The organism is Acinetobacter sp. 24-47-62, from assembly GCF_056779765.1.
This window is the reverse complement of sequence record NZ_JBWYIN010000009.1, coordinates 115343-161074: the sequence shown is the minus strand read 5'-3', so window position 1 is coordinate 161074 and position 45732 is coordinate 115343. Positions and strand designations below refer to the sequence as shown.

Sequence of the window (45732 nt, the reverse complement as noted above, 5' to 3'; positions counted from 1 at the left end):
TGGAGTGAATGTTCGTCTTGTTTTCATTGAGCACCTCTTTGGTGAATACATTATCACCTAATTTAGTGTCCAACTTTATTAAACCACTACAAATTAAACTTTTAAGATTAATAGAGAAATAAAAAAGCTCACATAATGTGAGCTAAATTTGTGTCATAAATGATTAACAAAAAAACATTAGTTCCCTCGATAGGTTGAATAACCATAAGAACTTAATAACAACGGAATATGGTAATGATCTAAACTACCATCAATCACAAAAACCACTGGCACTTCAGGGAAGAAAGTACGCTTGTTGTTTGCTTTAAACCAGTCGCCAGTTTTAAAAGTTACTCTGTAAACACCTTTTTGAAGATCTGTTTCGGCTGGATATAGAGCCTTGATACGACCATTTTCATCCGTTTTAGCTTCGTTGAGCTTTACCCATTTTTCACCCTGCTGCGCTTCAAGTGTAACTGCAATATTAGAAGATGGAAGACCAGTTTCTTGATTAAGCACATGAACACTTAAAGGATTTGCCAAAGTGAATGTTGAAAATGCAAAACTTGAAAGAGCAAGCGTAAATTTTTTCATAAGTATCAACTCACAATAAGCAAATAATCGAAAAAGTGTACTTAAAATGAGAGATTATTTAAGTTAATTTATGTATAAAAAAAGAATGCAATTGCATCCTTTTTACTTTTTATACAATAGCTTGAGCTTAGCGTGCGCGTCCACGTGGAGCTTTTGTATTTGGGCGAGTAGTACCATTGGTCTTACGACGTGGTTTCTCATGTTCTTCCATTTGCCAAATACGTTTAGTACCCGATTTTTTCTTAGTACCATCTTTATTGACTTTCTTATTAATAGGCTTGCCACCTGTACCGCCTGGTTTCTTCACGTAAGAGCGTGAGCGGTATGGCTCTTCTGCAGGAACATTTTGAAAGTCAGGATAAAGTAATGGTTCAATTTCTCTAGTTTCGCCAGATTCAAGACCCATCTGTACTAAGTCGATTGATCCAATTTTAGTGCGAATAAGACGTAAAGTTGGGAAACCCACTGCTGCAGTCATACGTCGAACTTGGCGGTTACGACCTTCGCAAATCGAAATTTCAACCCAAGAAGTAGGTACAGAAGCACGGAAACGAACAGGAGGATCACGATCCCATAACCACTCAGGCTGTTCAACTTTTACAGCTTTTGCAGGTAGAGTCATACCGTCTTTAAGCTCTACACCTTTACGAAGCTGTTCTAAAGCCTCTTCAGTCACATCACCATCAACTTGAACCAAATAAGTTTTAAATTTCTTATTGGCAGGGTTGGTAATGTACTGATTTAAACCACCATGGTCGGTTAAAAATACTAGACCTTCAGAGTCCATGTCTAGACGTCCAGCAAGACGTAAAGTCGGATCGTTAACGAAATCAGACATTGTCATATGTGCTTCGTCTTTACGAAACTGGGAGAGAACGCCATAAGGTTTATTGAGAATGACGATTTTCATATAAAAACTTCAATAATGTGCAAATAGTGAAAGGTCTGACTTATCAAGAATTTATGAACATCCTGAATTGATCTGAGGATTCGATCAATGAAGTCAAACAAAATAAATAGGGGAATTGGTGACTATTATGCGTGATTCAAAAAAGAAAGTATCGTATTGATCAAAAAAAATATGTAATTCTGACGATTTAATCGGTATAAGCAGGCTTTTATTGGTTTATGACAAGTGCTTTTAATTTAATCAATACAATGCAAACGTCGATCAGACGCTAAAATTTAACTCAATTTAAGATGTTGGGTTGTATATGAAAAAAAGGATTATTGGATCACTCATTGCAATCAGTTGGATGCTTACTGCTTGTCAGCCCCCAACTTCAGGCGAAACAGCAGGAATACAATATCCATATTTATACTGGAAACTTCAAAAGCAAGCGTTGACAGAGCCGTTGGCGATACCCGTTGAAGGAGTCAAAGTAACTCAAATAGCAGATACTTGGGGGGCAGCACGTTCAAATGGTCGTACACATCAAGGAATTGATATTTTTGCCAAACGAGGTACGCCTGTATTGAGTGCAACACAAGGTATTGTAAGTCGTATCGGCACAAACAGTTTGGGAGGCAAAGTCGTTTGGGTGGTAGGACCTCAGTTAAGTCGCCATTACTATGCACATTTAGATGAATATGCAGCACACATCCAAGAGGGTGACTGGGTTGAAGTCGGTGAAGTATTAGGATATGTGGGAAATACTGGCAATGCGATCAATACACCTCCACATTTACATTATGGGATTTATTTAACGAGTGGTGCTACAAATCCATATCCATATTTAAAACTAAAGGAATAAGTCACGTTAATACAAGTAAACAAATGAGAGAGCCTTGTAAGCCTCGTAACTTGTATCAATTTTAATCCTCTGAAATTTATATAGCTTACAGAATGAAAGTTACGATGCAGTATTTTGATACAGCTCTATGCTCGCAGTTTCATGCAAAAGGTTTATGGTTATTTGTACTGGTCTAATTCAAGTGAAAAAGAATTCAAGATCAGTATCAAAATCTGATAATCATGGAGATATGAAATGAGTAATCAATACAATCAAGATCAAAATGAGCAACAGCAACAAAATCACCAGCAACGTCAACAAGGTCAACAGCCACATCAACATCAACCTAATCAGCAGCAACGTCAACAAGGTCAACAGCCACATCAACATCAACCTAATCAGCAGCAACAGCAACAAGATCAACAGCAACAGAATCAGCAACAGTCCCGTCAACAATCACAACAGCAATCTGATTTAGATCAACAAAATCGTTAAACCATTAATCCTAAATTGAATGGGAATTTAGGGATGAAGCCCCATTCTTGTCAGTAAATTCAAGCATTAACAATTTAAAGTGAATGACACGAGGAAGATAAGATATGGCGAATAAGTCCAAGTTAAAAATTAAAGATTTAAAAGATCAAATTAAATCGAGACTTAAGAAAATTTCTAAGCATGAATCTAAGTTAAAAGATTTAAAGAAAGCGCTCAAAAAGCGTAAATAGCAAAAGACCCTCATGTGAGGGTTTTTTATGGAAGATCATTAGAAATATACAGTTTATGAACGAATCTTTGTGAAGCAATAATTTATAGTCAAGATTGAAATTAATCTATGATTTGAAATGATAAAAGATTATTATTCTCAATTAGAAGTTTGGAAATATTAGGGTGTATTTATGAAAATGTATCAAGTTGATGCCTTTACTACAGCGTTGTTTAAGGGGAATCCTGCAGCTGTAGTGGTCAGTGAAGAATGGCTTGATACATCACTCATGCAAAATATTGCATTTGAAAATAATTTGGCTGAAACGGCTTTTGTTAAAATTATTGATGATGAAAATTATGAAATCCGTTGGTTTACACCTAAAGTTGAAGTCGATTTTTGTGGTCATGCCACTTTAGCGAGCAGTTATGTACTTTTTAATGAGTATACTCAAGCGAAAAACATTAAATTTCATGTTAAAGATTTAGGAATTTTTTCCATCACGCGACAAGACGATGGAAAAATCACAATGAATTTCCCAGTTCGAATCCCTCATTTAACTGAAGAGTTTCCTGAATTATTAAAAGAAGTGGTTAATCGTCCAATCAAGGAAATTTATCTAAATCAACAAGCTTATATTTTAGTCTTGGAAAGTGAACAAGATGTGCTTGATGCCAAACCTAATTTTGCCAATATTAATGCAATTGCTGAAGCATATGAGGTTAGTACTTGTATTACAGCATCCGATCATCCCGATATCGCTATAACCGCAGCATCAGAACAATATGATTATGTGGCACGTTATTTTGCACCACATAAAGGCATCAATGAAGATCCTGTAACAGGTTCTATGCATACAGGATTAGCGCCTTTGTGGGCTGAGAAATTGGATAAATCAAAACTTATTGCTTTTCAAAGCTCAGAAAGAGGTGGCGTGTTGTATTGCCAACTTAAAGAGAATCAAAGAATTGAAATTTCTGGCTATGCCAAACTTTATATGAAAGCTGAAATTTACCTTTAAAACATAAACCCTATTGATCACACCCTTAGCAGTCGTGTGATCAATTTTTTTATATCAATAATTGGAAGAACAATGCTAACTCGTTTTAAAAAACTTTCACTTACTTTAATGATCGTTGCGGTCAGTTCTAGCGGTTTAGCACAACCTATTTTGGTCAAGACTGAACAAAATATTGAAGAATACAAACTAGAAAATGGTTTACGGGTAATTTTGGCACCGATACCTAAAGAAAATAAAATTTTTATGAATATGGTGTATTTAACTGGAGCTTTGAATGACCCACAAGGTAAAGGTGGTTTAGCACATTTACTTGAGCATCTCGCGTTTAAAGGCACAGAAAATGTAAAAGGGGATGAGTTTCAACGTCGTCTAGATCAGCATACGCTCATGAGTAATGCGATGACTGACTACTATTCTACCCAGTATATGAGTGTCATCCGTCCAGAAAAAAAAGCCATTGATGAAATGTTGTATCTGGAGGCAGAGCGAATGGATAAGCTCGTACTTCAGGAAAAATTTGTTCCGTCAGAAATCGCAATCGTAAAACGAGAGCGTGAGGTTCGAATGGATCAACCTTTTTCAGTATTGATGGATCAAATTTGGAAATCTGCTTACGGAAATCAGTATCTAGGTCGTCTACCGATTGGTGATTTAACTGAGCTTCAGTCAATCAACATGAAGGAACTGAATCAATTTTACCGACAATGGTATGCACCGAATAATGCAGTTCTAGTGATTGCAGGTAAATTTAATAAAGCGGATATCCTGAAAGCAGTGGATAAAAATTTTAATCAAATTCCTGCGCGTCAAATTCCTGAGTCAACCCAAGTTCCAATGCTTGATTCGACCAAGATTAAAGAGCGTAAATTTGTCGTGCAAAAGGGAAGTGATTTAGGCAAATACAATATTTATCTCAATGGCGCCCAGCAAAAAACACAGACCGCACTCGCTTTAGCACCTTATTTATTTACAATGCAACCTAGTGGTCATTTGTACAAAGATATTGTAGAAACAGGTACGGCTACACAGGTTCAATCGACGACATGGTTAACACCAGATTTTAATCTTGTTTTTATGGGGGCAGTGTATGCTCCTAATCATGATAAGAAAAAAGTTGCCCTTTCTCTAGAGAAAGGAATTGAGAAAAAGCATCAATTTAATGAAACAGAATTAAATCGTGTCAAAAACATGATTAAAAATGGTCAAGAGAGCATGATGACCAATGCTTCTTCTGTGGGCGGTTTCATTAGTGATTATGTGGTTTCATCCAATGGGGATTGGGCAAAATATTTTAAAGATCAAGCAGAGATACAAAGTCTAAATGTCGATCAAGTTAATCAGGCAATAAATCAATTTTTGGTTGCTGAGCATCGTATTTCGGGAGACATACAACCTACGCCTGAGGATCAAAAAAAGGCACTCGAGCTAGACGCTCATGAGCAAGAATCAAAAACTTTAGATCAAGTGACAACTCAAGAAGAGCCTTTAAAAGACCCAGCTGTGTATAAAGCTGAAGTGGCTGAGCACTTAAAAAATTCCAAACAGTATGTTGAAAAGTTAGAGAAAAAAATCAAGCGTGGTACTTTGAAAAATGGGATGCAGTATGCACTATTCCCAACGTCAACACGCGATGACAAAACTTACGCATCGATATCTTTAAATTTCGGGACAGCACAATCACTCAAGAATCAAGGTGAAGCACTAGGCTTTATGTCTTATTTGCTATTGAGAGCATCTGAGCAGTATAGCCTGCAAGATATTGCAGACAAATCAATCGAGGCGGGTGGTCGAGCATCTGCTTCAGCTGTTGATAATGGTATTGTGATTAACGTATCTGCGAAGAAAGAAAAATTTCCAGAATTCTTCAAGTTTATTGTCGACGTTATGAATAATCCTAAATTTGAGCAAAGTCAGTTTGACCTGATCAAATCGCAAACTTTATCGTCATTAAATCGACCATATACAGAGCCTGAAACTGTTGCAGGACTGACTATCGCTAGAATCGTAGAGCGATATGAACCAGGTGATTTGCGATATCATTTTGAACCTGAGCTAGCAAAGCAGCAAATTGAAACCATCACCAATGATCAAATTAAAGCTTTGTACCAAAAGTATTTTACAACTCAAAATGGTCGAATATCGGTGACTGGTGATTTTGATGACAAAGCCATTCTGAAATATTTGAATTCATCTTTAGGCCAGTCTAAGACAAAAGAACCATACCAACGTTTGCAGGGCAGTCATATAGATTATCCTGCTCAAAAAGTTCATGCGCTGGCTGAACAGCGTCAATTTGGTAATTATCAAGCGGTTATTGCCATTCCAGTGGGTAATAATCATCCTGATGCAGAAGCATTATATGTGTTGAGCCATATTCTAGGCGAGTCACAATTATCATCACGCCTTGCCATGGAGTTACGTGAAAAAAATGCGTTGGTTTACAGCTTTGGAAGTAGTTTGAGTTTGGATAATTTTATCAATGCTGGTGCTATAGGTGTAAGTGCTAATTATGCAGCTGGAAAATCAGCTCAAGTTTCTCAAGGTGTGCATAAAGTATTCACTGACTTATTAAAGAATGGTGTGACGGAGCAAGAGCTTGAAGCGGCTAAAGCCAATATTATGAAACAGCGTGTCACGAATATAGAGGATGAGCGCCGTATTCATCGTGGATTGAACAGCCAGCTTGAACAAAATAAAACACAGCTTTCAAGACTAGAGCGAGATCAGGCATTTGCAAAACTGACGAAGAAAGATATAGATGCAGTGATCAAAAAATATATTAAGCCTGAGTTTTTGGTTGAAGTTATGGCAGATCAGTACGGTAAACCACAACCTGAAATGATTTCTAAGCCTAAAACTTAGAACCACAATGTACGATTCAAAAAGGCTCATTCGATCGTGAATGAGCCTTTTTTTCAAAGCTTATAAAATTGCTGCGCATTTTTACAAAATATCTGTTCAACAACTTCTGAATTATAGGCAGCGACTATGTCGCTAAAGGCATCAATGATATTTGTGAGTGATGTGCTCACTTTGTCCATTGGAAAGTTGGATGCAAACATGACACGATAAGGTCCAAAACATTGTAAAGCATGATTAATCATAGGAGAGACCAATTCAATGATTTGTTGTTTAGATGCTAGTGTTCGTCGTGTATGAAATTGATGACCCAAAACTGGCATGAACAGTCCAGACATTTTTGTATATACATTCGGACATTGAGCTAATTCTGCAAGATCTTCTTTCCAGTGGAAATAGATATTGTCTCGCGCAGTTTGGGTAATTCCTGTGTGTTTCCCTACTGGGCCGAATAAACCTGCTGGTGTGCCCAAATGGTCTAAGACAATCGAAGTCTCAGGAAAACGTTTTGCCAAAGCAATAACATCTTTAAGCTGGCTAGAATAAACCCAAGCATCGAAGCTTAAATTGTACTGGGCTAAGGCTTCAAAACCTTTTAAAAATTTTCGATCAGTGTAGAGGTGGGGGTCGTCGTTCCATGCATGAATTCCAGGATCTTCATGATGTGCAGCCATTTTTCGAATACCACGAAAATGTGGAGATGCCCTTTTATGCATTTTAAGAATTTTTTTGAAATTGCTTTCGCGAGGATCAGCTGTTGCAACGATTCCAGCCAATTTGATGTTTTCTTGAGAAAAAGGAAGCTGTTGAATAAATTGCGTTTCTTCTACAACGCCAGTCCCTTTTTGATGATGCCAGCTGGCTTCGACATGTACAACACGGCTCACAGTATAATGTCCAATGTCTTTGTGGTAATCCGCTGGTAAATAGGGTGCTGTGATGTAATCTGTAAGTCCTACTGTCTCTATTAAATCTTTAGGTTTTACGAGACGAACGACTTTATCCAATATTTTTGGATGTTTTCCAAAAAGCTTAACAGCTAAAGCGGCAGCATGCGGTGTGTGATAAGGATCCCATTGATGGATATGAGCATCGACGATGGGAAAGTTGAGTTGATTCATCGCTATCCTTAGTTGAGTCATCAATATGAATAACATACGAGAAATTGATCAATTTTTGAATTGCATTTTCGTTTGAATATTAGAGTTTAAGCATTAAAAAAGCCCCCTAAAGGAGGCTCAATGCACACAAGGCAAATCTATTTAATGATCGTGGTCATGTTTGTTTGCATGGAACTCTTCATTACGACGGAAGCGAAGGTAGTTCTCAAACTGTTCGCAGTATTCGTCATAATTATCTTCAAGCATCATATGAAACTGTTGCATGATATAAGACATCACTTGTTCTTTAGCATCACGCATTTCATTGCCATCTTTAAAGTTATTGGCAGCAACCCATGTATTAAAACGAGCAGTACCAAATAGCATCGCAGCACTGACTTGACCACGAGCATCGGCTGGTTTAACAGTAGAACCTTTTTCAACACGGCAAAATTCATTGGCTTGCTTAATAAATTCATCAGCACGTTCGAAGAAAATCGCATTCAATGCTTCTTCTTCAGTGACATCAGTCGCTTGAATCTTTTGAACCATGAATTGTTCCTAATAAATAACTTAATTCAAGCACTATTATAGGCAAAGGCTTGCATAAACTAAACCTTTCACTTAATCTAAAAATAGCCTAAGTAATTTTTTTATGAGCTTTTCTATGCAAGATGCTATCGCAGTTCAAAGTTTAAAAAGTGATATTGCCTTACTGAGACAGAATATTTGGCCACCTGTTGATCTTGCGAATGTCGAAGGTCTTCCCATTTATTATGGAAGCAAAGAGCAAGTAACTGCTTATTACCAGCAGTGGACAGGTCTAATCGAAAGGGCACAAGATTTATTTCAACCTTTTATGGAAGATGAGGTTTTAGATGCCATTCATTTACCGAGTCATCTAAATTTACCGCTGTTTTATTTTCATGTAGACCGAATTCGCATTAACAAAACACGTGCAAAGGAATCAAAGACTTTTCGTGGTATTGCCAGTGTGTTAGATAAGTGTGGGCAGTTTGAACCTGAACAAGTTTTGGCAATGAGTCGCTGGTTAGATCATGATGACACTGCTGCATTAGTTGCGCATCGCGAATTTATAGATTTAAGAACTTATGTATTTCAGCATGGACAAAGTGAATATACGCGAACACGATTTTATGTAAATGGTATTGTCTTAAGTGTTGAGCCTCATTTTGAGTTGATTGATGCTCGCGATAAACCACGTAAGCAACGAAATGACTCATATAGCGATCCATTGGCGGATAACAACACGTGGCGTATTTATGGTAAATATCGTTAGTTGAGCTGATTGAACTTAGTTTTTAGACATTAGAATCAATGATTAGCTACTTTATAAGTACAAAGCTTCTACGATCAATATCAAAACCTATTGATAAGTAGTGTTTAAAATAGTCATCACAAAAAATAACTAATTTAAAGAATGATGACTGAAAAGATTAAACAATTTAAAAAGGCGTGGATGTTATTCCGTCAACATGATGAAAATGGATTAAGTGTATTCTTCGTTTTAGCCATACTTCAAATTTTAATTATTGGTACGAGTGTTGGTTTACCGTATTTGTTTAAGCTGCTGATTGACCAGACTAGTGAGCCTGATCATTACTATTCGATTCGAGACTTTTTTCAAATTCATCTACTCTATTTATTCGCCGTTGCTTATGCACTCGCTTGGTTTATCAATGAGGGGATGAAGAATGTAAATAATTTTGCCATGTCTATGATGATCAGAAATGTTGATGCATCCATGCTTAAAGCTGGAGTATTTAATTTTCTTGATTTGAAATTAAAAGCTCAACGTCAACAAGATATCGGTGTATTTAATGCAAATCTAATTCGTGGCAGTGAAGCACTTGGTACAATTATTTTTACTATATTTTTTGTCATTGTACCTACGGTATTTAAAATCTTAGGTATGGTGTATGTGCTCGGAAATACGATCAATCTTGAATTTGGTGTGTATTTTTTCGTATTCTCAGCTTGTACAGTTGCTTTATCGCTCATCATTACCTTTAAGACACAAGATATCTTTACGATTATGTATGGTGCTCGAAATCAACTGAATCAATTTGTGATTGAAAAACTCCAACAAAGTTATGATATCAAACTCAGTCATTCGAAATATTACGAATTTGAAGAGTTTAGCCGCAGAATCGATGACTATAAAATAAAGACTCAGGATACCTATAAAAAACTTCAGTATCTCATGATATATCAACTGTTATTTGTGTCATTTTTTCTTTTGCTATTCATGGTTTTATCAGTCTATATGTTTGAATATCAAAGTTTTAGTTCAGGTGATTTTGTATTAGTCAGTACCTATATTATAGGTTTAACCATTCCTTTAATGATGATGTCTCAAAATATCATTCATTTGAAAGGTCATATTGTGGCTATTGATCAGTACCTAGAATATTTTGAATTGGAACATGAGTCATTCGGTACGAATGATCTAACAGCTGAGGAACAAAAAGAAAGTGCGGTGGCATATTCATTTCAAAATGCGACATTTGATCTAGGTCAGCAGACGATTGAAAATTTTAATTTAGACATCGTGTGTGGAAAAATATATTTAATTCAGGGGCGAACAGGTATTGGAAAATCAAGTTTCCTCAATTATTTGGTTGGAATAGAAAAGATCAAATCTGGACGACTATTCTTTAGAAATTTAGAGATCACTTCAGTATTTTCAGAAAAGATATTTGATCAGATTGCTGTGGTCAGCCAAACTCCGATCGTATATTCAACCTCATTAAGACAAAATTTGATTCAAAATACTGAGATCAAATATTCTGATGAGGAGCTTAAACATTGGCTAAAAGAGTTTGATTTACTCCATTTGCTGGAAAAAAATCAAATTGAGTTAGACGATGATATACAAGAAATTTATAAAAATTTTTCTGGTGGTGAAAAACAACGATTGAACATCATTCGTGCATTACTAAAACAACCAAAGCTTCTGATCTTAGATGAACCTACAGCAGCCTTAGATGAGAAAACAAGTTCGAAAATTCTAAAAATTATTCAAGATCGAGTTGAAACGGTTATTATGATTTCTCATGAACGTATGGCGACAGAAATTGCTGATGAAATTATTGATTTCAACATCATTCTAAATTTTAACAATAAGGATTAAATGATGATTGTTCTGGCATGAATATCATTCAAAAAAAAGCGATTTTTAAAAATATGTATTTATTTGATAAAATTTAGTCTCGAGCAACGATTCATGTACTTGATGATAGATTTTGATGTCAGTTAAACAATCAAATGATAGAAACTCATAAGTGAAAAACCTTGTAAGTTATCAATCAAAAGGCTCATTCATGAGCCTTTTGATGAGTGATTTGAAAGATTAAAAAATCTATTGATCATAGGAATTTTTTTTTAATTAAACCAGCGTGTCTACAACGCCTTTTAATACACCTAATCCTAATGAATCAATTGTTCCATTAAGTGTTTCATTTACGCCAGTGCCAATTTTCACTAAAGGATCTTTTAATCCTACAAGAGAGCCGACAGTACCAAGCAAATTAGTCACTAAACCTGCACCAGATACTGCTTCAATTTCATCTAATGTAAGTTCTTTTAAAGTTGTTGGATTTGAATTATTCATTGTATTCACCATTCGTGTTTGATTTTATTTTCAAGTAAATCGAATAACTAGCGTTAAACGATAGACTCATCATAATGAATGCATTTTGTATGCCAACTAATAAATAATGATAAATATATAATTTAGGTATAATTAATAATATTGAGGAGTGATTAACGGATTTTTCATGAAAAAATTCATTATTTTTGTGCAAATGTCACCGAATTGGTGCATTGATCGATTTGAATGATGGTTGAGAATTGAGTGCGTTAATTTTATAAATTGATTTCACTCAACGAAATGAGTTTATATTTCATAGAATTATTTAAGAATTGAGCGTAAAAAATTACACTCAACTCAACTCAACTCAATTAATTGATGTACATTGCTGAGCTTTAGGATTATTTAATCCTCGACTATGTGTGAATACAGCAATTACAGCTAAAGAGATAAAAATCAATACACTGTAAATTAAGGTGCTGGTATTGAAGTGATCTACCATAAAACCACCAAATAATGCGCCTGCTGCAATCATGATTTGGAACATACTGACAAAAAGAGGCATCCCTTTTTCAACCGCATGTGGCGCATGTAAAAACATCCAAATATTGGCTGTCGTAGGAAAGGCACCAAAAGCAAAACCCCATAATGCTGTAAGAATATATGCACCAGGTAAGAATTTGGCATAAACCGGGAATGTAAGGAATACGATTGCTAGACACAATGCAACAGCAAAAAGCGTATAGCGGACATTGATATTGCTGCTATAACCAGAGAATGCATTGCCTAAGAAGCCTGCTGCTCCATAAATAAGAAGTAATGAACTGATGGTTGAACCATCAAATCCTGCTTCATTTTTATAGAATGGCGCCAAGTAACTGTATGTTGAAAAATGCGCTAATCCGATAAATAAAACAATGATTAACCCTTTACGAGCTTTTGGATCTCGAAACAATGCTGGTAAATCACTATATTGAATAGCTGAAGTCGGCGGTAATTTCGGTAGGAATTTAATCTCAAATAACAGAATAATGGCACCAATCACTGAGGTGATCATAAAAGCATTACGCCAACCGTAAATTTCACTTAGCCATGTTCCAACCGGAACACCCAGCACAGTTGCCAGAGTTACGCCAGCCATGACGATAGCTGTTGCTTTGGCGATGGGTAGGTGAGTAGGTGCAACACGACCACTTAAGGCGATTGCAGTTGCCCAGAATCCGCCTATCGCGATAACCAAGAAAAAGCGACTCAATAGAATCCAATTGAAACTTTCTGAATAGCTCGTAATGAAATTTGCAATGACCATGACCGCTGTGAGTGCGATTAATAAATAGCGTCGATCAAGTTGCTTCACCCAGACCGAGATAAGCGGTGCTGCGAAAGCTCCCATTACGCCTGGAAGGGTAATGAACAGGCCAGCAGTACCGACAGAAATATTGAGATCTAGTGCGATTGCATTGAGCACACCAATAGGGAGAAACTCACTGGTCACTAATATAAAAGCGGTGATAGAAAGTGTAATAACAGCAAACCAATTACCTTGATTTTCTGTAGGAGATGGAGAATGAACAGCGGTTTCAGTCAGATGAGATTCAGATTTCATTGACCAACGCTCCTTGAAAATAATTTCATAATGATTGTTATAAAAATAAAATATTTGAATTTAAGATCTGGGTCAATTAATTTATTAATGATCATTATAAAATTAATTGGGTTGAATATGCAGGAAAGTTCAAAGCCAATAAATCAAATGGATAGTGCCAAATCAATATCTAAGGGGCGCGGACGTCCTAAGTGTTTTAATGAAGAACAAGCACTTGAACAAGCCATGACACTATTTTGGAAATACGGTTATGAAGCCACTTCAATGAGTGATTTAACATTCGCCATGGGAATTACTGCACCTAGTCTTTATAGTACGTATGGTGATAAATCTGAGCTCTTTAATCGTTGCATTGACTATTATCTCAGGCACGAATCATGCTCGATGGAAATGATTTTTAAACATGCACATTCCATAAAATTAGCAATGGAACTTTATTTGATTGAAAATCTAAAACGACTGGTGCAGAAAGACAAACCGAAAGGATGTATGTTGGTCGTGTCGACAATGAACTGTTCGATTCAAAATCAACAAATACAACAATCAATTTCGCAAAAAAGACAGTTATCTAAATCGAATTTACTAGAAAAATTATTAGCTGCTCAAGCCTCAGGTGAAATTAGTACACAAACTAATATTCAGGCAATGACAGATTATTATATGACGATTTTACAAGGACTAAGCTTACAAGCACGTGATGGGGCGACTTTTGAACAATTGGAAAGCGTTGTACACATGGCGATGCAAACTTGGGATCATTTTTAAGTCAGAACTTCTCACTTACGAAAAGTTCTGACTTGAATTTTATGACTTGATAAATTTTCGGCTTACTAAGAATTGTTCAGTCGCTTCCAAAAGTTTTTCAGCGTAAATTTCTTGCTTTGCCGTCAACCAACCTAAGGCGAACCAGTCACTGGCTTCTAATTCTGTTTGCTGTAAGTATGATGATGAGGAAGATAATACTTGATATTGTTCAGCTGCATAATGTGCATCATTAAGCGCCTTGCCGTATTTTTGTAAATTTTTCACATCAAAAATTTGTGTTAAGACTGGGAAACTGAATTTTAATTCACTTAAATGTATTGCCAATTGGTCAAGACTTTCAAAGTTAGAAGGATCAGCTTCATTCAGACATTCCTGTAAAACTTTATACTGCTGTTGAAGCGTATTTTGAGCATAGGTTTTGAGGTCTTGGGTTTGCACCTTCTTGGAATTGCCTAAACTAAAACTCAAAAGTTCAAGATAGTGTTGAACGTTTTGGGTAGATTTGACTAAGTTATTTAATTTTTCTCGGGCGTAGAGCACATCTTTACTTAGCATTTCAGCAGTTTTAGGGTTTTGCAGAATAGCGCCTAAGGTGTGTTGCATATGCTCATAATGTTTTAGGTTTTCAAAATGACTTTTAAATGCAGATAACTGATGTGCCCATTTATCTGTGCTCTTTGATGTCCAGTCTTTAAAAATAGATAGACTTAAAAACAAATAGTTCAAAGCAATATGTGCTTGTTCGATGTGTTCCTGTTCAGCCACTTCCGCAGAAATCGCAGCAATATTCGGCAGCAAATGTTGCATATGATGACCGATCATCATTCGAATCGTTTTTTCTGCGCTTTCTTTTTTTGCAACGATCCATTCTTTTTCAGTTCGCGCTGGGCTTACAACTAAATTTGAAACCAATAAATTACCAAACTCAGCTTTACTTCGAACATCTAGCCAAAGTTGATATTTTTTGACCCACTCAAAACTAAACGCTAGTAATGTTTCAACTTTTCCTTGTTTGAGTTCAAACTCTACTTCATGAATCTCATGTTCTCGATCACCTGATCGTACAACGCCAATATCTAGACACACTTCAATTTCAGCATCTTCAAAGCTAATCACTCGAACTGTACGTTGAATGTCTGTTTCAAACTGCAAGACTAATTGGTCAAAATCACCTTTCAATGCGTCATTTAAGACCTCATAAGCTTTGGAATTATCTGAATAAATAGATAAATCTAAATTCGGTGCAGCCTCAAGATTACCTAAATCATGATTATGTTCGAAACGGTGTAAATGGCTTTTACTTTTCGTCGCTTTTAAGGTTTGAACCCAATTGGTATTTTCAAGACGTTGTCGAATGGCTATCCCATGCTGAGAGAGTAGGCGATCAGGAGTGTCATAGTACTTTGCTTGCATTTGAATGAGTTCAGACTTTTTTGGATCGATTGCTTTTAAAATCGCATTTCGTCGAGCTTCTGGGATCTGAAACTTTAATTCAATTTCAAGCATGTGATTTTCCTAATTGATCAATCATTTTCATAGAAGTAAGACATTTGATTGCCTTTTAATTTAAGGGGATTGTAACTGATTCAGTTAGAACCACAATCTTGACAATTCACTTACATTTACTTGAATGAATGATTAATCACAATATTTGTAAGATAAGCTTTTCAAGTGCAATTTTTTGAATTAAGGTGGTCAAAAAAAGGACAGGAATACAACAATGAATGCTTATGTAGAGCCGTCTTCATCGCAAGAAGAAGCTAAATTACAATTACCCATCAAGAATTACTCAGAATTTTATCGTTTTTATTTGACTGAACACCGCAGCATTATGAGTCGTCGTTTACATGCAGCAGGTAGCTCAATCGGTATTTATTTTTTTACTCAAGCGATTCGTCAGCGTAAAGCTAAATATCTAGTCTACGGATTAGTTTCAGGCTACGCATGCGCGTGGGTGGGGCATTTTGTTTTTGAAAAAAATAAGCCAGCAAGCTTTAAACAACCGTTGTATAGCTTTATTTCAGACTGGAGAATGTTATCGGATATTTTGCGCGGAAACTTGAGTTTGAAAGATCGTAAATTTGATAAAATTGATAGCTAAATTTATATATTGTTAAAAAAGCTCAGCAGATTCTGGGCTTTTTTTGTCATGAAATGTTTTAAGAATGCTACACAAAAATATGATTATATGATAGCTGGAAAGGCTTAAGATCCAATGAATAAATCCAAATTATAAATATTGGGATTAAATAAAAAAATTAACGTATTCAGTTAGATGAGTTAACGGTATTATTCTGATAAACCACATATAATACATATTATGTTAATTTAAATAATACTGAAAAAAAGAAGATGAACTATATATAGAACTTTTATTATGAGAGTGAGTATTTTTAATGCGAAACATACTTCTGTTTGATTTAGATCAAACTATTTTGAATAGAAATGAGTCACTTATTCGTTTTATAAGTTGGCAAGTAAATTTTTTCCAATTAGTACCACAAGAACTAAAAGATGCATTTATAAAAAAATTTATTGAATTGGATGATAATGGAAATGTTTGGAAAGATATCGTTTACAGTCAATTAATCAAATATTTTAATATAAAAAATTTACTGTTGATGAATTACTTAATTCTTACATTACTGATTTCAATAAATTTTCAATTGGTTTTGATGACGTCCAAAAAGTCATTTCAGATCTTTATCAAAAGGGATATAAGATTGGGTTAGTCTCCAATGGAAAAAGCCCATTTCAGGAACATAATTTTTATGCTTTAGGTCTTACCGAATATTTCTCGACTATCATAGTTTCAGAAGCGATTGACTTAAGAAAGCCCGATAAAAAAATATTTGCTTATGCTTGTTACCAGTTAAATTGTTCACCTTCTGATTGTATTTTTATTGGTGACAATCTTAAAGCTGATATAGAAGGTGCAAAAAATGTTGGTATGAAAACTATTTTTTTCACCCAAATCAATTACTAAAAAAAACTATTACAGATTAGAGTATTCATCATTATGATGAATTAGAGCGAGCCATCAATAGAATAAATAAAGAGGACGTATGATGAATGATATAATTAACTCATATGATAACTTTTTTATAGAATTGAATGGATTAAGTGATGAATCAAATAATTAAATGCGACTATTTAACATAATAGAGCTCATCCTAAGTTTTTTAAATCAGGTCGAATTTTATAAATATTATTTTGGAGTTCAAAAATATGACTTAGAGCTTTTCCTATCAGTAATATATTTTCTCTATTTTCTAGTGATGGATCTGATTGAATCTTACTAGGAATACTGTCTAATAATATAGCGGCTTGATGCAAATCATCATTTATTTTTTTTAATTGATCCATTTTTCTCTTCTATAAATATTGGTTAGGATATAAATAATATTACGTTGAGATCCTGAATTATTCAATTATATGGTGTATTGTTCTTCAAATAAGAACTTTTTAGAACATATAGATCTCTTTCATAAATCTTAGATTAGCATTTGAAGTGCAACACCATCTTTTTTAACTACACCTTACACATGTAAGCGGTTTGTATAATTCAAATATTCTTCTGCTATCTATTTTCTTTACTGGATAGTCGGACGTAATGTCTTTGCCATCTACTACTACCGAAATTTCTTCAAAATCAAAATAAATATTTACTAAATTTTCTTTAAAACAAATAAATTCAATTTGACTTTCTTTACTCGTGTCAGAAAATTTTCACTGAAAGTGGTTTAATTAGATAAATCGTTATTTACTTTTCAATAATTACATTTACTAAGTCCTTACTATTATTTTTATACATAAATTTATGATTTTTAATAATATTTTATTTACCTCCTAATCTTAAAAGGGAATCTCTTAGTCATTTGCTGTACATAACATGCCAAAAGGTGTTTTCATACTGATTCGTTTATAACTAATGCCAGGTATAGGCTCCTTCGCAGGCAACATATCTCTTTTTTCGCAAATTTCCTTTATGTACTTAAGTGTGTCTTTCGAAGAACTAGATGGAATATATTCAAACGTATTGGAGCCAATTTTTCTTGGATTAAATTTCACAAATTCATTTCAATCAATATCTTTAATACGCTTAGTCAACAATAGAGCCTGTTAATTTCTACATTTTATCAATGTGTTCTTCCAAGGCTTTGTCCTATAATGTTTTAAATTTTTAGTATTTGCCTAGAGTTATTCTTTATGCGCGGTTTGTATTTAATCACCAACGATGATCCTATTGAACTTCTATTAGCAAAGCTTGAAGGAGCGATGGCAACTTATGAAGTTGCAGTACTTCAGTATCGTCGTAAAAACGTTGCGAAAGAAGATCAAGCTTATGAAATTGAATACATGAAGAATATGTGTAATCAATATAAGGTTCCTTTTGTCATCAATGATGATTTAGAGGCCGCAGTCAAATATGGCGTGGGTGTGCATCTTGGTCAAGATGATGGTTCAATCCAAGAGGCTGTGGAAAGATTGCCAAAAAACGTCATAATTGGACGTAGTTGTAATAATTCTATTGAACTAGCTGAGCAAGCGATCGCAGACGGCGCAAATTATGTAGCATTTGGCGCAATTTATGCGACACAAAGCAAACCTGAAGCAGGTAATATTGGTTTAGAAACATTAAAAGCTGCAAAAGCAAAATTAAATGTACCTATTTGCGCGATTGGAGGTTTGACGGTTGAAAATGGTGCTGAAGTGATTGCTGCCGGAGCAGATCTTTGTGCTGTTATTAGCGATGTATTGGGTCGGTCTATGTCAACCGTTGGTCAACGTGTTTACGATTGGTCAGAGCTATTTACTAAACAAGCTTAAATTTTTTACTTTTTTGAGTTGAGTGATTTTCATGAGTTTATCTCCTAAGCAAGAACAACTATTTAAACAAGCCAGCAAACATATTCCTGGTGGTGTGAATTCTCCAGTACGTGCTTTTAATGGTGTAGGCGGTACGCCGGTATTTATTGAAAAAGCTCAAGGTGCCTACCTGTATGATGTAGATGGCAAACGCTATGTAGATTATGTGGGTTCATGGGGACCAATGATTTTAGGACATGCACACCCTGCGATTATTAAAGCTGTTCAAGACGCCGCTGTTGATGGTCTAAGTTTTGGTGCACCTACAGTGCATGAAACGACATTGGCAGATATTATCTGTGAAATTATGCCGTCGATTGAATTGGTACGTATGACCAACTCAGGGACAGAAGCAACAATGACTGCGATTCGTCTTGCACGTGGGTATACAGGTCGTGACAAGATTGTTAAGTTTGAGGGCTGTTACCATGGTCACTCAGACTCACTTTTAGTGAAAGCAGGTTCTGGTCTACTCACAAGTGGTGAAGGCGAGGCGACATCGGCGGGTGTTCCTGCTGATTTTGCAAAACATACTTTGACGCTTCCATACAATGATATTACGACTTTAAAAGAATGCTTTGCTAAATTTGGTTCCGAAATTGCGGGTGTTATTGTTGAACCTGTTGCAGGTAACATGAACTTGGTTAAACCAATTGATGGATTCTTGCAAGCCATTCGAGATGTGTGTGATGAGCATGGTTCAGTCTTCATTATTGATGAAGTGATGACCGGATTCCGTGTTGGATTAGGTGGAGCTCAAGCACACTACGGTGTTACACCTGATTTAACTACGCTAGGTAAAATTATTGGTGCAGGTCTTCCTGTAGGCGCATTTGGTGGTAAGCGCGAAGTGATGGAATGTATTGCTCCTCTAGGTAAAGTTTACCAAGCAGGAACTTTATCAGGTAACCCGCTGGCAATGAGAGCTGGGATTGAGATGTTTAAACATCTTCGTCAACCAGGTTTCTATGAAAATCTAACCGCACAGCTCGAAAAGTTATTGACTGGTTTACAGACTGCCGCTGATGAAGCAGGTATACCATTTAAGACTCAACAGGTTGGAGGTATGTTTGGATTGTATTTCACTGATCAAGAAGATATCACAAGCTTTGATTCAATGTTGAAATGCGATGTTGAAATGTTCCGTAAATTCTTCCATGGCATGTTGGATGAAGGTGTAAATTTAGCGCCTTCTGCTTTTGAAGCCGGTTTTATCTCAAGTGCGCATTCCGATGAGGATATTGCGTTCACTATTCAAGCAGCTAAGAATGTATTTGCGCGTTTAAAATAGAATTTTTTTGAAAATCTATTAACATAAGCCTACAGTGTAAATACTGTAGGCTTTTTTGCACGTATAAAATTCACGGACTTAAAATAGAAATGAAATTAAAACATTATTTAACTTTAGAAGACGCGGAGTTTTTACTGACGCGTGCGCAACAATATGCGATTGATAAAAAGTTGAATGTCAGTATTTCTGTTGTAGATGAAACTGGAAGTTTACTTGCAATGAAACGCATGGATGGTGCCTCTCCAATGACTGCGAATTTGTCAGCTGAAAAAGCAAAATGTTCAGCTTTGAGCCGCCACCCATCTCAAATTTTTGAAGAGCTGATCAAAGATGGGCAATTGGGTTTTCTGACTGTTCACTCATTGTCGGGAATGTTAGAAGGTGCGGAACCCATTATTTATCAAGGGCAATTGGTGGGAGCCGTGGGAGTTTCAGGTGTTAAATCTTTTGAAGATGCTGAAATTGCGCTGCATGCCATAGAAGTTTTCTTGGCTTTAGCTGATTAAAGTGGCAATGTCATATTTTTATACACCACCCAAAAAAATTGAACTCAGCGCGAGTTTGGCAAAGTGGTCCATTGAAGCTGAACAATGCGTCTTGGTGGTTTTTGGATTTCAACGTTTAGCTGAATATAGCAATGACCAACATCAAGAATTATTAATTCATTTAAATCGCTTAATTAAAAAAGCTCAGGCTTTAGATATTGAAGTGATTGAAATTGAAGAGCAGCAATCATTTTCTAAAGTAGCGCAGTTGGGTGAATTACTCGCAGAAAAGAAACAACTCATTGTGTCTGGCATGATCAATTCACCTATAAAGCAACTTTTACAGCATATCATTTCGATTACTCCTCAAATTTGTGTGGTGAACGATGCTGTTCATGTAGAAACGAAGAGCCAACATTTACAGTGGATTGAGAACTGTGTAGAACAAGGTATTCATCATATGAACACCTCTGCCATGATTCGAATGCTGGAATTGAGTGCGCCGTCCTCATTTATTCTTTCTGAAAAGGGTATATTACTGTCTATTGCTGAATACCTTGAATTCGATATTTTAGAAATTGATCCATTTCAAGATTTAAGGCGCTATGGCTTAGATTCGGTCGCAATGGTGAGTTTGATTGGCTTGTGGAGAGCCAATGGCGCACATATAGATTTTGAATCATTTGGGCAAAATTGTACACTTTCTAAATTGCTTCCTATCCTGAGAAAAGACAGCTAGATATCACAAACAAAACTTAATTCATTTGAATCGTCAGATTGATTTAATTTGTATCAGATATCGGAAAAATCATCACTGTTTGTCGATTTCAAGATTGTAATTTATCGCTAAGCTTTCTATTATTGCCGCCTTGTTTTCACGATCTGCTAGGAATAGAAATTTGAGTCATTTTCTTCAGGAACATCTCATTCATCGTGATCAAGATTTTATGGTGATTCACAAACCAGCTGGATTACTTTCTGTTCCGGGCAAAACGCCTGACCTTCAAGATTGCGTTATTAATCGTCTTCTTCAAGAAGAACCACGTACGCTTCTGATTCATCGTTTAGATCGTGATACATCCGGCTTATTGGTGTTTGGACTCAGTAAAACAGGTCAAAAATCGATCTCTCGCCAATTTCAAGAACGTGAAACCGATAAAACTTATCAAGCACTAGTCGTGGGATGTGTAAAAGGTCAAGGAACTGTAGATATTCCTGTGATTTACGACCCATCGCGTCCGCCATTGCATATCGTAGATGCGCATCACAATAAAGCAGCGTTAACGCATTGGGAAGCAGTTGAACAATTTCAAATTCAAGATCAGTGGGTGACACGCGTAAAATTAACGCCAATCACAGGTCGAGCACATCAACTTCGCGTTCACATGCAGCATTTAGGGCATCCCATCGTAGGGGATACTTTGTATGCAACACCAGCGCAACAAGCTTTGAAAGATCGACTCTGTTTGCATGCAGAGCAGTTAAGTTTCAATCATCCTGTTACCGGTGAACGACTGAACTTTCATTGTCCAGTGCCGTTCTAAATACACATTTTAAAATCAGCATACGAATATTTTTATGATCTGATCATGATGAAATTATGGTTATGATCAATTAAGTATATCGTTGCTAAATATTGCTCACTTTTTGGTGGGCTTTATGTCAAAATATATTGCTTATAGACGTTAAATTTTGCTCAAATCATCTCCTGTTTGAGCATAAGTTTTCAGTCCTAACTTGAGATAAGGTGGAAAAATTGCAGCAGTTTGCTATTGGTCAACGTTGGTTATCAGACACAGAGACAGAGTTAGGTTTAGGGGTTTTGATTGATGTAAATGAACGATCAATTAGTATCCTCTTTCCTAAAAGTGACGAAACCCGTGTCTATGCACGTAGTAACGCACCTTTATCTCGAATTGTGTTCAATGTGAATGATGAGCTTCAAGACCAAGAGGGCATCGTCTGGAAAGTCGAATCATTAGAAGAGTGTGGTGGCGTTATTCGTTACAACGTAATTCGTCAGTTACAAGATGGTACTGATGAACGTAAATCATTAAATGAAACTCGTGTTGGTGCGACGATTCAATTGTCTAAACCACTTGATCGTTTACTGGCAAGCCAAATTGATTATAAAGAATGGTATGACCTGCGTATTGAAGCATTACAAATGCAAGCTAATATGCAAAATAGTCCATTACGTGGCATGGTGGGGGCTCGTGTTGGATTGATTCCTCACCAATTTTATATCGCGCATGAAGTAGGTAAGCGCTTTGCTCCACGTGTCTTATTGGCGGATGAAGTTGGTCTAGGTAAAACTATTGAAGCAGGTTTAATCATACACCAGCAACTTAAAACAGGACGTTCTGAACGCATCCTCGTTTTAGTTCCTGATTCGCTGCAATATCAGTGGATGATTGAAATGCGTCGCCGTTTCAATTTGAATTTCTCGCTATTTGATTTAACGCGTACTGCTTCGATCAAAGAACATGATCCAGAATTGAATCCGTTCTTAACTGAACAGTGCATCATTGCGTCTGTTGATCTCATGATCGACCATGAAGATTTACGTGAGCAATCGCTCGAAGCAGGTTTTGATTTGCTTGTGGTGGATGAAGCACATCATTTGATGTGGTCAGAAGAAGAAGGTGGTAATGACCGCTATGACCTTGTTGAAGAATTTGCTGAAAAAACTGCAGGCGTACTTTTACTGACTGCAACGCCTGAACAGTTAGGGGTCGAGTCTCATTTTGCCCGTTTACGTTTACTCGATCCGCAACGTTTTAGTTCGCTTGATCGTTTCTTAGATGAAGAGGAAAAATATCAGCAAACAGCTCAAATTGCAGAAGTGCTGATGTCGGATCAACCTCTTGAAGCTGATCATTTCCAAGCAATTGAGCAGTTACTGGGTCACAAGATTGAAGATGAGCCAGAACAGCGTTTCCGTGCAATTCATGAATTGTTAGATCGTCACGGTACGGGACGTGTACTATTCCGTAATACACGTGAAGCGATTCAAGGCTTCCCTGGTCGTGATTGTCAGCCTGCACCATTACCTGCGCCAGAAGGATGGTCGATGGATGGTAAACTTCGTGAACAAATGTGGCCAGAAGAAGCGCAATTGGACGGGGCTTGGATGGAAACTGATCCGCGTGTAACGTGGATTATGGAAATGCTCCGTACTCAGTTAAAGCATAAAAAAGTCTTGCTGATTGCGCGTAGTGGGCCTGTAGTTGAAGCTTTAGAAAATGCATTACGTATCCATGCAGGGATTCGTACAGCAATGTTCCATGAAGGCATGAGTCTATTAGAGCGTGACCAAGCAGCTGCTTATTTTGCAGAAGATTCCTATGGTGCTCAGATTTTATTGTGTTCAGAAATTGGTTCAGAAGGTCGTAACTTCCAGTTTGCTTCAGATTTAATTCTATTTGATTTGCCAGCAAACCCTGATGTTCTTGAACAGCGTATTGGTCGACTTGATCGTATTGGTCAAGAAAACCGTATTCAGATTCATGTGCCATATTTAGTGGGCACTGCACAAGAGCGTATGTTCCGTTGGTACAATGAAGCATTAAATATTTTCAGCAATATTTCTCCGACCGCGCAAACCTTACAAGAAAACTTTATTATTGATCTTAAAGATTGCTTGTTGGCTGATAAAGGTCAAGCGTTTGAAGATTTGCTTGAAGCTGTAAGTGTGCAACGAGAAGCTTTAGAGCAAGAGCTACAAGCAGGACGTGATCGTTTATTGGAATACAATTCTTGTCGCCCAATGGTTGCGCAAGAAATTGTGCAAGCGCTTGAAGAGTATGATGACAATACGACTTTGCCAATGTTTATGAAACGCTTCATGGCGTCAACCAATATTGATTTTGATGAGCAAAGTAATGGCACGGTGATTATTAAGCCTACGGATCAAATGCAAGTCCAAGGTCTGACTTTGGATGAGGATGGCATGACCGTGACGTTCTATCGTGATCAGGCTCAGATCCGTGAAGATGCGCAATACATAACGCTTGAGCATCCTTTCACTGAAAGTGTCATGGAAATGATCAATACGCAATCGTTTGGTAGTACCAATGTGGCGTTATTGAAGTCTGCAGCTTTACCACAAGGTTCAGTTTTAGTTGAGGTGTGGTTCAAAGTGGATGTGATTGCACCGAAAGCATTGAACTTGCCAGCGAGTTTACCAACACAATTGATTCGTGTGTTATTAAGTGAAAAGGGCCAAGATTTATCAGCTAAAATTGCACCAGATATTTTGAAACCATACTTACATCATCTTGACGGTAATAGTTGTCGCCAAGTGGTGAAAGCACGTCGTGATGTCGTTGAACAACGTTATGCACAAGCTTTAGACATTGCAAAAGGTGCTTTGCCTGAATTAAAACAGCAAGCGAAAGAAATTTATAGCAATAAATGGCAATATGAAATTGATCGTTTAAGTTATTTGAAACAATTTAACCCAAGTATTCGCGAAGATGAAATTGCACGTTTGCAGAAGCTTCAAAAAGAAGGCTTAAGCCTTTTAGAAGGTTTAGCTGTAACGCCTGAAGCGATTCGAGTCTTGGTGGTGGTAAAGCCATAAAATAAAAAAAAGCACCCTAGGGTGCTTTTTTAGGACTGCAGAAATTGATTGAAGTCAGGTTTTCTTTTTTGTAAGAAAGCCATCACGGCTTCAATCATTTCAGGCGATGTTAAACGTTCTGCAACAACCTCAGCTTCCTGAACAATACAATTCTGAATTTGATCTTGCTCGGGTCGAATTTGTTTTTTAATAATTTTTAGCGTGGTCATTGGCAGTTGACTCATCTGTTGAGCCCGCTGTAAAGCTAATTGTTCAGGTTGCTCGCAAATCTGATTGATGATTCGACATTTTAGCGCTTCTTCCGCTGAAAATTTTCGACCTGTGAGCAATAATTCGGCAGCCATATGATAACCAGCCAACTCAGTGAAAAGAAGGCTGGTGCCACCCTCTACAGATAATCCCAAACTTACAAATGGAATTTGAAATTCTGTATCGGGGTGGGCGTATACCATGTCACAGTGAAATAGCATAGTGACGCCAACGCCTATAGTGCAGCCACGTACCGCAGCAATAATAGGTTTAGAAAATCTTGCGATCGCTTTTAGGAAGACAAAGGGTGGTGTAGCATCAGCGGCTAAACCAACATATTTTTGAGCGGCAGACATAAAATCTTTCAGATCATTTCCTGCGGTAAAATCCTGTTCGTTACCCTGTAAAATCACAACATTCACTTGTTGAGATTGATCTGCCGCATCCAATATTTTTGCAATGTCATTGTACATTTCCCCATTTAAAGCATTTTTTTGCTCGGGGTGATCAATTTTGATGGTCAGGATTCTATTCTCAATCGTGACATGAATAAAAGGGTTTAGTGAATCTAAATTTTTTAACATGGCGGCATTCCTTGTCGCAAATTAAAAAAGCTCAGTAGACACGATTGTATACTGAGCTTTTATTCGTGCCTTATTGGCATTAAAGTCGATTTAAAATTTGCTCAGCATCTGAATAATTCATGTATTTTGGTACGGCATAAATTCCATGGGCTTCAGTAAAAGCAGATTTAATCATCTCTGGGAAATCTTGCTTTTTTAAATTCGGAATCTCAGTATTGATTTTCAAATCTTTAAGTAATTGCTTTACGCTTTGAATGAAAATATTTGCGGCTTGTTCATCCGAAGTGTGTGACGAGCTTAAACCAATTTTCTTCGCTGCTAGTGCTAAGCGTTTTTCTGATGCTTTACGATTAAATTCTAGAACATGAGGCAAGATAATAGCATTAGCGCGTCCGTGTGGGATTTGATATTGAGTCCCTAATTGATGCGCCAAAGCATGTACATAGCCAATTCCAGCACTATTCATTGCCAAACCAGCATAATGAGAACCGAGCGCCATTGCTTCACGTGCTGCAATATTCTGACCATCTTCAAATGCAGTTTTTAAATTTTCCATGATCAATTTCATGGCTGCACTGGCGTAATAATCTGATTGTTTGTTGGCGAATCCGCTTACCCACGATTCAATTGCATGAGTAAGGGCATCAATACCAGTGTCAGCAGTGATAGCAGGTGGCATGCCTTTCATGATGACGGGATCTAAAGCAGTTGCTAATGGAACGACTTTGGGATCAATAACTAAGCCTTTGATATGAGTTTCACTGTCTGAAATAACTGCGGCAATGGTAACTTCAGAACCTGTACCGGCGGTGGTCGGAATCACGAACAATGGATATGCAGGTTTACGGCTTTTTAAAATTCCAAAAAGTTGTTTAGGTGATTTATGGTTTGCGGCTGCGAGCGCTAATACTTTTGCTGTATCAATCGTCGAACCACCCCCTATACCCAATACGCTATCGCATCCGGTATTTTTAAACAGTGCTAGAGATTTTTCGACAATTTCACAAGTTGGATCAGGTTTTACATCAGAGAAAATAACAACTTCAATCCCATTGTGCTTTAATTGATCTTGAATGGGTTGTATGACACCTAATTTGACTAATACTGCATCAGTCACAATCATCACTTTTTTCATGCCGAGCTGAGCGATATTGCCACACAATTGCATTGATGAATCTTCACCCGCAAATACGAGAGGATGTGATACTGGGATTGCAAGGGTGAGGGCTTTGACAGCCATGAGTTGAGTTTTTGCACGTAAAATAGTGGCAATCTGAGCCATAATGATCAATCTCTATCCATGAGTTTGATTTAGTTATAGGATAATCATTGTCCAAGTACATTGGCGATAATCATCAACACATTGGTCTTAAATTACAATTTTATCAAAAATATAGCGCAATTAAACTGAGCAAAATAATGGTTGGATTTTGATCAGAATTCATGATAGAAAATAGAAAATAATTCGAAAATTTAAATCGTAAAGCTTTAGTTTTTACTCGGCAATCAGGAACTCAGGACGAGTTTAAAACGATTAAATCAGCTTTCGGTTATGAGTCATTACATAACAACAATGATGCGTTATTGGGAGTCATTACACATGGAAGTAAATCAGAACAACAACCAATTTGAGTTTTTACCGACTCATATTCACTATTTAATGTATTGGGAAAAGAAATCGCCAAACCAAGATTTCTTGGTTCAGCCTTTACCAAATGGTCAGGTGATTAAATACACTTGGGGAGAAGTGGCCAGTCAAGTCAAAAAAATGGCTGCTTATTTACAATCTTTGAATTTGCCTGGTCGTTCTCAGATTGCAATTTTTGGTAAAAATAGTGCGCATTGGATTATGGCAGATCTTGCAATTTGGATGGCAGGTCATGTGTCGGTTCCTTTATATACGACTCTCAATGGTGAAGGAACCAAATATGTTCTAGATCATAGTGAAACTAAGGCTTTGTTTATCGGTAAATTGGATGGTATTGGAGACAGTTGGAACGATGTGAAACAAATCATCCCTCAAGATATGCATTGTATTAAATTGCCATTGGCACCTGACTATAATGCGCCAACATGGGATGAAATCACTGCGAAAACAGCACCAACCAGTGAGCCTTATTTTCCAAACGAGGATGAGCTTGCGACCATTATTTATACCTCGGGCAGTACAGGTCTACCTAAGGGCGTTATGCAAAGTTATAAGACCTTGCTCTCACCTGCGAGTGAGCTGAAATCTACGTTTGGTGTTTCAGAAAAAGATCGTGCTTTATCTTACTTGCCGCTAGCTCATGTTGCAGAGCGTGTATTTATTCAATCATCCGTGATGATTTGTGGTTTTACCGTTTATTTTGCTAATTCATTAGATACATTTATTGAAGATCTTAATCGTGCAAAACCAACGATCTTCTTTTCTGTGCCACGTTTATGGACTAAATTTTATTTGGGGATTAATGAAAAAATTCCACTTAATGTACAAAACGTGTTGTTTAAAATCCCATTCTTGGGCAATAAGATTAAGCAAAAACTCTTGGCAAAATTGGGTTTGAATCATGTTCGTTATGCTTTAACGGGTTCTGCACCTTTACCCGTAGATATTATTAAATGGTATCGTAATTTGGGCTTAGAGTTGCTTGAAGTTTATGGAATGACAGAAAACTGTGGATACTCGCATATCACACGTATGGGTGAATATATGAGTGGATATGTCGGACATGTTCAAGCACGAGTAGACTGCAAGATTGATGAAAATGGTGAGATTTTAGTCAGAAGCCCAGGAACCATGTTGGGTTATTACAAAAATCCAGAAAAAACAGCTGAAGATTTGACTGAGGATGGCTATTTAAGAACAGGTGACATGGGTGAAATTGATGCGACTGGCCGTCTAAAAATTACTGGACGTGTAAAGGACATCTTTAAAACTCAGAAAGGTAAGTATGTAATGCCTGTACCAATTGAACAAAAGATTGGTAATAACCAAATGATTGAATCTGTCTGTGTTGGTGGTGCAAGCCATAAACAGCCGATCGCCTTTGTGATGTTGGCGGAAGAAATTCGCAATAAATTGCAACAAGATAATAAACGTGATGATATCGAAGCAAAATTAATTGAGTTGAAGAATGAAATTAATGAAAAGCTTGAGCCACATGAAAAAATTGCATTCTTTGTGGTCATTATGGATTTGTGGACGATGGATAACGATATGTTGACGCCGACTATGAAGATTAAGCGTAATAAAATTGAGGCGAAGTACGAAGCCCTTATTCCAACTTGGGTTGCTCAAAATAAAGAAGTTATTTGGGAAAAGTAATAAAAAAGCCCTTCAACTGAAGGGCTTTTTTTACACTCAGTATTTATTCTTTCAGATGACGTGCGCCTTCTAAAATCATTCGGATCATCGTCATCGTTTGTTCAGCTACAACTTTTCTTTCATCGTGTGGCATGTTGATTAATTTAGCACCCATAGTGAATACCAATTGAGTAATCGCTTTTGCAGCCAATTCTGGATGCTTGATTTTATGAGAGTTATTTTGTTCGAGACGAACAAGATCATCCATGAGTTCTTGCTGAAAGTAATTGAGCTGTTTTTCAACCGCCTCTTTATAAGAGGCAGAACCAGTATAACCTTCACGTAACAACAGGCTCAGATTACCTTCGTCAGCATCTAACTGTTCAATAAATACTTCAACTGAACTACGCACAATACTTGAATTGCGAACTGCTTTTAAGCGAGCTTGATGCAAGATTTGACGTAAAACAATACCTGAGCGATCAATCAATTCAATGGCAAGTTCGTCGATATCTTTAAAATGTCTATAAAAACTGTTTGGCGCAATTCCTGCTTCACGGGCAACTTCGCGCAAGCTTAAAGATGCGATGCTTTTTTGAGGTCCGATAAGGTTGAGAGCAGCTTGGAATAATTCTTCTTTCGTGATTGTGGCTTTTCTTCCGACTGTACGTGCAGTTGGATGCTCCAAAATGGATGCGGATTCACTGGCATGTAGAGGAGAAAGAGTAATCGTAGAGCTGCTCATAAATATCAGAAGTTTACAGTTAGAGTTGCATTATATCGCTCAGTGTCAGGATATGGAAATCAATAGATGATATACAAGTGTCTATACAAATATATATACATGTGTATAATAATTCTAAACCCACTGTGATGAGCCCATAATGCAAGCAGTTAAGCCACCTAGAAATTTGATTAGATCCGCAGTAAATGCTGTATTTGATCCGAATGCTGCCAATTTTTGGTTGCAAAAGATCGATCCAATTTGGTCGGTGAATCAATCATTAGGCAAAATTGTTGAACGTACACAAGTTGCAAATGATACGGTCAGCTTAAAAATTGCGGTTAATCGAAAATTTCAGTTTGGTGAAGCAGGGCAACATCATCCAGTTATTGTCACGACACGAGGTCGTTGTTTTGAACGTACCTATAGTTTGACCAAAATCGACACTCAACATGTATTGTTGACTGCTAAGAAAGTCGATCAGGGTGTAGTCAGTTCTTGGATTAACGATATTGCTGAGGTAGGCGATATTGTTGAGTTTGGTGCACCCTATGGAGATATGACACTTGGAAGTGTAAATACACCTCTATTAACGCTGGCCGCAGGGAGTGGTATTACTCCAATGTACAGCTTGATCAAGGCATTATTGCAGCAACAAAAAAAATTAGTTCAGCCAGTTAAATTGATGTACTGGGCAAAAAAAACAGAAGATTTAGCATTTCAAACAGAGTTGATTGCTTTGGCGAATCAACACTCAAATTTTAATGTTGAATTTTTTACCACTCAAGATGAAGTGGCTGATTCCCGTTTAGAAGATTCTCATTTAATTGCTATCGAATCCTTAGATCAATATACGGTTTATGCATGCGGTCCAGCAGGATTTGTGCAAGTTGCTGAACAACTAACTGATACTCGTGTTCATAAATTTAAAGGTGAAGCATTCAGTGTTGAACCATTCATTAGTGATGAAACTGGTTTTGTTCAGGTCACACTTACGAAATCAAATAAGGTCGTCACGATTCCAAAGGGACAATCAATACTTGCAAGTTTAGAGCAACAAAATATTCGCCCACAGCACGGTTGCCGCATGGGGGTATGTAATAAATGTGCATGCCATAAAGCGCAAGGTGCAACTAAAAACCTCGTCAATGGTGCAGAAAATACTGAGCCTGGAAATCTGCTCAAAATCTGTATCAATTCAGCTCAGTCTGATCTCACTATCGACCTATAAGCGAGAATAATCATGAATATGCCAGTTCAAGCACAATATTTCAAAAACCCAAAAAATCGTGAACTCACTGATGCACAACTTGATGAACTCGCACGTGAACTTGATGCAATTAAGCAGGAAGTTCTTGATGATTTAGGTGAAAAAGACGAAAAGTATATTAAGCGAGTGTATGCAGCGATTCGCTACAGTTCAATCCTTGGACGTGCATGCTTATTTGCTGGCTGGTTTCCTCCAGCATGGCTTTTAGGCACAGGCTTGCTTGGTTTTGCCAAAATCATGGAAAACATGGAGTTGGGCCATAATGTGATGCATGGTCAATATGATTGGATGAACGACCCTAAATTTAAAGGGACAACTTACGAATGGGATATCGTCGGCACATCTGATGATTGGCGCCAAACCCACAACTACAAACACCATACCTATACCAATATTAAAGGTATGGATGATGATATTGGTTATGGAATTCTTCGTTTGTTCCCAGAGCAACGCTGGAAAAAAGGATATTTATTACAACCACTTTACAGTATTCCATTCTGTTTGTTATTCCAGTGGGGTGTAGCGATTCAGAACTTAGAAATTGGTAAGCGCTTAAAAGGGCGCATGACCAAAGAAGAATTTCAACAACGTTTGAACCCGATGAAAAAGAAAATGGGGAAACAGTTATTTAAAGATTATGTTTTCTTCCCACTCATTGCAGGTCCTGCAGCATTACCCGTTTTCACAGGTAATTTAGTCGCTAATGGTATTCGTAATATTTGGACATTCAGTATCATTTTCTGCGGTCACTTCACCAAAGATGTGGAAGTTTTTCCGAAGTCAGTTTTAGAAAATGAAAGCCGTGGCCATTGGTATATGCGTCAAATTCGTGGGTCTTCTAACCTGACAGGTTCTGAAGGATTCCATATTTTGACGGGGCATTTGAGTCATCAGATTGAGCATCATCTTTATCCAGATATTCCTGCTCGACGTTACCGTCAAATGGGGCCTAAAGTGAAAGCGGTGTGTGAAAAATACGGCTTGAATTACAATAATGCGAGTTTATTTAAACAATATGGTCAGGTTTTGGGACGTATTGTGAAATATGCCTTCCCATTTAAAAAGTAAGAAACAAAAAAAGCCACTTATTGAGTGGCTTTTTGAACTTTAATAGCGAATTATTTTAATTGAATTGATCCATTTGCATTGACTGTGATTGTTGATTCTCCAGCAGCCATATTTTGTGAGTCTGCAGCGGGTGCACTCTCTACAACCATTGCGGCACGTGCCATGGCTAATGGTCTTGGTGAATAATTATTGGTGTTCATATTCAAGTTAACCAAGTTATAGCTAGAACGATTCCAAGCTTTAGTGAGAACCTGAGCGCGCTGTTGGAAATTTTGCGTGGCTTCTGTCAATAACTCATTTTCAACCTGCTTTCGTTTTTCAGTGGAAACAGTGAAATTAATCGATTGTGTTTGAAAATCTTGTTGTAACTCGCTAATTAACTGGCTCGCTGCTTTAAAATCTTTGCTTTCAATATTCACTTCAGCGCGGCCGCGCCATTCCTTCAGTTTTGTTGAATTGTTGTTGTCATAGACAGGGTAAGTGGTCTGAGAACCCGTTTCGACCTTTACTTGGGGGTATTTTTTACTGATGCTGATGGCCTGATTCATCAATTGGGTCATTTGTGTTGAAAGTTGTGCAGGCTGCTTATTACTTTTTTCAATAAATAAAATGGCGTGCATTTCATCATTAGAGACTTGTTTAGAGGCATCTGCTTGAAGATTAATAATATTAGTTTTAGGTTCTGAGTCAGCAAGTACCGAAAAGCTAATGCCAGTAGCTAAGATCAATAGTGGCAGTTTTAATAATTTCATTGTTATCTCTGTATCTTCACCTGATGAATATTCTACAGAATATTCTAATCTTTTTTGATGGAGAGAAAATGTGATTATTTGGTGATGAGATAGTAGCAATTGTAATATTCAACACCGATTTTACGACTTAAGTCGCCTTAACAAAGTTTTTAAAATGAATTTTAATTGAATTGTAGTTGAACAATAAAAGAATATAACTTGTCTTTGGATTAGTAGTTAATAATTTGTAATCCATAGATAATTCTATTATCAATGGTCTAATAAGTAGTATTAGAAATAGATTAAACATTCTGTATATTTAAATAATAAAATTTTAAAAAACATGTAAAACAATAAGATAGAGTCTTCATTTGATAAATTATTTATAGTCTGAAACTATTGTCATAAAGAAAATAAGTATTGGCATATAGGTCAAGATTTTTCCATTCTAGCTCTCATCAGAGATGCAGGTATCTCTCTAAAAGAATTTGTCCCTCAGAAGGTTGTTTTCAAGCAATTTTCCTAAGGTCAAATAGATCATCGAATGAAGTTGAAGGAAGTCTTGATGTCTAATTCTGCTGTAGTTGAATCAGTAGCACAAGCGTTACGAACTGCTGAATTATCACAAAGTGCAATCGCACCAATTCGCCCAACGTTGGGTGGTGAAGCTGCTGATGTAGATATCGCTTACGCTGTACAAGAAGTGAATACAGCGCGTGCCTTATCAGAAGGTCGTCGTTTAGTTGGACGTAAAATCGGTTTGACATCAAAAGTGGTTCAAGCACAACTCGGTGTAGATCAACCTGACTTCGGTATGCTGTTTGCAGACATGGCTTATGGTGATGGAGAGGCGATTCCTGCAGGTCTATTGATCCAACCTAAAGTAGAAGCGGAAATCGCTTTGGTGATCAATCAAGATTTAACGAAAGAAAAACACACTTATGCTGACATTATCAGCGCGACTGATTATGCACTTCCTGCTGTAGAGGTGGTGGATAGTCGAATTGAAAACTGGAAGATCAGTTTGATTGACACTGTCGCAGATAATGCATCTTCAGCTGCATTTGTATTGGGGTCACGTCCTGTAAAACTCGATAACCTTGATCTAGTGAATTGTAAAATGATCATGACACGTGGTGAAGAAGTCGTGTCTCAAGGTGTTGGTAAGGCTTGCTTAGCAAACCCTTTAAATGCAGCTGTCTGGCTTGCTGATGAAATGGTACGTCGTGGTCGTCCATTGTTAGCTGGTGACATTATTTTAACAGGTGCATTAGGCCCTATGGTTGTAGCAAACCCAGGTGATGAATTCAAAGTTGAGATTGAAGGCTTTGGTTCAGTGACTGCTGCTTTCGCTGCTGAATAAGTCGGAATTTTGAGAGAGTACGTTAATGAAAAAGATTAAATGTGCAATGATCGGACCAGGTAATATTGGTACTGATTTGCTTTACAAACTTCAACGTAGCGAATGGTTAGAGCCAGTTTGGATGGTGGGTATCGATCCTACTTCTGAAGGTCTTGCTCGTGCTGCGAAAATGGGTTTAAAAACCACTGCAGAAGGGGTTGATGGTCTTCTTCCTCACGTCATTAAAGATGATATCAAAATTGCTTTTGATGCAACGTCTGCATATGTACATGCGGAGAACAGCCGGAAGTTAAATGAGCTTGGCGTGCTCATGATTGACTTAACACCTGCTGCAATTGGTCCTTTCTGTGTTCCACCTGTGAACTTAGAAGCTTTACTTGCAGAAGGTGAAGTGCCTAACGTGAATATGGTAACGTGTGGTGGTCAGGCAACAATTCCTATGGTTGCAGCAGTTTCACGTGTTCAACCTGTTGAATATGGTGAGATCATCGCGACTGTGTCTACAAAATCTGTAGGTCCTGGTACACGTAAAAACATCGACGAATTCACACGTACAACTGCGGGTGCTATTGAGAAAGTTGGTGGTGCGAAAAAAGGTAAAGCGATCATCATAATTAACCCTGCTGAGCCACCACTTATGATGCGTGACACAGTACACTGTCTTGTTGAAGGTGAGCCAGATCAAGCTGCGATCACTGAATCAGTTCACGCGATGATTAAAGAAGTGCAAAAATATGTACCAGGTTACAAACTTGTAAATGGTCCAATTTTTGATGGTAACCGTGTTTCTATCTTCTTGGAAGTAGAAGGTTTGGGTGATTTCTTGCCGAAATATGCAGGTAACCTCGACATTATGACAGCTGCAGCTGCTCGTACAGCAGAAATGTTTGCTGAACACGTATTCAACAAAGAAGAAGCTTAAGGAGCAACCGCATGTCTAAGATTATTGTTCATGATATGACTTTACGTGATGGTATGCATCCACAGCGCCATCAAACGACTGTTGAGCAAATGATTGCAATTTCAACAGCACTTGATGATGCAGGCGTACCTTTAATTGAAGTAACACACGGTGACGGTCTTGGTGGTTCATCAGTAAACTACGGTTTTGCTGCTGCGACTGACGAAGAATACTTATCTGCTGTTGTACCTCGTATGAAGAATGCAAAAGTTTCTGCATTACTTCTTCCTGGTATCGGTACAGTTGACCATCTAAAAATGGCGCATGAAATCGGTGTATCAACGATTCGTGTTGCAACTCACTGTACTGAAGCTGACTGTTCTGAACAGCACATCACCGCTGCGCGTAAATTAGAAATGGACACAGTGGGCTTCTTAATGTTGGCTCACATGGCAACTCCTGAGCGTCTTTTAGAAGAAGCGAAGAAGATGGTGTCTTACGGTGCAAACTGTATTTATGTTACAGACTCAGCAGGTTATATGCTTCCTCAAGATGTAATCGATCGCGTTGGTCACTTACGTCAACACTTGGACCCAAGCATTGAGTTAGGTTTCCACGGTCACCACAACTTAGGTATGGGTGTATCAAATACTGTTGCTGCGGTTGAAGCAGGTGCAGTACGTGTAGACTTGGCGTCTGCAGGTCTTGGTGCTGGTGCAGGTAACACGCCACTTGAATTGTTTATTGCTGTTGCTAACCGTATGGGTATGGACACTGGCGTTGACTTGTTCAAAGTACAAGACGTTGCTGAAGATCTCGTGATTCCAATGATGCACAACCCAATTCGTGCAGACCGTGATGCGGCAACTTTGGGTTATGCGGGTGTTTACTCTTCATTCCTATTGTTTGCTAAACGTGCTGAAGCGAAATATGGCGTATCTGCGCGTGAAATCTTAATGGAGCTTGGTCGCCGTGGTACTGTTGGTGGTCAGGAAGACATGATTGAAGATCTAGCTTTGACTATGGCTAAAGCAAAAGAACTTAACGCATAATTTAAAAGTGATTTGAAAAAGCACTCTTAGGAGTGCTTTTTTTATGAATTTAGAAAAGATACATATAAAAAAACAATTGCGTGAGATGTTTGGGTGCTTATATTGGGTGATTTGGTGTAGAGCGTATCGTAATTGTTAAACTTAAAAACGATTAAATAAAATGGCAAAATGTTTCTGGGTTAATTTGTAAGATATTAAAATATAATAAATTATCCATCGTAAAAGTTAATTTGCTTAGTTACTGAGCTATTATTAATTGTTTATAACAATGAGAGTTTTTAAAGTATTGTTTTTCATCGGAAAAGTCTAAATTTTTTTTAGACTCTAGTCTGATTTCTTCAGAGTGCACAATTTAGCAATATGCTCATCAACGCTGATTTGAGTATAGGATGAAGCCATGCGTCATCAAAAATTATGGCTAGCAATGATTGCTGCAACAACTCTAGGGACAACTGCTGCTCACGCGAATTTTGTGGCTGATTCAAATGTTCAGCTTAAATTTAAAAATTTCTATTTAGAACGTAATTACGATACAGCACCAAATCTAGATTATGGTAACTGGACGCAAGCAATCACTTTAGATGCTAAATCGGGTTATCACGATATTGGTGCAGGCATTCAAGTTGGTGCAGATCTCTTGGCTCAATATGCAATTGGATTGAAATCGCGTGATTCTGTAAATGACATTCATATGCCATATGATAACAGTCAAGGTCGTACAGAACGCGATAATGCTAAATTCGGTGCGACTTTAAAAGTTAAAGTTTCTGAAACTGAACTTAAAGTAGGTGATTTATTGCCGATGTCACCAGTTATTTTCTTCGATCCATCACGCCAATTATTAACTACTTATAGTGGTGCATGGTTAGAGTCGAAAGATATTCAGGATACTAAATTAACCTTAGCTTATATTGATGGTATTAATGCGCGTTACGATAATCAGTATCAAGATTTGACCTTATTCCCAAACAATGATTTTGCGAAGGCAGAAGCTCAAGGTCTCACAACTGATGATGGAATGTATATTGTTGGTGTTGATCACCAGTTTACATCAAAGATTGGTGGTAGTTATTGGTTCGCTGATTTAACTGACATCTTCAAGCAACATTATGTTGCTGCAAGCTATAAAACTAAACTTGATGAAAAAACGAATTTAGATGCACATATTCGTTACTTCGATAACAGTGAAACTGGCGATAAACTTTTTGGTGAAATTGATAGCCAAGCAATTTCTATGGGGGCGAAAGTCAACCATGGTATGCATACTGTTCAATTGGGTTATCAAGAGATGTTTGGCGAGCATGGAGATAAAGCGACACTATTCCCAACATTGGGTGGTTGGGTGCCACAACCTTATTTAGATAACTGGTCGGTCGCGAGTTTTATCCGTAAGGATGAGAAATCTTGGAGCGTAGGTTATACCTATAATTTTAAAGAAATGGGTGTACCAGGATTATCTGCAACTGTACGTCATTTCCAAGGTTGGAATATTGATACGGCAACACCAGGTCGAGGTCGCGAGAATGAAAATAACATCATCGTGAACTATGTTGTGCCAGAAGGTAAGTATAAAGGTCTTGGTTTCAACTATATGTTCATTGATACTAATTATAACAACATCAATGTTCCAGGTACCTTGAGTGATTTAGAAGAGCATCGTGTGGCGTTAAGTTATAGTTATAAATTCTAAAATGAAATTGATCTCGATATGATGAGCAAGGATCATATCGAGATCTTATCAAGTCATATTCAGAGGGTGAATATTGATTTTAAAAAAATAAGAAAAAACAGTAATTTATTTAATTGGTAAAAAGATGGATGCAATCGTAAATTTGTATCAGTTGAAAGGTACAGAGCAGTTAATATAAGCCTGTAAAACTATCATTTGTAAACATCAACTGATGATTGTTTCACAAATATATGATCAGTTATAGACAGTTAGAGGACTATGATGAGCACTGTTCAAATTCCAGAATATAAAACGGATTCATTCTTTGGTTTAGAAGATAAATGGATCGAAACTGCTGAAGGTGAGTTAACCCATTATCATGAAATTGGTGAAGGCACGCCTATTTTATTCCTTCATGGTTCTGGTACTGGTGTATCAGCAGCTGCTAACTGGTGGTTGAATTTACCTGCAATTGGTGAGCAAGCGCGTTGTATCGCAATTGATACCATTGGTTATGGTCAAACTGTCGTTGCACCAGGAACTCAATACGGTATCCGTGCATGGGTTGATCATGCAATTCGTACTCTTGATGCACTTGGTATTGAAAAAACATGGTTAGTAGGTAATTCGCTAGGTGGTTGGTTAGCATTCCAATTGGCACTTGATTATCCAGAGCGTGTACTCGGTATTGTTTCAATGGGTACAGGTGGTGCAAAACAAACTGCAGCCCTAAAAGCGCATGCAAACCCAGTTTTAACAGAAGAAGGTATTCGTAAGACACTTTCAATGTTCGTTGTAAATAAAGACTTAATTACAGATGAGCTGGTAAAAGTACGTTTTGATTCTGCAGCGAATGACTACGCATCTGATCGTTTAATGGATGTTGTGGGTGCGCGTGACCGTGATCGTTTCGAGTTCCCATTAGACTTTGAAAAAATGAAAGATATTACAGTTCCTGTATTATTGATTCATGGTACTCAAGATGTGGTGATTCCTGTGTCTCGTACTTGGGACATTTTAAATATCGTTCCTAATGCTGATGCACATATTTTCAGTCAGTGCGGTCACTGGTCGCAAGTTGAAAAAGCAGAAGAATTTAATACGGTGATCAAAAATTATCTAGCAGTTCATGGTGTTAAATAATTTAAGATCCTAAAAAACTAAAAAAGAGGATGATTTAATCATCCTCTTTTTTAAAACTGTAAAATACAGAACATGTGTTTAATACATTTAAATCTGCATATTGATAATCAATATTGAGCATTGATCTGTTTTAATGCATTAGACTTAAGTGGTAGATCAAGTCTAGTTAGTTAATGGGTTGTTTAAAAAATAGTCTAATCTAAAGCCTGAATTCATAGAATTTATGATGATATTCGTAAAACTTTATTAGACTAAAGTCTAAGACTGTTGGTTGAAATAAAAAATAAAAATCACCGCTATGTTTAACGGTGATCATTAATTTGAAAAAAAATTAATTAATTACGATTAATATCAAGGTAAAAAACAGAGCTCAGTAAGTCCATAAATTTTTTGACGCCTTCTGAGTTAGTACTTTTTCTATAGCTTGCAAATAAATCGATTGAAGGTAATTCCACGTCTAGCGGGCGAATCACGGTGTTGTTCATCGTCAGTGGTGCGATATATCCAGGTAGAAAAGTACAGCCCAGGTTCATGCCAATAGAATTAATGTTAAAGAGGATATTGTCTGCAGTTTGAACAATATTTAAATTGATTTGATGGTATTTTGCAAAATCTAGAATGATCTTATTTAGGGTTTGAGATTGCTGTTCAGAAGGAATAATGAAATCGATTCCATCGAGCTCTTTTACTGGAATGCGATCGTATTTAGCGAGTGGATGATCTTTGGGGAGTAAGAAAATCAAAGGTTCTCGTAAAACAAATTGACTTTCGATTTCATCACTAAATAGATTTTGACGAGTAAAAGTGATATCAATTTCGCCTTTTTTTAACATTTTTGACTGATCGGAATTGTTTAAGCTTAACAATTCAATCTTTAAATCCCGGTTTTGAACACGAAGATTAGGGAGAACGTAAGGAAAAATTTTCATTTCAACGACAGGAACAAAGCCAATACGTAACAATTGCTGTTTAGATTTGGCAATCTGACGAGTCATTGCGACTGCTTTGTCTGCTTGGGCTATCGTGAGGCGAGCTTGTTCAAGGAAGACTTGACCCTCCTCAGTGAGTTCTACCTTACGTTTTGTACGATAAAGCAAAGGGACGCCAATTTCATCTTCAAGATCTTTAATCTGCTGGCTCAATGATGGCTGAGCAGTATAAAGGCGCAAGGCTGCTTTGGTGAAGTTGAGTTCTTCTGCCACAGCAATGAAATATCGTAGGTGTCGTAGTTCCATAAAAAATCATCCAAAGATTGATTCATATAATGTCTAAATATGATCAAGTGCGAGTATAGTTCACAAATGGATATTCGGTGAAGTGGGGCTGAGCATATTGAAATATCAACGTTATTATTAAAATATGGTAAAATTCACGTATTCAGCGATTGATTAATTTATCGATAAAACATCTTGATTCAAACAAAAAAAATATTTCCCCAAAACTCGTTCAAAACTCATTATCTCTGCAAAGTTGAGTCTATTAGTTTGTGTCTAATTTAGTCACAGGAGAGCTTTTCATGAGTGGGAAAATTGATGTGCGCGAAATCGATGCTTTAGTCGATGCACAAAATGGACGTATCACGCCATCTATTTATACAGATCCAGATATCTATGAACTAGAACTTGAACGTGTGTTCGGTCGTACATGGTTATTCCTTTGCCATGAAAGCCAAATTCCAAAGGCTGGTGATTTCTTCAATACCTATATGGGTGAAGATCCGATCATCGTGGTACGTCAAAAAGACGGTTCAATCAAAGCATTGTTAAACCAATGTCGTCACCGTTCAATGCGCGTGAGCTTTGCTGACTGCGGTAACACTCGTGCATTTACATGTCCATACCACGGTTGGTCTTATGGCGTAGACGGCTCTCTTAAAGATATTCCTCTTGAAGATCGTGCATTCCCTCAAGGCGCATGTAAAGAGAAGTGGAGTTTGATCGAAGTAAACCGTGTGAAGTCTTATAAAGGCTTAATCTTCGGTTGTTGGGATGAAACAACTCCAGACCTTGAAGAATACATGGGTGATATCGCTTGGTACTTAGATGGCGTATTAGATCGTCGTCCAGGTGGTACTGAGATCATCGGTGGTGTTCATAAGTGGGAAATCGAATGTAACTGGAAATTTGCGGCTGAACAGTTTGCATCTGACCAATATCATGCATTGTTCTCTCACGCATCTGCGATTCAAGTATTAGGTGCTAAACCAGATGACGAATCTTCGAAGAAACTAGGTGCTGCGCAAACTGCACGTCCGGTATGGGAAACTGCGAAAGACGCAATCCAATATGGTTCACGTGGTCACGGTTCAGGCTTCTTCTTTACAGAGAAACCAGATGCAAACGTATGGGTTGATGGTGAAGTAGCAAACTATTTCCGCGAAACTTACGAAGAAGTTAAAGAGCGTCTTGGTGAAATCCGTGCGTTACGTCTTGCGGGTCATAACACTATGTTCCCAACATTGTCTTGGTTAAACGGTACAGCAACACTTCGCGTATGGCATCCACGTGGTCCAAACAAAACTGAAGTATGGGCGTTCTGTATTGCGGATGCTGAAGCGTCACAAGAAGTGAAAGAAGCGTTTGAACGTTCTGCGACACGTGCATTTGGTCCAGCTGGTTTCTTAGAGCAAGATGACTCTGAAAACTGGATCGAAATTCAAAAAGTCTTACGTGGTTACAAAGCGCGTCAAAACAAACTCATTATGGAAATGGGTCTTGGCAACGAGAAAATTCGTGAAGATGGTATCCCTGGTATCACCAACTACATTTTCTCAGAAACTGCGGCACGCGGCATGTACCGTCGTTGGGCAGACTTGCTAATCCATGAAAAATGGGAAGATGTTGAGAAAGCAGCTGACGAATATGAGAAGGAGCTTATGAAATGAGTCAAGTGAGTTTAGAACTTCACCATCAAATTAGCCAATTCCTCTATCGTGAAGCGAAATTGCTTGACGATTGGAAATTCCGCGACTGGTTAGATACGTTAGCTGAAGATATTTCTTACACGCTACGTACAACACCAAATGCTCAAACACGTGACCGTCGTCGTTCAATTGAACCACCTACAACTTGGGTGTTCAATGATACGAAAGATCTTTTAGAGCGTCGTGTTGCTCGTCTTGAAACAGGTATGGCTTGGGCTGAAGAGCCTCCATCACGTACAACTCATATGGTGAGTAACGTGATCGTAGAAGCTACTGAAGTGGAAGGCGAATACGATGTATACGTTACATATCTTTTGTACCGTACACAAAAAGAGAAAGATGTCACGATTTACTGTGGTAAACGTCATGACAAGATCCGTAAAGTTGAAGGTGGCTTAGGCTTCCAAATTTTCAACCGTAAGATCACGCTTGATCAAGTTACCTATAACTCTCACAACCTGAGTGTGTTCTTCTAATGAATAAGATTTTTGTTTGCCAAGTTGACGAATTAGACGAAGGCGAAGCGTTGAAAGTAGATTGCGGCGTTAACGGTATCGATGCGCTTGCAGTGTTTAACAATGGTGGTGAGTTCTTCGCAATGAATGACCGTTGTTCTCATGGTAATGCTTCAATGTCAGAAGGTTATCTTGAAGATGATGGCACTGTCGAATGTCCATTGCATTCAGCTCGCTTCTGTTTAAAAACCGGTCAAGCATTATGTTTACCAGCGACAGATCCAATTCAAACTTTCCCAGTGATTGTTGAAGATGGTGCGTTATACGTTGAGATGGCAGGAGAGTAATCATGGGTTGGCTTAAAGGCGAAGTTGCACTGATCACAGGTGGTGGTTCTGGTTTAGGTTGGGCTTTAGTTGAACGCTTCCTTGAAGAAGGTGCGCACGTTGGTGTGTTACAACGTTCACAATCTAAAGTCGATGCTTTAAAAGAACGCTTTGGTGATCAAATTGTTGCAATCGCTGGTGATGTTGCCAACTATGAAGACAATGTCCGTGCTGTAAAAGCAACTGTTGAGCGTTTTGGTAAGCTTGATTGCTTTATTGGTAATGCAGGAATCTGGGATCACTACGCAGATATCGTCAATACTTCAGGTGAGCAACTTGATAAAGCGTTTGACGAAATCATGGGAATTAATACGAAAGCATTAATTCTAGGTGCTAAGGCTGCACTTGATGAGTTAGTAAAATCTGAAGGTTCGATAATCTTCACACTATCTAACTCAGCATTATATTCTGCGGGTGGTGGTCCAGTTTACACAGCATCTAAGCATGCTGGCGTAGGCATCATGAAGGAATTGGCGTACGAGCTTGCACCCAAAGTTCGTGTGAATGCTGTTGCGCCGTCAGGTATGAATGTAAACATTAAAGGTGCTGCATCATTAGGCCAAGAAAATCTAGGTCTTTTAGATGCGCGTGATCCTGAGAAAATCGCGCGTGGTATGCCGTTGAACTTCTTACCTGAGCCTGAAGAAATGACAGGTTCTTATGTGCTCTTGGCATCTCGTCAAAATAACCGACCTTTAACTGGTGTTCTGATCAATGCAGAATGTGGTTTGGGTATTCGTGGTCTACGTCAACCACGTGCTGGTTTCTTTGACGAATAAAATCTAGTCTAAAAAATGGACTTATCGGCAGCCTGTTCTAAGGCTGCCTTCCTTTTAAGGAGTCTCTCATGGCCGTTAAACTTATTTGTGCTTCGCACAGTCCTTTAATGGAATTTGCTTCACCTCAAGATCCGTCAAAAGAGCAAAAAGTACGTGCTGCTTTTGAACAATTATCTGCTGAAGTAAAAGCTTACGATCCAACACTGATCATTACTTTTGGTCCAGACCATTTTAACGGTTTTTTCTACGACCTTATGCCAAGTTTCTGTGTCGGTATCCGTGCTACGGCTGCTGGTGACTGGGATTACGGTAAAATTGACAATAAAATCGATGTTCCTGAAGACAAGGCTTTGGCACTTGTGCGTCAAGTTCTAGATGAAGGTGTTGATGTTGCATACTCATATCGTATGCAGGCTGACCATGGTGTGACTCAACCATTACACTTCCTTTGTGATGGAAAACTTGATCGTTATAAAACGATTCCAATATTTATTAATGGCGCTGCCGCACCAATGCCAACCACAAAGCGTACCATTGCTTTAGGCCGTGCGGTTGGACAATATATTAAGTCACTTAATCTTGAAAATGAGCGTGTACTTGTATTGGGTACAGGCGGTTTGTCTCATGATCCACCAACACCTCAAATGGGTTCAGTGCCACCAGAAGTTGAAGAGTTTTTAATTGCTGGCCGTAATCCAACTGAAGAAGCACGTAATGCGCGTCAAGCGAAAATTATTGCAGTTGGTCAGAAACTTGCTGCTGGAGATACATCAGTTGCAGTACCGCTGAGCCCTGAGTGGGATATCGCATTGCTTGAGAAATTTAAACAAGCAGATTTTGCTGCAATGGAAGCGATGACTGAGGCAGAAATTCGTGTCGAAGGTGGTCGTGGTGGTCAAGAAGTGCGTTGCTGGATGGCAGCATTTGCTGCACTGAGCGAAGTTGGTGAGTATGAAATGACAACTCACTGCTATGAAGATATTAGTGAGTGGATTGCGGGCTTCGGTATCGTATCTGCGGAATTAAAAGGTTAATCCCATGAGCAATGTAAACAACATCGTCATCGTTGGTGCGGGTCAAGCAGGCGCAAGTGCGATCCTTGAGCTTCGTGCAAACAAATATGAAGGTAAAATCACATTAATTGGTGATGAAACGCATCTTCCTTATGAGCGTCCACCACTGTCTAAAGACGTGATTTTAAAACCTGAAGAAACCAAGATTGAAATTTTATCTGAAGAAAAATTAGCAGATCTTGGTGTGACAGCAATTCGCGGTAATGGTGTCGTGAAAATCAACGCTGAAGCCAAAACTGTCGAACTTCAAAATGGTGATGTTGTTGCTTATGACAAATTGCTGATTGCAACTGGCGGTGCAGCACGTCGTCTTCCAAACTTCGATGCACTTGGCAAACATGTTTACACGCTGCGTAATCTTGAAGATTCACAAGCCCTTGTACCAGTGTTACAAAAAGGTCAACGTATCATCCTGATTGGTGGTGGTGTAATCGGTCTTGAGCTTGCATCATCTGCACGTTTCAAAGAATGTGAAGTCACTGTCATTGAAATGGGACCAATGGTGATGGGTCGTTCATCGCCACGCATCTTGAGTGAATTCTTGCTTGAACAGCAAAAATTGGCAGGTGTGGATGTTCGTCTTTCAACTTCAATTGCAGATTGCAAGCTTGATGGCGAAGAAATTGTGGTGACTTTAGCTGATGGCGAAGAACTTCGTGCGGATGCTGTGGTTTACGGTATCGGTATTGTGCCAAATGCACAGTTGGCAGTTGATGCTGGTCTTGACGTTGATCTCGCGATCAAAGTAAACGAAAATTGCCAAACCTCGAATGCTGATATTTATGCGGCAGGTGATGTGGCAACTCAACTTCGTGACTGTGGTAACCACCGTCGTGTTGAGACTTGGGAAAATGCCAATCTTCAAGCAGGTAT

The 45732-nt window shown here is 37.9% G+C and carries 42 protein-coding genes and 1 pseudogene (1 of these 43 running past the window's edge); 30 read left to right on the top strand and 13 right to left on the bottom strand.

Annotation, left to right across the window (positions count from 1 at the left end):
• Positions 1 to 177: 177 nt before the first annotated feature.
• Together uraH and AC1M87_RS08915 are read right to left on the bottom strand one after the other, a co-directional pair.
• Positions 178 to 573: a hydroxyisourate hydrolase gene (uraH, locus tag AC1M87_RS08920; RefSeq protein ID WP_481593492.1), complete on the bottom strand. Its 396-nt coding sequence runs from the start codon at positions 571 to 573 to the stop codon at positions 178 to 180.
• 127 nt (positions 574 to 700) lie between these two features.
• On the bottom strand, positions 701 to 1483 hold the full coding sequence (locus AC1M87_RS08915) for an rRNA large subunit pseudouridine synthase E (RefSeq protein WP_481593491.1): 783 nt from the start codon (positions 1481 to 1483) through the stop codon (positions 701 to 703).
• A gap of 304 nt (positions 1484 to 1787) precedes the next feature.
• On the opposite strand from AC1M87_RS08915, the gene AC1M87_RS08910 reads away from it, so the two are divergent.
• From AC1M87_RS08910 to AC1M87_RS08890, 5 genes are all read left to right on the top strand, one after another.
• Positions 1788 to 2327, top strand: a complete 540-nt coding sequence (locus AC1M87_RS08910) for a M23 family metallopeptidase (protein ID WP_481593490.1) — start codon at positions 1788 to 1790, stop codon at positions 2325 to 2327.
• 234 nt (positions 2328 to 2561) lie between these two features.
• Positions 2562 to 2801, top strand: coding sequence for a hypothetical protein (locus AC1M87_RS08905; protein ID WP_481593489.1), 240 nt, complete (start codon positions 2562 to 2564; stop codon positions 2799 to 2801).
• Between the two features lie 104 nt (positions 2802 to 2905).
• Entirely contained in the window at positions 2906 to 3031 is a 126-nt protein-coding gene (locus AC1M87_RS08900; protein ID WP_257219857.1) for a hypothetical protein, read from the top strand.
• Between the two features lie 171 nt (positions 3032 to 3202).
• Positions 3203 to 4030, top strand: coding sequence for a PhzF family phenazine biosynthesis protein (locus AC1M87_RS08895; RefSeq protein WP_481593488.1), 828 nt, complete (start codon positions 3203 to 3205; stop codon positions 4028 to 4030).
• A gap of 72 nt (positions 4031 to 4102) precedes the next feature.
• Positions 4103 to 6892, top strand: a complete 2790-nt coding sequence (locus AC1M87_RS08890) for a M16 family metallopeptidase (protein WP_481593487.1) — start codon at positions 4103 to 4105, stop codon at positions 6890 to 6892.
• A 53-nt stretch (positions 6893 to 6945) separates the two neighbouring features.
• Here AC1M87_RS08890 and AC1M87_RS08885 read toward each other — a convergent pair whose 3' ends face one another.
• Both AC1M87_RS08885 and AC1M87_RS08880 read right to left on the bottom strand, forming a co-directional pair.
• The gene (locus AC1M87_RS08885; RefSeq protein WP_481593486.1) at positions 6946 to 8010 is read right to left on the bottom strand and encodes an amidohydrolase family protein; all 1065 of its coding nucleotides are present in this window, start codon (positions 8008 to 8010) and stop codon (positions 6946 to 6948) included.
• 141 nt (positions 8011 to 8151) lie between these two features.
• On the bottom strand, positions 8152 to 8541 hold the full coding sequence (locus AC1M87_RS08880) for a DUF3144 domain-containing protein (RefSeq protein WP_481586410.1): 390 nt from the start codon (positions 8539 to 8541) through the stop codon (positions 8152 to 8154).
• Positions 8542 to 8656: 115 nt separating this feature from the next.
• Between AC1M87_RS08880 and AC1M87_RS08875 the strand changes: the two genes are divergently transcribed.
• Together AC1M87_RS08875 and AC1M87_RS08870 are read left to right on the top strand one after the other, a co-directional pair.
• The gene (locus AC1M87_RS08875) at positions 8657 to 9289 is read left to right on the top strand and encodes a hypothetical protein (RefSeq protein WP_481593485.1); all 633 of its coding nucleotides are present in this window, start codon (positions 8657 to 8659) and stop codon (positions 9287 to 9289) included.
• Between the two features lie 144 nt (positions 9290 to 9433).
• Positions 9434 to 11143, top strand: coding sequence for an ATP-binding cassette domain-containing protein (locus AC1M87_RS08870; protein ID WP_481593484.1), 1710 nt, complete (start codon positions 9434 to 9436; stop codon positions 11141 to 11143).
• Between the two features lie 255 nt (positions 11144 to 11398).
• Here the strand turns inward: AC1M87_RS08870 and AC1M87_RS08865 are convergent, their stop codons facing one another.
• Both AC1M87_RS08865 and AC1M87_RS08860 read right to left on the bottom strand, forming a co-directional pair.
• Positions 11399 to 11623 (bottom strand): hypothetical protein, encoded by a 225-nt coding sequence (locus AC1M87_RS08865; protein ID WP_092767121.1) that lies wholly within the window; start codon positions 11621 to 11623, stop codon positions 11399 to 11401.
• Positions 11624 to 11969: 346 nt separating this feature from the next.
• Complete coding sequence (locus AC1M87_RS08860) at positions 11970 to 13208, bottom strand: MFS transporter (RefSeq protein ID WP_481593483.1); 1239 nt, start codon at positions 13206 to 13208, stop codon at positions 11970 to 11972.
• Between the two features lie 117 nt (positions 13209 to 13325).
• Between AC1M87_RS08860 and AC1M87_RS08855 the strand changes: the two genes are divergently transcribed.
• On the top strand, positions 13326 to 13973 hold the full coding sequence (locus AC1M87_RS08855; RefSeq protein ID WP_481593482.1) for a TetR/AcrR family transcriptional regulator: 648 nt from the start codon (positions 13326 to 13328) through the stop codon (positions 13971 to 13973).
• Positions 13974 to 14012: 39 nt separating this feature from the next.
• On the opposite strand, the gene AC1M87_RS08850 is transcribed toward AC1M87_RS08855, so the two are convergent.
• Complete coding sequence (locus tag AC1M87_RS08850; protein WP_481593481.1) at positions 14013 to 15479, bottom strand: CYTH domain-containing protein; 1467 nt, start codon at positions 15477 to 15479, stop codon at positions 14013 to 14015.
• A gap of 214 nt (positions 15480 to 15693) precedes the next feature.
• Between AC1M87_RS08850 and AC1M87_RS08845 the strand changes: the two genes are divergently transcribed.
• Positions 15694 to 16074: an Mpo1-like protein gene (locus AC1M87_RS08845; RefSeq protein ID WP_035268687.1), complete on the top strand. Its 381-nt coding sequence runs from the start codon at positions 15694 to 15696 to the stop codon at positions 16072 to 16074.
• A gap of 295 nt (positions 16075 to 16369) precedes the next feature.
• Positions 16370 to 16979: pseudogene (locus AC1M87_RS08840) on the top strand (HAD family hydrolase).
• A gap of 162 nt (positions 16980 to 17141) precedes the next feature.
• On the opposite strand, the gene AC1M87_RS08835 reads toward AC1M87_RS08840, so the two are convergent.
• Entirely contained in the window at positions 17142 to 17339 is a 198-nt protein-coding gene (locus tag AC1M87_RS08835; RefSeq protein WP_481588997.1) for a hypothetical protein, read from the bottom strand.
• 843 nt (positions 17340 to 18182) lie between these two features.
• Between AC1M87_RS08835 and thiE the strand changes: the two genes are divergently transcribed.
• The 6 genes from thiE (at position 18183) to rapA (ending at position 25203) form a co-directional block, all read left to right on the top strand.
• Entirely contained in the window at positions 18183 to 18803 is a 621-nt protein-coding gene (gene thiE / locus AC1M87_RS08830; protein WP_481593480.1) for a thiamine phosphate synthase, read from the top strand.
• Between the two features lie 31 nt (positions 18804 to 18834).
• Positions 18835 to 20133, top strand: coding sequence for a glutamate-1-semialdehyde 2,1-aminomutase (gene hemL / locus AC1M87_RS08825; RefSeq protein ID WP_481593479.1), 1299 nt, complete (start codon positions 18835 to 18837; stop codon positions 20131 to 20133).
• Between the two features lie 89 nt (positions 20134 to 20222).
• Positions 20223 to 20639: a GlcG/HbpS family heme-binding protein gene (locus AC1M87_RS08820; protein WP_481593478.1), complete on the top strand. Its 417-nt coding sequence runs from the start codon at positions 20223 to 20225 to the stop codon at positions 20637 to 20639.
• 1 nt (position 20640) lies between these two features.
• Entirely contained in the window at positions 20641 to 21357 is a 717-nt protein-coding gene (locus AC1M87_RS08815; protein ID WP_481593477.1) for an acyl carrier protein, read from the top strand.
• 160 nt (positions 21358 to 21517) lie between these two features.
• Complete coding sequence (locus AC1M87_RS08810; RefSeq protein ID WP_180028829.1) at positions 21518 to 22162, top strand: RluA family pseudouridine synthase; 645 nt, start codon at positions 21518 to 21520, stop codon at positions 22160 to 22162.
• Between the two features lie 203 nt (positions 22163 to 22365).
• On the top strand, positions 22366 to 25203 hold the full coding sequence (rapA, locus tag AC1M87_RS08805; RefSeq protein WP_481593476.1) for an RNA polymerase-associated protein RapA: 2838 nt from the start codon (positions 22366 to 22368) through the stop codon (positions 25201 to 25203).
• A gap of 29 nt (positions 25204 to 25232) precedes the next feature.
• Here the strand turns inward: rapA and AC1M87_RS08800 are convergent, their stop codons facing one another.
• Together AC1M87_RS08800 and AC1M87_RS08795 are read right to left on the bottom strand one after the other, a co-directional pair.
• On the bottom strand, positions 25233 to 26036 hold the full coding sequence (locus AC1M87_RS08800) for an enoyl-CoA hydratase-related protein (RefSeq protein ID WP_481593475.1): 804 nt from the start codon (positions 26034 to 26036) through the stop codon (positions 25233 to 25235).
• A gap of 79 nt (positions 26037 to 26115) precedes the next feature.
• Positions 26116 to 27318: an iron-containing alcohol dehydrogenase gene (locus AC1M87_RS08795; protein WP_092767103.1), complete on the bottom strand. Its 1203-nt coding sequence runs from the start codon at positions 27316 to 27318 to the stop codon at positions 26116 to 26118.
• A gap of 318 nt (positions 27319 to 27636) precedes the next feature.
• Here AC1M87_RS08795 and AC1M87_RS08790 point away from each other — a divergent pair, with 318 nt between their 5' ends.
• Positions 27637 to 29343: an AMP-binding protein gene (locus AC1M87_RS08790; RefSeq protein WP_035267149.1), complete on the top strand. Its 1707-nt coding sequence runs from the start codon at positions 27637 to 27639 to the stop codon at positions 29341 to 29343.
• Between the two features lie 43 nt (positions 29344 to 29386).
• Here the strand turns inward: AC1M87_RS08790 and fabR are convergent, their stop codons facing one another.
• Positions 29387 to 30067 (bottom strand): HTH-type transcriptional repressor FabR, encoded by a 681-nt coding sequence (fabR, locus tag AC1M87_RS08785; protein WP_092767102.1) that lies wholly within the window; start codon positions 30065 to 30067, stop codon positions 29387 to 29389.
• A gap of 139 nt (positions 30068 to 30206) precedes the next feature.
• Between fabR and AC1M87_RS08780 the strand changes: the two genes are divergently transcribed.
• Together AC1M87_RS08780 and AC1M87_RS08775 are read left to right on the top strand one after the other, a co-directional pair.
• Positions 30207 to 31277, top strand: a complete 1071-nt coding sequence (locus tag AC1M87_RS08780; RefSeq protein WP_481593474.1) for a flavin reductase family protein — start codon at positions 30207 to 30209, stop codon at positions 31275 to 31277.
• 12 nt (positions 31278 to 31289) lie between these two features.
• Positions 31290 to 32384, top strand: a complete 1095-nt coding sequence (locus AC1M87_RS08775) for a fatty acid desaturase family protein (protein ID WP_035267144.1) — start codon at positions 31290 to 31292, stop codon at positions 32382 to 32384.
• 50 nt (positions 32385 to 32434) lie between these two features.
• Here AC1M87_RS08775 and AC1M87_RS08770 read toward each other — a convergent pair whose 3' ends face one another.
• On the bottom strand, positions 32435 to 33136 hold the full coding sequence (locus AC1M87_RS08770) for an SIMPL domain-containing protein (protein ID WP_481593473.1): 702 nt from the start codon (positions 33134 to 33136) through the stop codon (positions 32435 to 32437).
• 544 nt (positions 33137 to 33680) lie between these two features.
• Here AC1M87_RS08770 and AC1M87_RS08765 point away from each other — a divergent pair.
• From AC1M87_RS08765 to AC1M87_RS08745, 5 genes are all read left to right on the top strand, one after another.
• On the top strand, positions 33681 to 34478 hold the full coding sequence (locus AC1M87_RS08765) for a fumarylacetoacetate hydrolase family protein (protein WP_035267140.1): 798 nt from the start codon (positions 33681 to 33683) through the stop codon (positions 34476 to 34478).
• A 25-nt stretch (positions 34479 to 34503) separates the two neighbouring features.
• Entirely contained in the window at positions 34504 to 35400 is an 897-nt protein-coding gene (locus tag AC1M87_RS08760; protein WP_481593472.1) for an acetaldehyde dehydrogenase (acetylating), read from the top strand.
• A gap of 11 nt (positions 35401 to 35411) precedes the next feature.
• Complete coding sequence (gene dmpG / locus AC1M87_RS08755; RefSeq protein ID WP_035267135.1) at positions 35412 to 36431, top strand: 4-hydroxy-2-oxovalerate aldolase; 1020 nt, start codon at positions 35412 to 35414, stop codon at positions 36429 to 36431.
• 397 nt (positions 36432 to 36828) lie between these two features.
• On the top strand, positions 36829 to 38121 hold the full coding sequence (locus AC1M87_RS08750) for an OprD family outer membrane porin (RefSeq protein ID WP_481593471.1): 1293 nt from the start codon (positions 36829 to 36831) through the stop codon (positions 38119 to 38121).
• A 261-nt stretch (positions 38122 to 38382) separates the two neighbouring features.
• On the top strand, positions 38383 to 39243 hold the full coding sequence (locus tag AC1M87_RS08745; RefSeq protein WP_035267132.1) for an alpha/beta fold hydrolase: 861 nt from the start codon (positions 38383 to 38385) through the stop codon (positions 39241 to 39243).
• Between the two features lie 335 nt (positions 39244 to 39578).
• Here the strand turns inward: AC1M87_RS08745 and hcaR are convergent, their stop codons facing one another.
• A complete protein-coding gene (gene hcaR / locus AC1M87_RS08740; protein ID WP_481593470.1) occupies positions 39579 to 40478 on the bottom strand; it encodes a DNA-binding transcriptional regulator HcaR in 900 nt (299 codons plus the stop codon).
• Positions 40479 to 40759: 281 nt separating this feature from the next.
• Here hcaR and hcaE point away from each other — a divergent pair, with 281 nt between their 5' ends.
• The 6 genes from hcaE to hcaD form a co-directional block, all read left to right on the top strand.
• Positions 40760 to 42127 carry a 3-phenylpropionate/cinnamic acid dioxygenase subunit alpha gene (gene hcaE, locus AC1M87_RS08735; protein ID WP_035267128.1) on the top strand — a complete coding sequence of 456 codons (1368 nt, stop codon included), beginning with the start codon at positions 40760 to 40762 and terminating at the stop codon, positions 42125 to 42127.
• Positions 42124 to 42642 carry a 3-phenylpropionate/cinnamic acid dioxygenase subunit beta gene (gene hcaF, locus AC1M87_RS08730; protein WP_035267127.1) on the top strand — a complete coding sequence of 173 codons (519 nt, stop codon included), beginning with the start codon at positions 42124 to 42126 and terminating at the stop codon, positions 42640 to 42642. Before hcaE ends, hcaF begins: the two co-directional genes overlap by 4 nt.
• Entirely contained in the window at positions 42642 to 42968 is a 327-nt protein-coding gene (gene hcaC, locus AC1M87_RS08725) for a 3-phenylpropionate/cinnamic acid dioxygenase ferredoxin subunit (protein ID WP_005181999.1), read from the top strand. Before hcaF ends, hcaC begins: the two co-directional genes overlap by 1 nt.
• 2 nt (positions 42969 to 42970) lie before the next feature.
• Positions 42971 to 43786 carry a 3-phenylpropionate-dihydrodiol/cinnamic acid-dihydrodiol dehydrogenase gene (hcaB, locus tag AC1M87_RS08720; RefSeq protein WP_035267124.1) on the top strand — a complete coding sequence of 272 codons (816 nt, stop codon included), beginning with the start codon at positions 42971 to 42973 and terminating at the stop codon, positions 43784 to 43786.
• Positions 43787 to 43854: 68 nt separating this feature from the next.
• Complete coding sequence (locus AC1M87_RS08715; RefSeq protein WP_481593469.1) at positions 43855 to 44820, top strand: 3-carboxyethylcatechol 2,3-dioxygenase; 966 nt, start codon at positions 43855 to 43857, stop codon at positions 44818 to 44820.
• A gap of 4 nt (positions 44821 to 44824) precedes the next feature.
• Positions 44825 to 45732: the 5' portion of a 3-phenylpropionate/cinnamic acid dioxygenase ferredoxin--NAD(+) reductase subunit gene (gene hcaD / locus AC1M87_RS08710; protein WP_092767094.1), read on the top strand. It continues 322 nt past the right edge of the window; only the first 908 of its 1230 coding nucleotides appear in the window; its start codon is at positions 44825 to 44827; its stop codon lies beyond the right edge, outside the window.

Bases quoted from the DNA above. Each gene is read 5' to 3' on its own strand.
- uraH (WP_481593492.1), bottom strand. From the start codon at position 573: ATGAAAAAATTTACGCTTGCTCTTTCAAGTTTTGCATTTTCAACATTC.
- AC1M87_RS08915 (WP_481593491.1), bottom strand. From the start codon at position 1,483: ATGAAAATCGTCATTCTCAATAAACCTTATGGCGTTCTCTCCCAGTTT.
- AC1M87_RS08910 (WP_481593490.1), top strand. From the start codon at position 1,788: ATGAAAAAAAGGATTATTGGATCACTCATTGCAATCAGTTGGATGCTT.
- AC1M87_RS08905 (WP_481593489.1), top strand. From the start codon at position 2,562: ATGAGTAATCAATACAATCAAGATCAAAATGAGCAACAGCAACAAAAT.
- AC1M87_RS08900 (WP_257219857.1), top strand. From the start codon at position 2,906: ATGGCGAATAAGTCCAAGTTAAAAATTAAAGATTTAAAAGATCAAATT.
- AC1M87_RS08895 (WP_481593488.1), top strand. From the start codon at position 3,203: ATGAAAATGTATCAAGTTGATGCCTTTACTACAGCGTTGTTTAAGGGG.
- AC1M87_RS08890 (WP_481593487.1), top strand. From the start codon at position 4,103: ATGCTAACTCGTTTTAAAAAACTTTCACTTACTTTAATGATCGTTGCG.
- AC1M87_RS08885 (WP_481593486.1), bottom strand. From the start codon at position 8,010: ATGAATCAACTCAACTTTCCCATCGTCGATGCTCATATCCATCAATGG.
- AC1M87_RS08880 (WP_481586410.1), bottom strand. From the start codon at position 8,541: ATGGTTCAAAAGATTCAAGCGACTGATGTCACTGAAGAAGAAGCATTG.
- AC1M87_RS08875 (WP_481593485.1), top strand. From the start codon at position 8,657: ATGCAAGATGCTATCGCAGTTCAAAGTTTAAAAAGTGATATTGCCTTA.
- AC1M87_RS08870 (WP_481593484.1), top strand. From the start codon at position 9,434: ATGACTGAAAAGATTAAACAATTTAAAAAGGCGTGGATGTTATTCCGT.
- AC1M87_RS08865 (WP_092767121.1), bottom strand. From the start codon at position 11,623: ATGAATAATTCAAATCCAACAACTTTAAAAGAACTTACATTAGATGAA.
- AC1M87_RS08860 (WP_481593483.1), bottom strand. From the start codon at position 13,208: ATGAAATCTGAATCTCATCTGACTGAAACCGCTGTTCATTCTCCATCT.
- AC1M87_RS08855 (WP_481593482.1), top strand. From the start codon at position 13,326: ATGCAGGAAAGTTCAAAGCCAATAAATCAAATGGATAGTGCCAAATCA.
- AC1M87_RS08850 (WP_481593481.1), bottom strand. From the start codon at position 15,479: ATGCTTGAAATTGAATTAAAGTTTCAGATCCCAGAAGCTCGACGAAAT.
- AC1M87_RS08845 (WP_035268687.1), top strand. From the start codon at position 15,694: ATGAATGCTTATGTAGAGCCGTCTTCATCGCAAGAAGAAGCTAAATTA.
- AC1M87_RS08835 (WP_481588997.1), bottom strand. From the start codon at position 17,339: ATGGATCAATTAAAAAAAATAAATGATGATTTGCATCAAGCCGCTATA.
- thiE (WP_481593480.1), top strand. From the start codon at position 18,183: ATGCGCGGTTTGTATTTAATCACCAACGATGATCCTATTGAACTTCTA.
- hemL (WP_481593479.1), top strand. From the start codon at position 18,835: ATGAGTTTATCTCCTAAGCAAGAACAACTATTTAAACAAGCCAGCAAA.
- AC1M87_RS08820 (WP_481593478.1), top strand. From the start codon at position 20,223: ATGAAATTAAAACATTATTTAACTTTAGAAGACGCGGAGTTTTTACTG.
- AC1M87_RS08800 (WP_481593475.1), bottom strand. From the start codon at position 26,036: ATGTTAAAAAATTTAGATTCACTAAACCCTTTTATTCATGTCACGATT.
- AC1M87_RS08795 (WP_092767103.1), bottom strand. From the start codon at position 27,318: ATGGCTCAGATTGCCACTATTTTACGTGCAAAAACTCAACTCATGGCT.
- AC1M87_RS08790 (WP_035267149.1), top strand. From the start codon at position 27,637: ATGGAAGTAAATCAGAACAACAACCAATTTGAGTTTTTACCGACTCAT.
- fabR (WP_092767102.1), bottom strand. From the start codon at position 30,067: ATGAGCAGCTCTACGATTACTCTTTCTCCTCTACATGCCAGTGAATCC.
- AC1M87_RS08780 (WP_481593474.1), top strand. From the start codon at position 30,207: ATGCAAGCAGTTAAGCCACCTAGAAATTTGATTAGATCCGCAGTAAAT.
- AC1M87_RS08775 (WP_035267144.1), top strand. From the start codon at position 31,290: ATGAATATGCCAGTTCAAGCACAATATTTCAAAAACCCAAAAAATCGT.
- AC1M87_RS08770 (WP_481593473.1), bottom strand. From the start codon at position 33,136: ATGAAATTATTAAAACTGCCACTATTGATCTTAGCTACTGGCATTAGC.
- AC1M87_RS08765 (WP_035267140.1), top strand. From the start codon at position 33,681: ATGTCTAATTCTGCTGTAGTTGAATCAGTAGCACAAGCGTTACGAACT.
- AC1M87_RS08760 (WP_481593472.1), top strand. From the start codon at position 34,504: ATGAAAAAGATTAAATGTGCAATGATCGGACCAGGTAATATTGGTACT.
- dmpG (WP_035267135.1), top strand. From the start codon at position 35,412: ATGTCTAAGATTATTGTTCATGATATGACTTTACGTGATGGTATGCAT.
- AC1M87_RS08750 (WP_481593471.1), top strand. From the start codon at position 36,829: ATGCGTCATCAAAAATTATGGCTAGCAATGATTGCTGCAACAACTCTA.
- AC1M87_RS08745 (WP_035267132.1), top strand. From the start codon at position 38,383: ATGAGCACTGTTCAAATTCCAGAATATAAAACGGATTCATTCTTTGGT.
- hcaR (WP_481593470.1), bottom strand. From the start codon at position 40,478: ATGGAACTACGACACCTACGATATTTCATTGCTGTGGCAGAAGAACTC.
- hcaE (WP_035267128.1), top strand. From the start codon at position 40,760: ATGAGTGGGAAAATTGATGTGCGCGAAATCGATGCTTTAGTCGATGCA.
- hcaF (WP_035267127.1), top strand. From the start codon at position 42,124: ATGAGTCAAGTGAGTTTAGAACTTCACCATCAAATTAGCCAATTCCTC.
- hcaC (WP_005181999.1), top strand. From the start codon at position 42,642: ATGAATAAGATTTTTGTTTGCCAAGTTGACGAATTAGACGAAGGCGAA.
- hcaB (WP_035267124.1), top strand. From the start codon at position 42,971: ATGGGTTGGCTTAAAGGCGAAGTTGCACTGATCACAGGTGGTGGTTCT.
- AC1M87_RS08715 (WP_481593469.1), top strand. From the start codon at position 43,855: ATGGCCGTTAAACTTATTTGTGCTTCGCACAGTCCTTTAATGGAATTT.